This is a genomic window from Velazquezella soli (assembly GCF_977018685.1).
The window spans coordinates 387,501-444,402 of record NZ_CDRNXF010000004.1 but is presented as its reverse complement, the minus strand read 5'-3'; the positions used below and the strand labels follow the sequence as shown (position 1 = coordinate 444,402).

Sequence of the window (56,902 nt, the reverse complement as noted above, 5' to 3'; positions counted from 1 at the left end):
CAAGCCGTCAGGGATCAGGGCGTCGGAGAAATCCACGTCGTCAACCGGACGGTGGCGCGTGCGCAGGAACTTGCCGACCGGTTCGGACAAAACGTGCACGCGCATGCGATGGAAGCACTGGGCGAGGTCATGTCCGGCGCAGGTCTCTTTGTGAATACAACATCGCTCGGCATGGACGGCGCGCCGATACCGCAGTTCGACTTCTCGACCATGCTCACGAACGCAGTCGTTACCGATATCGTTTATATCCCGCTGCAAACGGACATTCTGAAACAGGCGGAGGAGCAGGGCTTCGTGACCGTGGATGGTCTCGGCATGCTTCTGCATCAGGCCGTGCCGGGTTTCGAGAAATGGTTCGGCCTCCGCCCTGTCGTCGATCAGACGCTGCGGGATCTCGTCATCGCAGATATGGATATGCACGGATGATCGTTATCGGCCTCACCGGCTCCATCGGCATGGGGAAATCCACCACCGCAGAAATGTTTGCGCAAGAGGGTATCCCGGTCAACGATGCCGACCAGGTGGTCCACGATCTCTATCACGGTGAAGCGGTCGATCCGATCGCGGAGGCGTTCCCGAATGCGGTCAGAGACGGTGTCGTCGACCGACAGGAACTGTCGCGCCAGCTTTCTGCAGCACCTGAAAAATTCAAGCTTCTGGAATCCATCGTCCACCCGCTGGTGCGCAAACACGAAACGGAATTTCTCGATAAACACAAAAGCGCCGGCGCAGCGCTCGTTGTGCTCGACATTCCCTTGCTGTTTGAGACCGGCGGCGAGAAAAGGGTCGATTTTGTCGTCGTCGTCAGCTGCGATCCACAGGTGCAGCGCCAGAGGGTACTTGCGCGTCCCGGCATGACGGAGGAGAAGTTGTCGATGATCTTGGCGCGGCAGGTTCCGGATGCCGAAAAGCGGGCGCGTGCCGATTTCGTCATCGACACCGGCGCCGGACGGGAGACAGCCAGATCAAGCGTGCGCGAGATCATCGCCACGCTCAAAGCCGGCAGCAGGAACGGAAATACCCATGCGTGAAATCATCTTCGATACCGAAACCACGGGCCTTGAATCCAAGGCCGACCGGATTATCGAAATCGGCGGCATAGAGCTCATCAACAACTTCCCGACGGGAAGAACGTTGCACCTCTATATCAACCCGGGCGATCGCAAGGTTCATCCGGATGCGCTGGCTGTCCATGGCATTACCGATGAGTCGCTCAAGGACAAGCCGCCGTTCGCCCAGGTGGCGCAGCAGATCATCGACTTCTTCGATGGCGCCCGGTGGATCGCCCACAATGCCAATTTCGATATCGGCTTTATCAATGCCGAATTTGAACGCATAGGCCTGCCGCCGGTCCCACCGGAAAACGTGGTCGATACGCTTTCGATGGCCCGCCGAAAGCATCCGATGGGTCCTAACTCCCTCGACGCACTGTGCCGTCGCTACGGCATCGACAATGGCCATCGCACCAAGCACGGCGCGCTGCTCGACTCCGAACTCCTGGCGGAAGTCTATATCGAAATGACCGGCGGCCGGCAGGCGGCTCTCGGTCTGGTCGGTGCCGATCAGCCGAGAAACGTCATCGAGATCGATGATGTGGTGGTAACCGCGATCGCAGCACGGCCGCGCCCTTTGCCGCCGCGCATCAGCGAAGACGACATTGCCGCCCATGCCGCAATGGTAAGTGGACTGAAGGATAAGGCCGTCTGGCTGAAATATGCAGCCGACTGATTTCTGCTGAAGTCCAGACATGAAAAAAGCCCGGCTGTGACCGGGCTTTTTATATTCTATCCGTTGCTCGCTCAGCTGTTGAGCGGCTGAACCTGCGACTTGGTCTGTTCTTCGGCCATACGCTGCGAGAACATCTGACCGAAATCGATCGGATCGATCATCAGCGGCGGGAAGCCACCGTTGCGGGTCACGTCGGAAATGATCTGGCGTGCGAACGGGAAGAGGAGACGCGGGCATTCGATAAACAGAAGCGGCAGCATGTGCTCCTGCGGGAAACCGGTGATGCGGAAAACGCCGCCGTAGACCAGCTCGGCCGCAAACACGATCTTGTCGTCTTCACGGGCTTCGGCACTCAGCGACAGAACGACGTCGAAGTCGTTTTCGGAAAGCGGATTGGCGTTGACGTTGACGCTGATATTGATCGCTGGAGCCTTGTCGCGCGACTGCAGCGAGCGTGGCGCGCCGGGATTTTCGAACGAAAGATCCTTGGTGTACTGCGCCAGGATATTGAGCGAGGGGGCGGAAGCCTGTTCGTTATCGTCTGCCATAAAAATTCCTCAAGGCTGGAAAGGGTGGCTGAAAAGCGTTGGGGGCACTTAACATTTCGCTCCAGGGCTTACAACCCTGCGAGATCTTAGCCTTAAGGTTCGATCCGCTTATCCTTGTCCGCCCAAGGCGAGGACGGGTTCGGTTCGCGGCGATAATCGTCGTCATCGAGATCGACCACCGGGCCGGATCCAACCGGATGAACAGGCGCCGGACCGGGGCCAGGGCCGGGACCGGTGCGAAAACCGCCCGGGCTTCTTCGATCGCCCGAATTCACGACGACCACGCGGCTGCCGATGGCCGACCAGATCAGCTTGCGGATAAAGGGCACAAGCAGCGCGAGACCAATGATGTCGGTCAGAAACCCCGGCAGCATCAGCAGGATGCCAGCCACCACGACCATCGCTCCGCTTACCAGTTCGGCTGCAGGCATCCGACCTTCGCGCCCTTCTGTCGAAAGCCGCCGCAGCATAGTCATCCCCTGGCCGCGGATCATCAATGCGCCCAGGAGGCCCGTTCCGAGGACGAGGCCAAGCGTTCCCCAAAGTCCGATCGCTCTTCCGACCAGAACAAAACCAGCGATTTCGGCCAGCGGCCATGCCAGGAGAACAACCGGAAGGAATGGTAAGCGCATAATCATTGCCTGTATCTAATTGGCGGATATGGGTTCATCTCACGCCGTTGCTATTTGAAGATGGGCGGTAGGAGACTATATGAAAAGCTGCATAGAACTTTTAAACGACAATTGCGGGATAAAATGGGCTCGAACGACTTGATAACACTGTTTTTCCTCGTCGCAGCAGTGCTGATATTCCTGCAATTGCGCAGCGTCCTCGGCCGGCGCACGGGACATGAGAAGCCGCCGACTGAGACAGTCAGCCCTCGCGATGTTGCCCGCGGTCCCGTCGAGGACGATAGCAAGGTAGTGACGCTTCCTCGCCGCGACAATGTCGATGAGGAACAACGCAATGCCGATATCGACGCCGTCGCGAAGCCTGATACGCCGCTCAACGCATCGCTTCGTGCCCTCGTGAAGGAAGATCCGTCGTTCCGCCCGAAGGAATTCCTCAACGGCGTGCGGATGGCGTACGAAATGATCGTCATGGCTTTTGCCGACGGTGATCGGAAGACCTTGAAGGGGCTTCTCTCCAATGAGGTCTATGACGGCTTCGAAGCGGCGATCGCCGAGCGCGAGGCCAAGGGCGAGGTGATCAAGTCCACATTTGTCGGCATCGACAAATGCGACATGACACAGGTTTCGATCAAGGACGGCGAATCCCAGGTTACCGTCCGCATTGTCAGCCAGTTGATCTCCGCAACCTTCGACAAGGCCGGCACGCTGATCGACGGCGATCAGGAAACCGTAGCCGACGTCATCGACATCTGGACCTTTGCCCGCGACATCGGCTCCCGCGACCCGAACTGGAAGCTGGTCGCCACCGAATCCGAACAATGATTTCCGCGTCTCCGACCCTCTCTGACTTCCGCCTCGAGAGGGTCGACTTCGCGGATCTCCCCGGTTGGGCTGCCGACGATCCGAGCCCGCTGTATGAGGCGATGCGCGCTTGCGCGGCCCATATCCGCAACGTTAAGCCCTATCGCAAGGGTTCTCTCGGCCTTGAGGCCATGGAACTGGCGGACCTCTTCGAGCAGGCCGCACCATTTGCCGATGCCTCTGCGGCTCGCACCTTCTTCGAACAACGCTGCACACCCTTCCGGATCCTGAAGCACAATGACGAACAAGGATTCGTCACCGCCTTCTACGAACCGGAAGTCGACGTCTCCGATGTGAGTGAAGGTCTTTTCAAATATCCCTTCTATTTCCGGCCTGACGATCTCGTCGATCTCGAGGAAAGCAATCGCCCTGCGGATCTCGACTCCGGCTACATGTTCGGCCGTCAGACGCCGGATGGTATCGTCGCTTATCCGGATCGCGGTGAAATCGATCGCGGCTGTCTCGACGGGCGGGGGCTGGAGATAGCCTTCGCACGGTCGCGGATCGACGTTTTCTTTGCCCATGTTCAGGGCGCGGCTCGGCTGGTCTATCCCGATGGCCGCGTCCGTCGCATCACCTACGCGGCAAAGGCAGGCCATCCGTTTTCGCCGATCGGCAAGCTTCTGATCGATCGTGGCGAAATCGCTCGCGAAGACATTTCCATGCAGAGCATTCGGACGTGGCTTGCCGAAGCTCTGGTGTCGAATCCGGCTAAGGTTGATGAAGTCTTATGGCACAACAAGTCCTACATCTTCTTCCGTGAGGCCGATGTCAGCGACCCTGACCTCGGTCCTATCGCTGCCGCCAAGGTGCCGCTGATCGCGGGACGCTCGCTCGCCGTGGATCGCTCCATTCACACATTCGGCTACCCCTTCTTCATCCATGCGGAACGGCTGACACATCTCGACGACGGCAAGCCGTTCGCGCGGCTGATGCTGGCGCTCGATACGGGTTCAGCCATTATTGGGCCTGCAAGGGGCGATATCTTCACCGGTTCCGGCTATCACGCAGGCGAGCTTGCCGGCACGGTGCGAAACGATGCGGATTTCTATATCCTCGTCCCAAATGCGGCCGCCGGCCGTTATGCCGGGTAGGATATGGCGCATGAAGGATCGAAAACTCAGTTCAGATGAACGCATCCTGTGGGGCAAGGTGGCGAAATCCGCCCGTGCTCTGCCTGGGCGCATGAAAGAGATCGCTGCCTTCGAAGAGGAAATGGCGGCACGACTGGCGGCAGAGGATGAAGTCTCCAAGCCCCCGGTACCGCCAACCCAGCGTGTCAGCGATGCCTTCGCGGCAGTCGCGCCGAAGGTAAAAAAGCCTGCCGGCATTCATCATCCGCTGGAAAAACCCACCCGGAAGAAGCTCGCCAAGGGTCGCTTGGCGATCGATGCTCGGCTCGATCTCCATGGTCTCTACCAGGACGCCGCCCACGATCTGCTGCTCGATTTTCTTTACAGTGCCCATGATCGCGGTCTGCGCCATGTTCTTGTCATCACCGGCAAGGGCCGCTCGGTTGGCGGCGAGGGGGTTCTGCGCCGTGCGGTGCCGCTGTGGTTCTCGAAGGCCGAATTTCGTTTCCTGATCTCGTCCTACGAATGGGCAGCCCAAAACCATGGTGGCGAGGGCGCCATGTACGTGCGGCTTTCAAAGAGCCGTGCGGATTATCGGGGATCGGTCCTGTGACGCCCTTTGGTGAAGCGCTTCGACAGCTGCGCGCCAAAAAGGGAGTTACCCAGAGGCAACTGGCAGAGGCGATCGGGGTTACGCCTGCCTATCTGTCGGCCTTGGAACACGGCAAACGGGGCCGGCCCACATTCGAGCTGCTCCAGCGTATCACCGGCTATTTCAACATCATCTGGGATGAAGCGGAAGAATTGTTTCGGGTCGCAGAAGCCTCGCGCCCGAAAGTGGTCCTCGACACGACAGGCCTGGCGCCTGCATACACCGCATTTGCCAACGCCTTGGCGGCACGGATTCGCTCTTTGCCGCCGGACGTGCTAGAGGAAATGCGAAGACTTCTGCAAAAGGCTTGAAATGCCCTGGAAATCTCTGCGCATCCACGCCTTTCCAGGCATTTTGCGAGGCACCAACCTTTAGAAACCGCCCTGAATTCCCTATATTCAAGGCGGAGACTCCGGTGATTCGCTCGCCGGTATTTTAACCAACTGGAAGAGACTGAATGACCGACACACCCGTCAGCGATCACGGCGCGAGTGCCGAATACGGTGCCGATTCCATCAAGGTTCTAAAGGGCCTGGATGCGGTGCGAAAGCGCCCAGGCATGTATATCGGCGACACAGACGACGGCTCGGGTCTGCATCACATGGTCTACGAGGTCGTCGACAACGCGATCGACGAAGCCTTGGCCGGCCATGCAGATATCGTCACGGTCACGCTCAATGCGGATGGCTCGGTCAGCGTCACCGACAACGGTCGCGGCATTCCGACGGATATCCATACCGGCGAAGGCGTCTCGGCAGCCGAGGTCATTATGACCCAGCTCCACGCCGGCGGTAAGTTCGACCAGAATTCCTACAAGGTCTCGGGCGGCCTGCACGGCGTTGGCGTCTCGGTCGTCAATGCGCTTTCGGTCTGGCTCAAGCTGAAGATCCGTCGCTCAGGCAAGGTTCACGAGATCTCGTTCACGCACGGCGTCGCCGATGCGCCGCTGAAGGTCATCGGGGATTATGAAGGTCGCTCCGGCACGGAAGTTACCTTCCTCGCCAGCACCGAGACCTTCACTATGACCGAGTTCGATTACGGCACACTCGAGCACCGCCTTCGCGAACTCGCCTTCCTCAACTCCGGCGTTCGAATCCGGCTCACGGATCGGCGCAAGCCCGACGTGAAGGAAGAGGAAATGCTGTATGACGGCGGCCTCGAGGCTTTCGTCAAATATCTTGATCGTTCCAAGAAGCCGCTCGTCGAAAAGCCTGTCGCCATCAAGGGCGAGAAGGATGGCATGACGGTTGAAGTCGCGATGTGGTGGAATGACAGCTACCACGAGAACGTTCTCTGCTTCACCAACAACATTCCGCAGCGCGATGGCGGAACGCATATGGCAGGCTTCCGTGGTGCGCTGACTCGCCAGATCACATCCTATGCGGATTCGTCCGGCATCATGAAAAAGGAAAAGGTTTCGCTCACCGGTGACGACTGCCGAGAAGGCCTGACCGCAGTTCTTTCGGTAAAGGTGCCGGATCCGAAGTTCTCGTCGCAGACCAAGGACAAACTCGTGTCCTCGGAAGTGCGCCCGGTTGTCGAAAGCCTCGTCAACGAAGCGCTGAGCTCCTGGCTCGAAGAGCATCCGGCAGAAGCGAAGATCCTTGTCGGCAAGGTGGTGGAAGCTGCTGTTGCCCGCGAAGCGGCCCGCAAGGCTCGTGAACTCACCCGCCGCAAGGGCGTGCTCGATATCGCCTCGCTTCCCGGCAAGCTCGCCGATTGCTCCGAACGTGATCCGGCCAAGTCCGAAGTCTTCCTCGTCGAGGGTGACTCCGCCGGCGGTTCCGCCAAGCAGGGCCGTTCGCGTGATACCCAAGCGATCCTACCGCTCCGCGGCAAGATCCTGAACGTCGAGCGCGCCCGTTTCGACAAGATGCTGTCCAGCCAGGAAATCGGCACGCTGATTACCGCTCTGGGCACATCGATCGGCAAGGATGAGTTCAACGCTGACAAGCTGCGCTATCACAAGATCATCATCATGACGGACGCCGACGTCGACGGCGCCCATATCAGAACCCTGTTGCTGACCTTCTTCTTCCGTCAGATGCCGGAACTGATCGAGCGTGGCCACATCTACATTGCCCAGCCGCCGCTTTATAAGGTGACGCGCGGCAAGTCGATCCAGTACCTGAAGAACGAGCAGGCTCTGGAAGAGTATCTGATCGGCATGGGGCTGGAAGATACGACCCTGACCCTCGGCTCCGGTGAAGTCCGTGCCGGCCAGGATATGCGCGAAGTCATCCAGGATGCATTGCGCATCCGCTCGATCATCGAGGGACTGCATTCTCGCTACAACCGCTCGATCATCGAGCAGGCAGCCATTGCCGGCGCGCTTCATCCAGATCTGACGGACAATCCCGAACGGGCCCAGCAGACGGCTAACGAAGTCGCCAAGCGTCTCGATATGATCGCTGAGGAAACGGAGCGTGGCTGGTCGGGTCACGTCACCGACGAAGGCGGTATGCGCTTCGAGCGGATGGTTCGTGGCGTCAAGGAAGTCGCCGTGATCGATGTGGCCCTGATCGGCTCTGCCGATGCCCGCCATATCGACCAGATGTCGTCGCGTCTGCAGGAGATCTACAGCACGTCGCCAGTCCTCGCTCGCAAGGATAGCGAGCAGGATATTTCAGGTCCACGCGCCCTTCTCGACACGATCTTTGCGGCGGGACGCAAGGGACTGTCCATGCAGCGCTATAAGGGACTTGGTGAAATGAATGCCGAGCAGCTGTGGGAAACAACGCTTGATCCCAACGTTCGCTCGCTGCTTCAGGTCAAGGTTCCCGATGCGACGGATGCAGACGGTTTGTTCTCGCGTTTGATGGGCGACGAGGTTGAGCCCCGGCGCGAGTTCATTCAAGAGAACGCGCTGAACGTCGCCAACCTCGATATCTAGCAATCTTTCGTCGTGCAAAAACGGCGGCCTCTCGGCCGCCGTTTTTGTTTGTCCATTAGAAATCTGTTTCACGTGAATCTTACCTGTGGATGGAGGATTCACGTGAAACATTATTCTTCGCCGGCAAACCTTCCCTCGAAAGCGACTTCCGAAACGGGCTTGCGCTGGCTGGGAACTTCACGCTCGCGCAAATCTTCCGGCAGTGCATCTTTAGCGGCCATCCGCCCGATCGCCGCGGCAGCCTCGACCCTGAAACCTTCCGGAAGTCCAAGTTCGCCAACAGCCTTTTCCTTGTCGAACCCTTCCATGCCATGTGCATGATACCCAAGCTTCATCGCCTGGCAGATGATTGAGAACCACGCGGCGCCCGTGTCGAAAGAATGCGTATAGCCCTCGCGACGTTCGCCATCCTTGGAAACGCGATAGGTTTTCGACACGAAGAAGACCAGCGCACCCGCGTTTTCTGCCCAGCGCCGATTGCCCGGAACGAGTAGATCCGCAAGTCTGGTGAAATCCTCGGTGCCTTGTAGCGCGTAGATAAAGCGCCAAGGCTGGCTGTTGCCGGAAGAGGGTGCCCAATGCGCGGCATCCAGAATGGTCAGCATCGTTTCCCGATCTATGGCTTCCTTCTCGAAGGCCCGCGGCGACCAGCGATCCAGAAAGAAAGCGTCGATTGGAAATTCCGAGGTCCGGCTGTTGCTGGTCGTCATAGTGTCCTCTCAAGTTTGGGTCTTACCCAATCTAGGCAGTTAGGGCTGCTTTGCAATGAACCGCAGATGGCAGAAAGAGGGGTGACAATCGCGCCTCTTTTTTGCATAAACACTTGTCTGACAACTGGAGGAATAAGACCTTGAAATTGATGCGTGTAGGACCTGTGGGCCAAGAGAAGCCGGCATTGCTCGATCAGGATGGCAAGATCCGTGATCTGTCTGGCCATGTCGCGGATATCGGCGGGGAGGCGATTTCGCCCGAGGGTTTGACGAAGATTGCCGCGATCGACGCGTCGACATTGCCGGAACTGTCTGCCGATCGGATCGGCGCCTGCGTGACGGGCACCGGCAAGTTCATCTGCATCGGCCTCAACTATTCCGACCATGCGGCCGAAACCGGCGCCACCGTGCCGCCGGAACCGATCATCTTCATGAAGGCCACCTCCGCCATCGTCGGACCCAACGACGACGTCGTCATTCCGCGCACATCGGAAAAGACCGACTGGGAAGTCGAACTCGGTGTCGTCATCGGCAAGACCGCGAAATACGTGTCGGAAGCCGAGGCGCTGGATTACGTTGCCGGTTACTGCCTCACCAACGACGTCTCCGAGCGCGCATTCCAGACAGAACGCGCGGGCCAGTGGACCAAGGGCAAGTCCTGCGACACGTTCGGACCGATTGGCCCATGGCTTGTCACCAAGGACGAGGTCGCGGATCCGCAGAACCTTGGAATGTGGCTGACGGTCAACGGCGAAAAGATGCAGAACGGCTCATCCAAGACGATGGTCTACGGCGTCGCCTTCCTCGTCTCCTATCTCAGCCAGTTCATGTCGCTGCATCCGGGAGACGTCATCTCCACGGGTACGCCTCCGGGCGTCGGCCTTGGCCTCAAGCCCCCGCGCTTCCTGAAAGCCGGCGACGTTGTCGAACTCGGCATCGATGGTCTCGGCACCCAGAAACAGACATTCGTCGCCGATATCTGATCGATCGCTGGCATCGGCAAGGCGTGCTGCAGCGAGGGAAGGGCGGTGGTAAACCGCCGCCCTTTCATAACTACCTCCACAAGTGCTAGCCTTGCTGCATTCCGATGGCGGAACGTTTTGCCCGCCACCGCTTTGACGGATATCGGACCAGGGATGAGGAGAGCCCGATTTCATGTTCTACCAGCTCTATGAGTTGAACCATGCCGCCATGGCGCCGTTCCGGGCCGCCGCGGATGCCATGCGCTTCATTTCCGACAATCCTATGAACCCGTTCGCCCAGACAGCACTTGGCCGCTCCATGTCGGCCAGTCTCGAAGTGTTCGAGCGGATGACGCGTCGCTATGGGAAGCCAAGCTTCAATCTTCCGGAAACGGTGGTCGACGGTAAGCCGGTCATGGTCACCGAGGAGATCGTCTGGGCAAAGCCCTTTTGCAATCTCCTGCATTTTCGCCGAGATCTGCCCGCCGCGCGCCCGGCCGACCAGAAGATCCTGCTCGTCGCGCCGATGTCCGGTCACTATGCCACCTTGCTGCGTGGCACGGTCGAAGCACTTCTACCCCATGCGGATCTCTACATCACCGACTGGATCGATGCCCGCATGGTTCCGGTCACCGAGGGCAGCTTCGATCTCGACGATTACATCGACTACCTGATCGAGATGCTGCATCAGATCGGTCCCGGCACCCACGTGGTCGGCGTCTGCCAGCCGTCGGTGCCTGTGCTTGCCGCCGTTGCGGTGATGGAAACCCGCGGTGATCGGATGGCGCCCGCCTCGATGACGCTGATGGGCGGACCGATCGATACCCGCAGCAATCCGACAGCCGTCAACAAACTTGCCGGAGATCACCCACTCGAATGGTTTCGCGACAATGTCATCATGAGCGTGCCGTTTCCGCAGCCGGGCTTCATGCGGCGTGTCTATCCGGGCTTCCTGCAGCTTTCCGGCTTCATGTCGATGAATCTTGACCGCCACGTCACCGCTCACAAGGAGTTCTACGAGCACCTCGTCAAGAACGATGGCGAGCCCGCCGAAAAACACCGCGAATTCTACGACGAATATCTCGCGGTGATGGATCTGACGGAAGAATTCTATCTGCAGACCGTCGATGCCGTCTTTATCCGTCATTCCTTGCCGAAGGGCGAGATGATGCATCGCGCGATGCCTGTTGATACGAAGGCGATCCGCTCCGTCGCTCTTTTGACGGTAGAAGGCGAAAACGACGATATTTCCGGCGTAGGCCAGACAAAGGCGGCGCACACGATTTGTCCGAATATCCCGGATGACAAGCGCCAGCATTACATGCAGCCCGATGTCGGGCATTACGGCGTCTTCAACGGCTCGCGTTTCCGCAGTGAAATCGCCCCCCGCATCATCGAATTCACCCGCAAGCATGCCATTGCCGATACCAAGACTGCCAAGCCCGCATCCCGGAAGCGTAATACCAAGGGTGATTCGCCGACCTGAGAGTGGATCCGGTTCGATGCCAGTATCTGGATTTCTCCAAGGTATTTCAGCATGTTCTTGGATTTAGCGACCTGTCTTCTTGAAGGCGGGTCTGAGGCTCACCAAATCGGATATCATCGGGCTGGCATCAGGCCACTCCGCATTGAACTGAAGGGTGTAACCCATGAACCAGTCTGCATTGATTCGTCCGGAATGGACGCCGGCCACCATTGGTTTAATGGTGCTCGGTTTCGTGGTCTTCTGGCCTCTTGGCTTGGCTATGCTTGCCTATATCATCTTCGGGGATCGGCTTCGCGGCTTCAAGCGCGATGCCAATAATCGCGCCGACGAATGGGCCGGCAAGACCAGCCGATGGTTTTCCAGAAGCCGCGCCGCTGGCTACAACACGCATTTCTCGACAGGCAACGTTGCCTTCGACGATTGGCGCAAGGCCGAACTCAACCGCATGGATGAAGAACGCCGCAAGCTTGACGAGATGCGCGATGAGTTCGACAACTATTCCCGCGAGCTTCGCCGTGCCAAGGATCAGGAAGAGTTCGATCGTTTCATGCGCGAGCGCCGTAACAGCAACGCTTCCGGCCAGAACCCGGTCGTCGACGTCTGATCGGTCAAACGGATCTTCTGAAAGCGTAACGAGCCGGCGTCCTTGCGACGCCGGCTTTTTCATGAGAACGGTTCTCTCGAATCGGCTAGAAAGGCTACATGTTCGCGCTCCTCAAAAAGCCCCTTCGCGCCCGCTCGAAACCGCTCGAAACCGTAAAGCGCACGCTTGAAGTCGGAAACCGCGCTTTGCCGCTGACGATCAAGGAAAACAGTCGCGCCACTCGTATCACGCTGCGCATCGAGCCCGGCGGCCGCGCGCTTAATCTCACTGTGCCGGCAGGCCTTCGGAAAAGCGAGATCGAGGAATTTCTCGAGCGCCATCAGGGTTGGCTGCTCACGAAGCTCTCGAAATTCTCCACCGACAATCCCATCCGCTCAGGCGGCTTCGTGCCGATTCGCGGCGTTCAGCACCGCATCGACCATACCGGAACGCTTCGCGGCCTGACGGAAATCGCCATGGTCGATGGCGTGCCGGTGGTAAGGGTAAGCGGGCTGGAGGATCATCTCGGCCGTCGGGTCGCGACATTTCTGAAAAAAGAAGCACGTCGAGATATGGAGTTGCTGGCTTTTCGCCATGCCGCATCGATCCGCAAGCCGGTCGCATCAGTCACGCTGAAAGACACGAGAAGCCGGTGGGGATCCTGTTCCTGGGATGGAAACCTGAGCTTTTCCTGGCGCATCGTCATGGCGCCGCCGCTGGTGATCGATTACCTCGCAGCCCACGAAGTGGCGCATCTGAAGGAAATGAACCACGGGCCAAAGTTCTGGGCTCTCTGCCACCAGCTTTGCCCGAGGATGGAAGAGGCGCGCAAATGGCTGAAGCAGAATGGCTCGCAGCTTCACGCGCTGGATTTCAGCTGAAGCCCGGCTAAAACAAACGGAAACTGGCCGAAGAGATCAAGGTGTAGCTGTGCGAGCCGGGAACTGACGCGGAGTCGGCGCGACCATTACCATGTCGCCGGCTGTGTCGGTCTTGGCACCCGCCGGGCGCCGTTTCGGCAGAGGCCCGCTATTGGGCAAGGCTTCAGTCGAAAGAATGGCGGCACTTGCCGCATCCATGCCAGCGCCGGCCTGGTAGGCCTGCATCATGCTGGGCGAATGGGAAACAGGCTGCACTGTTGCGACACTGGCGGAAGATGTGTCGGCAACCGTTGTGACAGAGGCAACGCCCGGCAAGGGCTGCTGCGTTGCTGCGGACGCAACCGCAACGGGGCTTGGTGTCTGTTCACGAACAGGCTCGGCCCGTGCGATCATGCTCATCGCTCCCGGCGTTGGTACGATCGTCCCTTCAGCCATCATGACATAGGCCCCGGCAGGCTTCGGCTCTGGCGTCTGCAGGTTGCCGTCCTCGTCGCGCTTTTCGTAAAACACGTTGCCGCCGGCATCAGCCACGTAATGCATGTTCTTGTAGGGGAAGCGCAGGCCCTTCGTGTGGAAGAACATCGCTTCCTTCACATCGGGGTGGCGCTTGCCCTTCAGCACGGCTTCCGCTGCTTCATTCAGCTGCGGCGCAGTGTTTTCGTCCATCTTGCGGGTCATCACCCCCGGCGCGAACTGCTTTTCCTGCCCCACGACACCACAGATTGTCTCAGGGTAAAGACCTGAGGTCAGGCGGTTCATGATGACGCTGCCGACAGCCATGAAACCATCGGGGCTGCTGCGCCTTGATTCGAAATACATCGCGCGCTTGAGGCATTCGCGGTCGCTGGACGAATAGGTGTAGACCTGCTTTGCCGAACCCACATTGACCTGGGCAGTTCGTGTCTTCGAAGACTTGGAATCGAGCGACGCAGTCGTCTGAGTGCAGGCTGAAAGAGCGCTCACCGCGGCAAGGCACATTGCAGCGCGCACAAAGTTCGCACCTCTTGCCGCCATGACTACCCCCTGCGAAAACATTTCAAGAAACAATTTGCTGTGGAATAAGTTACTGGCAAAACCCTAATAAATCAAATCTGAATCGAGAACGTCTATTTTCCCGGAAAAACCTGCTCTTTTGACCGAGGTTCTGGTTGTGATGATGTCGGCGAGCATGTCCTTTCGCGTGCAGGATCGTGGTGGAGAACCGAATCACGCCCCGGATGATTGCCTGAGGTCTTGAGAAGAGGAGTCCGTGCCGAACTGTCACGCCACCAAACCGCTGAAGGGCTCGACTCCGGGCGCGTTTCGTGCCAATCCGCGCACATGAAACCGGATATCAAGATCTGCGGCCTCAAGACTGAAGAAGCGGTCGATCGCGCGGTGACGCGTGGCGCAACCCATATCGGCTTTATCTTCTTCCCCAAGAGCCCGCGTAACATCGCGCCCGAGATCGCCGGAGACCTGGCGGACCGGGTGCGTGGTAGAGCTAAGATCGTTGCGGTCACGGTGGATGCCGATGACGAGGAACTGGACGATATCGTCTCGCTGCTTCGCCCGGACATGCTTCAGCTCCACGGTCACGAGAGCCCGGAACGGATTTTGCACGTCAAGGCGCTCTACGGTCTGCCTGTCATGAAAGCGTTTTCTGTCAAGTCCGCGGATGATCTTGCAGGGGTCGATGCCTATATAGGTGTGGCTGACCGTTTTCTGTTCGACGCGAAGGCACCGGCTGGCTCCGATCTTCCGGGCGGCAACGGCGTTTCCTTCGACTGGAAGGCCATGGCGTCGCTTGACCAGAGCGTGGATTACATGCTTTCCGGGGGCCTGAACAAGGATAATGTCGCGACTGCGCTCTCATCGACGCGGGCAAGCGGCATAGATGTATCGTCCGGTGTCGAAAGCGCGCCAGGCGCCAAGGATCTGGGCATGATCGATGCGTTCTTCGATGCGGCAGACGCCGCTACGAAACGCTGAAGGAGTTGAAAGTGAACGAGACCCCAAAACTGAATTCGTTCCGTTCCGGTCCCGACGAGGACGGCCTCTTCGGTATTTTCGGCGGCCGCTTTGTCGCGGAAACCCTGATGCCCCTGATCCTCGATCTGCAGGGCGAATGGGAAAAGGCGAAGACCGATCCCGGATTTCAAAAGCAGCTTACCGATCTCGGCAAACACTATGTCGGCCGGCCCAGCCCGCTCTATTTCGCCGAGCGCATGACGGCAGAACTCGGCGGCGCCAAGATCTATTTCAAGCGCGACGAGCTCAATCATACCGGCTCCCACAAGATCAACAACTGCATTGGCCAGATCCTGCTTGCCAAGCGCATGGGCAAGACCCGCATCATCGCTGAAACCGGTGCTGGCCAGCATGGCGTCGCTTCGGCCACGGTCGCTGCCCGCTTCGGCCTGCCGTGCGTCGTCTACATGGGCGCGACAGATGTCGAGCGCCAGGCACCCAATGTCTTCCGCATGAAGCTTTTGGGCGCCGAGGTGATCCCGGTCACGTCAGGCCACGGCACGCTCAAGGATGCCATGAACGAGGCATTGCGCGACTGGGTCACCAATGTCGATGACACCTATTACATGATCGGCACCGCTGCCGGTCCGCATCCCTATCCGGAAATGGTCCGCGACTTCCAGTCGGTCATCGGTCGCGAAACCAAGGAACAGATGCTGGAAGCCGAAGGCCGTCTGCCCGACATGCTGGTAGCAGCCGTTGGCGGTGGATCGAATGCGATCGGCCTATTCCATCCGTTCCTCGATGATGACAGCGTAAGGATCGTCGGCGTCGAAGCCGGCGGCAAGGGCCTCAACGGCGAGGAGCACTGCGCCTCGCTGACGGCAGGCTCGCCTGGCGTTCTGCATGGCAACCGCACCTATCTGCTGCAGGATGGCGACGGCCAGATCAAGGAAGGCCATTCGATCTCGGCCGGTCTCGACTATCCCGGCATCGGCCCGGAGCATTCCTGGCTGAAAGACATGGGACGTGTCGAATACGTCCCGATCATGGATACCGAAGCGCTCGAAGCCTTCCAGTTCCTGACGCGCACCGAGGGCATCATCCCCGCGCTCGAACCCTCGCACGCACTGGCCGAAGTCATGAAGCGCGCACCAAAGATGTCCAAGGACGAAATCATCGTCATGAACCTGTGCGGTCGTGGCGACAAGGACATCTTCACTGTCGGCAAAATCCTTGGAATGGGGCTCTGAACATGACCGCACGGATGGACAAGCGTTTTGCCGATCTGAAGGCCGAAGGCCGCCCGGCACTGATCACCTATTTCATGGGCGGCGATCCTGATTTCGCCACGTCGCTGGCCATCATGAAGGCTCTGCCGGATGCCGGCGCCGACGTGATCGAACTCGGAATGCCCTTTTCCGACCCGATGGCCGATGGTCCGGCAATCCAGATGGCGGGGCAGCGCGCGCTGAAAGGCGGCCAGACGCTCGCCAAGACGCTTGATCTCGCCCGCGAATTCCGCAAGACCGATGCCGCGACGCCGATCGTCATGATGGGCTACTACAATCCGATCTATATCTACGGCGTCGACAGGTTTGTTGATGACGCGCTGGAAGCCGGAATCGACGGCCTGATCATCGTCGACCTGCCGCCGGAAATGGATGACGAACTCTGCATTCCGGCAATCGCCAAGGGGCTCAACTTCATCCGCCTGACCACGCCGACCACGGACGAAAAGCGCCTGCCGACGGTTCTGCACAACACGTCGGGCTTCGTCTATTACGTCTCGATGAACGGCATCACCGGGTCCGCTCTTCCGGATCTGTCGCTGATCTCGGGTGCGGTCTCCCGCATCAAGGATCATACCGATCTGCCCGTCTGCGTCGGCTTCGGCGTCAAGACCGCCGACCATGCGCAAGCGATCGGCGCTGCGGCTGACGGTGTCGTCGTCGGCAGTGCTATCGTCGCGCAGGTTGCCGGCAGTCTCACCAAGGATGGCGCTGCGACGCTAGATACGGTATCTGCCGTTTCCACCTTCGTCCGCGGCCTGGCCACCGGTGTGCGTTCCGCCCGCCTTGTTGCCGCCGAATAACTGGCCCAGATAGGCCTGACAAGTCCAAACTCGGAGTACGCCCAGTGAACTGGATCACCAATTACGTCCGGCCGCGCATCAACTCCATGCTCGGCCGTCCCGATCGGGACGTTCCGGAAAATCTCTGGATCAAATGCCCGGAAACCGGGGAAATGGTCTTCCACAAGGATCTCGAAGAGAACAAGTGGGTCATCCCCGCCTCCGGCTTCCACATGAAGATGCCGGCCAAGGCGCGTCTGAGAGACATGTTCGACGACGGCGAGTTCGAATCGCTGGTGCAGCCGAAGGTCGCCCAGGATCCGCTCAAGTTTCGCGACTCCAAGAAATATGCTGACCGCTTGAAGGACAGCCGTATCAAGACCGATCAGGAGGACACTATCCTCGCCGGTCTCGGTTCCGTCCATGGCGTTAAACTCGTCGCCGTCGTGCACGAATTCAACTTCATCGGCGGTTCGCTCGGCATGGCGGCCGGCGAAGCGATCGTCAAGGCGGCCGAGCGTGCGCTGAAGGAAAAGTGCCCGCTGGTGATCTTCCCGGCTTCTGGCGGCGCCCGCATGCAGGAAGGCATCCTGTCGCTGATGCAGCTGCCCCGCACCACGGTTGCCGTCGACATGCTGAAGGAAGCAGGCCTTCCCTATATCTGTGTGCTGACCAACCCGACCACCGGCGGCGTGACCGCTTCCTATGCCATGCTCGGTGATGTCCATATCGCCGAACCGGGCGCCGAGATCGGCTTTGCCGGCAAGCGCGTGATCGAACAGACCCTGCGCGAAAAGCTGCCAGAAGGCTTCCAGACAGCAGAATACCTGCTTGAGCACGGCATGGTGGATATGGTCGTCAAGCGCCACGATATCCCGGCAACGCTGGCGCGGATCCTGAAGATGCTGATGAGACAGCCTGATCAGGAATTCCTTCCTGCCCCTGTCGCCGTCAGCGCCTGAACACCGGTTCTGACCTAACGTGATCGGAGCCGGAGCTTCGGGATGACGACGATGAACCAGCCCGTGGCAAGTGCGGCCGAGCAGGAAATCGAGCGGCTGATGACCCTTCACCCGAAGGGTTTCGATCTGTCGCTCGAGCGCATTACCCGCCTCCTTGAGGTGCTCGGCAATCCACATCTGAAACTGCCGCCGGTAATTCATGTGGCCGGCACCAACGGCAAGGGGTCCTGCACCGCCTTTTGCCGCGCGCTTCTCGAAGCGGGTGGCTATGCCGTGCACGTCCACACGTCGCCGCATCTGGTGCGCTGGCACGAACGCTTTCGCATCGGCGTGAAGGGCGGCCGGGGCCAGCTTGTCGACGATGCCCTGCTGGCGGATGCGCTGCGCCGCGTCGGCGATGCCAATGCCGGCCAGATGATCACCGTGTTCGAGATCCTGACAGCGGCAACCTTCCTGATCTTTTCCGAGCAGCCCGCCGATGCCGTAGTGCTGGAAGTGGGCTTGGGCGGTCGCTTCGATGCGACCAACGTCATCACCGATCCCGCCGTCTCGGTGATCATGCCGATCGCGCTCGATCACCAAGCTTATCTGGGCGACAAGGTCGAACTGATCGCAGCGGAAAAAGCCGGCATCATGAAACGCCGCTGCCCGGTCGTGGTCGGCGCCCAGGAATTCGACGCGGCCCGCGAGGTTCTGGTTGCGACTGCCGAACGGCTGGGCTGTCCGCTCTCCATCTATGGCCAGGATTTCTCCGCCCATGAGGAATTCGGGCGGCTGATCTACCAGGACGAAGACGGTCTGCAAGACCTGCCGCTGCCGCGCCTTCCGGGCCGCCACCAGTTCGCCAACGCCGCTGCTGCCATCCGCGCCGTCAAGGCCGCCGGTTTCACGGTAACGGATGCGACGATGGAAAAGGCGATGGGCATGGTCGAATGGCCGGCCCGCCTGCAAAAGCTGGTCGAAGGCAAACTGCTCGAATTCGCGCCCCCGGGTTCGGAAATCTGGCTTGACGGCGGGCACAACCCGGCCGGAGGCGAAGTGATTGCCGAAGCCATGGCCGCCTTCGAGGAACGCCAGCCCCGGCCGCTCTACCTCGTCACCGGCATGATCAATACAAAGGATCCCGTCGGCTATTTCCGGGCCTTTGCGGATCTCGGCGAACACGTCTTTACCGTCCGCATCCGCGATAGCGAGGCAGGCCTTGATCCGGTTGTGCTGGCCAATGCTGCGTTCGACGCTGGCTTGGTCGCCGAACCCGCTGGTTCCACCATCGAAGCCTTGCAGGAAATCACCCGGCGCCAGCTGCCCGGCAGTCCGCCGCCCCGTATCTTGATCGGCGGCTCACTCTATTTCGCCGGCAATGTGCTGGCCGACAATGGCACGCCACCGGTCTGATAACGGACAGGATCCATCAACAGATAACAAAAAAACCCGGCTGATCGCTCAGCCGGGTTTTTGGATTCACGTGAAACAGACGCTTAAGCGGCGCTGGAGATCCAGGCTGCGAGAGCCGTCTTTGGCGCAGCGCCAACCTTGATGTCGGCCACCTCGCCGCCCTTGAACATGGCAAGGGTCGGGATCGAGCGCACACCGAACTGGGCAGCCAGTTCCGGGTTCTCATCGATGTTCAGCTTGACGACCTTCACCTTGCCGGCGAGTTCCGTCGAAATCTCTTCGAGGCTCGGAGCGATCATCTTGCACGGGCCGCACCATTCGGCCCAGAAATCGACGACGACCGGCTCTACGGCGTCCAGAACTTCAGCCTGAAAATTGTTTGTATCGACTTTCACGGTAGCCATTGGGCTCTCCTTCGATTCTTGTTGACCCAGATGTGAGATCGGCACTCACTATTTTCAATGTCCGTCATGTCACTTTGTCTTAAGTTCTGCAAGCGAACGGGACATCAGCTCCACACCCAGCGGGATTACCTTTGCTGTCTCGGTGTAGACGAGCACGCAGTCGATCGCTTTGCCCGGATAAAGAGGCGTGAGGATTTCGCGGTAGATGGAGAGCTGTGCCCTGTGGGTCAATGGCACGTCTTCCGCAGTGCCCGGCGGAAAGCGGTTCGTCTTGTAATCGAGGATGATGACGCGGTCCTCCATCTCGACCAGCCGGTCAATCCGGCCCGAAATGGCATAGTCCTGTCCCTCCAGCGTCAGCGTCCCCATGATCGACACTTCCGACTGGCTGCGCGCAGAAAATACCGGTGCGAGCTCGGGAAGGGACAGAACGGACATGACACTCGCGACCAGTTGCTGGCGTTCGGCCTGCGGCCAGAAGCGGGCGGCGCGGTCGGCATAACGCCGGGCTGCACCCTCGCGTTCACCGTCCGGGAAGTCGGTCAGCATCTGCAGCATCCGATGCACCAGCTTGCCTTTTTGCAGTGCCAGGCTGCCGGTCGCCTTGTCTCCAAACAGGGGCGATGTGACGATCAGATCATCATCGTCGTCATCGATCATCGTGCCGGCACCAGACGGGCTAAGTGGCCTCGGCAGGATTTTTCGTGGGGGAAGCGGCCGGGAGAGGGCAGTGGGCAGGGTAGGGGCGAATGCCTCCCGTTCCGAGCCGCCTGCACCTGCGTGGTCCGCTTTGGCAGCAGCCTTGCCGGGCGCCTGGGGCAAACGCCAGGACAGGCCGTTCCACTCGCCCTCGGGTCCGGAGAATGTAGTCGGGCTGCAATGCTGACCGCTCGCCGACAAGGCCCGCGCGATCATCGCCTGCCAGCTGTCAGGGTTGTCGCGGCTGCCACGATAGCCGCAAATCACCAGATGATCGGCAGCGCGGGTCATGCCCACATAGAGAAGCCGCCGGTACTCTTCTTCGGCAGATGTCTTCAACCGCTCGTCGTCCGCCGCCGTCAGCGGGTTGGACAAAGTCTTGCCCGCAAGCCAGGCCGGAACATCGCCATGGACGGTCTTCAGCAAACGAAATTTCGGGACATGCGACGGAATGAAGGATTTCGAGTTGCTGTCGACGAGGAACACGACCAGCGCTTCCAGACCCTTGGAGGCATGCACGGTCATGATCCGCACCTCGTTGCGGCCGCCATCCTGTTCGCGCTTCACCTCCGGGCTTTCGAGCTCCAGCGTCGACACGAAGGCCTGCAGGCCGGGCAGGCCGGATGTCTCGTGATCGAGCGCGAAGGTGAGCAATTCATCGAGAATATCGCCCGCCTCGGTGCCGAGCCGTCCGAGAAACTTCCGCCGTCCGCCATATTGTCCGAGAATACGGGCGTAGAGATCATGCGGGCTGAGCAGCCGCGACAGCGTCAGCAGATGCTGCAATCGCTCCGCTGCATCACGAAACCGCAGCGGCTGTTTTTCGGCAAGACGCTTGAGCTGCGTCCAGGCGCTGTCATCTTCGGGTCTGAGCGCCGCAACCTCGAACACATCCTCCTCGGACAGATCGAACAACGGGCTTTTGAGCAGCGCCGCCAGCGACAGGTCGTCCTGCGGCAGAAGCAGAAAGCGGCCAAGCGCCAGCAGATCCTGCACCGCGATATGGCTTGTCAGCTTCAGCCGGTCGGCACCGGCGACGGGAATGTTGTCGCGACGTTTCAGCGCCCGCGTCAGCGCGTTAACGAAGGCGTCGCGCTTTCTCACGAGAACGAGAATGTCGCCAGGCTCGATCGGCCGTTCCACGCCCTTTTCGATGATCGTCTCGCGGCCGATCATCTCGCCGATCCGGGCGGCGATGCGAGAGGCGAGAATGGCAGCCGGTGCCTTGTCCGGGGTCGAATCGAACGGCGCCGTCCAGTCGTCTTCCTGTTCGGACACTTCGGGCGCCACCACGTCCCACAGATCGACCGCGCCGGGATGACCCATGCGGTTGGAACGGTGCTGCACCGGATCGCCGATCGCCGACAGGCCCTTGGCATTTTCCTCGATCGAGAACACCTGATCGACGGCAGAAAGAATGTCGGCTGTCGACCGGAAGGACAGCGGCAGGCGGATCGCATGGAACGGCTGGCCGCTGGCCGCCACCTGCTTTTGCGTCGCGCTGCGTTCCTCGGCGAACCGCTCAGGGCGCGCGCCCTGGAACGAATAGATCGACTGTTTCTCGTCGCCGACGGCAAACATCGTGCGGCGCGTATCGCGCGCGCTGTTGCCTGAATAGAAATCTTCCGCCAGCGACTTGATCACGGTCCACTGGATCGGGCTGGTATCCTGCGCCTCGTCGACCAGAATGTGATCGATGCCCTGGTCGAGCTTGTAATGCACCCAGGCGCCGACACCGTCGCGAGTGAGAAGATCGGCGGTACGAGCGATCAGATCCTCGAAATCGAGAAGGCTGCGGCCCCGTTTCAGGTCATCGTAGTCGTCGGTCAGGCGTGCGGCGAGTGTCAGCGCCGCCTTGGTGGCCGCAAACAGGCGAAACAGCCGCAACCGGTTCCGGCAGCTCAGAACATGCTCTCGCGCCGCATCGATCGCGCCGGCAAGCTCCGGTGCGATCTTGGTCATGGCGCTGGCGATCAGGCTGCGATCCGACTTCACCGTTCCCTTAGCCGTCAGGAAGATGGAGTCGAGATAAGCGGCACGCTTGAAGACATCCGTCTCCTTGGCGACCAGACGCAAACCATAGGCCACCTCATGGACGGTCGAGCCGCCCTTCTGATCGGCAAGCGACAGATAGAGATCGAGCGTGATGCCGGAAAGCTGGGGCAGCGGCCAATAGGTGGCGGCAATGCTATCTTCGCTATCGGCAGGATCGAGCCCCAGGACCCGCTTCAGTTCCGGGCCGATGCCGCCGTTCTTCTCCGCCTGCGCCGTAAATTTGCGGATCGCCGTGCGTCTTGCAACGATGTCGGACAGCAGCGCTTCCAGCCCGAACTCGTCGCCGAGATCGAGAACATGCGCAAAGGCTTCCGCCAGATCCGGATCATCTTCGGCGGATGTGGCCGTCAGCAGCGAACGACGCGCTTCGGAGAGAAGGGCGGTGGCAGCGCGGTCGTCGAGCACGGAAAAATGGCCTGCCACATTGGCCTCCAGCGGAAACTGGTGCAGCAGAGCTTCGCAGAAGGCGTGGATCGTCTGGATTTTGAGACCACCCGGCGTTTCCAGCGCCTTCGCAAACAGGCGCCGCGCCTCGGAAATCGTCGAGGAATCCGGCTCACGACCTTCGATAGCCGCAATCCTTGCCCGCAACTCCGCGTCGGACAGAACCGTCCACTCGGACAACCGCTGAAACACACGGTTCGACATTTCCGATGCCGCGGCCTTTGTATAAGTGAGGCATAGGATGGCTGAGGGACGGCAGCCGGCAAGCAGAAGCCGGATTACCCGCTGGGTTAGCACATGCGTCTTGCCGGAGCCGGCATTGGCCGACACCCAGGCGGAACTGGCCGGGTCCGAGGCACGCGATTGCTGAACCGTGGTCCAATCGATCCAGTGGATCGGGTCGTCACCATCCGGCAGGTCCGAAGCCGGGTTATCCGGAAGGTCGGTGAAAAGATCACTCATCGGCGTCTGCCTCTCCGTCGTCATCCGCGGTCGACCACTCGGCAACGCGGGCGAGGTGATCGTATTCACCTCCGAAATCACCCTGAGCAAACGGGACCAGCCGCGAGGCGAACCCCGCATCGCCCTGACGCAGCTTGACGACGAACTTGGTCAGCTGGTCGATCGATTCCTGCGCCAGATCGATCGCCGATTTCGGCTGGCGTTTGGCATTCGCGGTTGCGCCCTCATTGTTGATCCGGTCTTCCTTGAACCGGTCGCCGGGTCGAAGCCGGACATAAAGAAGATCGCCGGGCCGCTGGATGCCCATCGTCTTGAAGGCGCCTGCCTGCAGCGCCGCTGCCTCCAAGGCAAGTTGCGGATCGAGTAACGACCTGGCCTGCAGTATGGAAGGATTGAGGCCGGTCTTGTAGTCGATGATATCGGCCTCGCCGGACCGCTTGATGTCGATCCGGTCGGCAATGCCCGTGACCCGGATGCCGGCGCCCTCGACGTCGAAACCGGCACCGGCTTCCGTAACGCTGCTGCGGACTTCCGGTGCGCGACGCTCTTCCCAGTCGAGAAACGCCCGCGCGACCTCGACGAAGCGCGGCCGCCAGACCCGGTCGATATGCCGCGGGAGCTGTTCGGCGTCGAACAGCTCCCGCGTGATGCGCTGCATTGCTTCACGTGAAACCGGCGTGCCGGGCTTGTGGCTTTCGCGCGTATAGCGGTCGATAATGGCGTGGTAGAGCGTGCCGCGCTGTGCCGCACCCGGATCTTCGTTGAACGGCGCCAGCGGATCGAGTTTGAGGATACGCCGTGCATAGATCGAATAGGGGTCGCGACGCAGCCGTCCGACTTCGCTGAACGAATATTTGACCGGCTGCAGCTCCGCCGGCGGTTTGGGGGCAGGGCGCCTAGCCTGCTGCTGGTTGTCGCCACGATCGATCAGCGACGCCCAATGCAGAACATCCTTGCCGCGCGCCTTCAATTCGTCGGCAAAGGTTTTGCCGCCCAGCGCCAACAATCTCTGCAGCCAGCGGGAAGCAACCGTGGGCGTCGATCCCTGTCGCGTGGAGCGGGAAAAGATCAGGTTGCGGGTGCCGCAGGCCATTTCGAAATCATGCGCCAGCTGGCCGATCCGCCGCTCGGGCGGTTCCAGCCCCATGTCGGTCTTCATCGAGCGCGACAGGAACGGGTTGTTGACTGTCTGCCCCGGCCAGGAGCCTTCGTTGAGCCCGCCAAGGATCATCGTATCGACGCTCTGCAGCCGCGCTTCCAGTGTGCCGAAGATAAACACCCGCGGATGCGCCAGCGAACGCGGCTTCACCGCTTCGCCTGTCGTCAGCGCCATGACGATGTCGATCCATTGCGGCCCATCGGCCTCGATCTGTCCCTCTGTCTCGATCACTTCGCCGAGCAGACCTGAGAGACGTTCGCCCGGCTCGCCCGACCAGAGGGCGGAGAGGTCGCCGCGCTCGTCGATGCACAGCGCCTCGAGCGCACGCCCCGTGCGGGTCGCCCAATCGGAAAGTGTCAGTCTCGCTGTCAGCCCGCGCCCATCGGGCCGGCGGCGGATAAAGGCGCTGACGAGGGGCTCTACCGCCGCCGATATCCGCTTTGTGATATCCTTTGCCTGACCCACAGCGCCTTCGGGCAACGAGCTGCGCCAATGCGGCATATGCCGGTCTTCGAGGATCGCGGTCAGCTGCGCATCGAGAAGCGGCTCGAGTGCTGAAATATCCATGTCACCGACGCCACCGCGCAGCGCCAGCACTTCAAGCGCATCGATCGCCGCGCGTAGCTCGGCCGGCGGAAGGCCGAGCCGTATCAGCGGATGTTTCAACAGACCGACGATCGCCACAGGATCGCCCGGGCGAAGCGTGGCTTCCAGCAGAAGCTGCGTCAGCGTGCCCTGCGGCGTGCCCGAAAGGGCGGAACCCGCGGAATCATCGGCGAGGATACCGAAACGGGCAAGTTCTGCGGTGACGCGGCGGCCAAGCGCGCGGTCGGGGGTGATCAGCGCCGCCTGCGCCTCGCCACCGTTGCGTCCGGGTTTTTCCAGCGCCAGCCGCAAGGCGATGGCGATCGCCACCGCTTCCTCGCGCTCGTTGGAAGCTTCGATCAGCGCAACATCGGCAAAGGCGGCGCGCAGTTTTCCCGGATCGGCGTCCTGGCGCCACGTATTCCAGCGATCGGTCGCCTTTGCGGGCACCAGCGCCTGCGAGATCGCCTCTGCGCGAAAGGCAAGATCGGCCTGCGTCTCGCCGATGACAGTGACATCCTCGCGCGTGGCGCCGATCTTCTTCAACAGCCGCGAAAGACCGAATTGCGGATGACTGCGGCTCGAAGGGTCGGGCTTGCCGTCGAAGGTTTCCTCGCCGACCATGTCCCACTGGTCCTGCGGCATCGTCATGTCGAGGCCCGGCAAGACAACAGTACCTTCGGCAAGCCTGGAGATCGCTGCGATCAGCTCGGCCGCTGCCGGCACCGACCCGGTGGAACCAGCAACGATAACGGGGCCTTTGTGCTCCCGCACGGTAATCCGTCGCGCCTCTCCGCGCAGGATCGAAGCCCGATGCTTTGCCGGCGAAGAGCGTTTCAGTTCTTCCAGCCGGGTCGGCCAGAAGCCGCTGGCGATCTTCAGGAATTCGGCCGTCAGCTGCCACCACAGCGCATGTTCGCCGGTCTGGAGATTGTCGAGATCCTTCCAGTCGCGTTCCTCGGTCTCGATCGCATCGATCAGTTCCGCCAGCGCCCGGGCAAGCCAGATCGCATCCGCCGGGCTTGCGGGCGCCACTAGCGGCGATTCCGAATGCACGTCCAACACGATCTTCGGCAACTGGTTGCGCCAGGCAAGGATTAGCCGGCCAAGCTCGAGCAAACGGGCCGTGCCGCCGATCGGCAGGGCGAGATCCATTTCCTCCGGTGCAACGAGATCGAAGAAGCCCTGATCGTCGTCGGTTTCGCCAAGCGGCCGGATGACCGGCAGGATCGCGGCGCGGCCGCCGAGAAGATCGACGAATTCCGAGCGCAGCACGCGGGCCGAACGGCGCGTCGGCACAAAAATGGTGACATCGGCCAGCGAGAGCGGATTGTCGGGGTTATAGCGGAACGTCTCGTTCAGCCGCCCGTCGCAGAGTGCTGCGGCTAGCGTCTTCAGGAAAGGCGCACCTGACGGGATGGAGAAGAGGCGGTTCGGCGATGCATCCGACATTGGATCAGGCCCCTGCTTTGTGGCGGGCAATCACGGCTTCGGCTTCAGGCAGCGCTTCCGGCGTGCCGACGGTGATCCATTCGCCATCCATCACGAGGCCGAACAGCCGGTCGTTCTTGATGGCGCGGTCGAAATAGATGTTGAGGTTGAAGGCATCATCAGGCGCGTCGTCGAGAAGCGACGTGTGCATGACGATCGCACCCGCATAGACGACCGGGTTGTCTTGCCCTTCGGTGTAGCGCGACAGTCTTCCGTCGGAGGAAAGCTGGAAATCCTTCTTGCCGTTGTGTCCGGTGGTGCACTCCAGCGGCACGCAAAGCAGCGCCATATCCATGCGCTCAGCATCGAAAAATTCGGCCAAACGCTCAAGGTTTGTGGGCTCGCCTGGCTTTTCACCGATCCAGAACAGGTCGGCGTTCATGACGAAGACAAAGCCTCGTTGAAGCTGGGACAGACCCTGCTTCAAGCCACCACCCGAGTTCATCAGCTGCGCCCGCTCGTCGGACACGATGATTTCAAGGCGCGGATAGGCGGCGAGATGCGCTTCCATCCGGTCGGCGAAGTGATGGACGTTGACGACCGCATGCGTTACCCCGACGTCGGCCAGGGCATCGAGCCCGTAATCGATCATCGGCTTTCCGGCAACGGGCACCAGTGGCTTCGGCATCGTATCGGTGATCGGGCGAAGCCGGGTACCGAGCCCTGCCGCCAGCACCATAGCCTGCGTGATCGGGGCGTTGGTCATGTCCATGCAACCGTATTTATGATTCGGGAAGCTCTATACCAGCCCTGTGGCACCAATCGCGCAAGGGCGCGAGTGCTTCATGCGCGAGTGCCGTGGAAAGATGGCGCAATGTTCGCGGCATATGCTTCATATATTGCGGCTTGCCGTCGCGTTCGCGCAGCCGAACCCAGAGCCCGGCAAGCTTGCAATTGCGCTGTGCGGCCATGATCGCCCAGGATTTCAGGAAGCCCGCTTCGTCAAATCCACCCAGTGCGCGGCGCAGCGTCAGGTAGTCAATCATCATCTGATCGGCGAGAACCTTGGGAATATCGACGCGGGCGTCCTGGACCAGCGACGCGAGGTCGTAAGCCGTCGGGCCGATCATCGCATCCTGGAAATCGATCAATCCCACCTGATGCACGCCGGAGGCTTGGCTACGCCAGATGATGTTCGGGGAATGAAAATCGCGCAGCAGCAGGTTTTTCTCCGCGCTTCCGAGCTCTGCGATCAGCCCGTCCCAGATCGAGAGATACTCCTCTCGCTCGTCCGCTCCAGGATGCCCGCCGCGCTTCCACGGCAGATACCAGTCAAGAAGAAGCCGTGCTTCCATCTTCATCGCGACCGGATCGAAATCCGGGATGTGATGCGTGTGGGAGCCGTCGACGGGAAGGTCCTGCCGGATCTCATGGCCGTGCAAATAGGCCAGCGCCACGACGCTTTCGCGGTAGCGTTCGCCGATCGGCTGCCCGTCTTCGTCGAGCACACCATCTTGGCCGAGGTTCTCGATGAGAAGAATGCCTTGGTCGTAATCCACGGCAAGCACCTCAGGGGCGCAAAGGCCGATGCCGCGCAGGTAATCGGAGATCGCCACGAACGGATAGGCATCCTCGGCGATATGCGCCACTTTCGGATAGGGCTTGCCGTCGAGAACCGGCGGACCCTCGGGCCGCTTCGGCCAGTCCATCAGGATCACCGTTTCGCCTGATTCGCTCAGAACCGTTTCATAGGCCCGCATCGAGGCATCGCCGGTCAGGAACCGGCGTCGGCCATTGGCGTGGCCGTTTGCGCGAAGAAACTCGCGGATGGCGATCACCCGGCGAATGCGGGCCAAGGCTGCTTCCGGTGCCGTGATCGTCGCCCGCCGGCCAATGGTCTCATGCTCGAGCGTGAGCGTGATGCGATCTGCGGGCAGGAGATCGCCGCCCATTTCCGGCCATTCGACAAGGCAGATGCCGGAGGAAAGCGCTTCGTCGAAACCAAGCTCGTCGAGCTCGGATGGATCGGCCAGCCGGTAGAGATCGAAATGCACCACGGGAACGCGCAGGTCGTATATCTGGGCCAGCGTGAAGGTGGGGCTCGGTACTTCCAGATCGTCCTGGTCTGCCATAGCCCGAAGGAAGGCCCGGGCCAGAGTCGATTTTCCGGCGCCGAGATCGCCGGAAAGGGCCAGGCAGTCGCCGGCCTTCAGCGCCAGCACCAGATCCTCGCCGAAGAGAATTGTCTCTGCCTCGTCGGCCAGTGTCACGACAATGCTGTCGCCAGGCGCAGCGATCATTCGGCAGCGACCGAACGGGCCCGCGATCCAACCGGAATGCGGCAGGTGACAACCGTTCCCTGTCCGGCCCGGCTGTCGATCGAGACGTCGCCGTTGTGGAGGGTGACGAAGCTTTCGACGATCGAAAGACCAAGGCCAGCACCGCTGCGCTTGCCGCCCTTGGCGTTTGCCTTGAACCGGTCGAACACCGTTTTCAGCATGTCAGGAGGAATGCCGGGGCCTCTGTCAGTTACCGAGAAGAACACGTTGCCCTCGTCGCGCCAGCAATTCAGCGAGATCGCGGACCCCTCGGGCGCAAAATTGGTGGCGTTCATCAGAAGCTTGATCAGGATCTGCTTCAGCCGCTGCTCGTCGGCAAACACGGTTCCGAGTGCCGTCGGCGCAATGATTTCCAGCGTCACCGTATTTTCGTGGAGCCGGTCGGCGATCTGCATCGCCACGTCGTCCAGAAGCTCGTCCACGGCCAGCTGCGAATAGTTCAGCTGCATGATGCCGGCATCGACGGTCGCGAGATCAAGGATATCGTTGACGATGGTGAGAAGCACCGACGAGGACGTGGAGATGTGGTCGATATATTCCGCCTGTCGATCGTTCAGTTCGCCCATGCCGGGCGTCTTCAGGAGATCCGTGAAGCCAATGATGTTGGTCAGCGGCGAGCGCAGCTCGTAGGAAACATGCTGGACGAAATCGTTCTTCAGCTCGTCTGCCTTCTGCAGCGCCTCGTTCTTTTCCTTGAGTGCCCGCTCGGCGCGCGCGCTGGCCGTCATGTCGACGAAGGTGAACATCGTCTGGGCATTCGGCAAAGGCGTCGCGGCATAATCAAGGATCAGGCCGGAATAGAGCTCGAACGTTCCCTGAATCGAGGCCCGTTCGTCATCGAAATTGGTCAGCATCTGCCCGAAATGACGCCAGCCGTCCGGCTCGTCATAGGATGGCGCGCAGGCTTTCTCGATCGCCTTGATATGGGTGCCCGGCTTGGTCTCGTCGGCGGTCACGCCCCAGAGCGCACGGAAAGCGGGGTTGGACAGTGTGATTCGGCCGTCCGGGCCGAACACGGCCACGCCTTCTGCAAGGTGGTCGATCGTTTCGCCCTGAACCTTGACCAGCGTGTTGTAACGGGTTTCGAGATCGACCTGTTCGGTGAGGTTTTCGAACACCCAGGTGGCGCCGCCGCGAGGGTGCGCGGTGGCGATGACGCGCAGCGTCTGGCCGTTCGGCAGATGCCAGGTATCGGTCTTGGTATCGAGCGCCTGGTAGATCGACAGCGCCGATTCCTTCCAGTTGCGCCAGCTCAGCTCTTCCGGCAGCTTGCCGTTGGCCCGCAGCTTGTCGAGCAGTTCGGAATTATCCGGCCGCGATTCGAGGAAGGGCAGGGAAAGGCCCCACAGCTGGACGAAGGCCTGGTTGTAGAATTGCAGCCGCCGTTCGCCGTCGAAGATCGCGACGGGTGTCGCGAGATGGTCCAGCGTTTCGGCGTGGCTGTTGAGCGTCCGCTTCAGCTCTTCGCGCACCGATTCGGCTTCCGACACATCGATCGCAATGCCGACGGAACCGTTCGTTGCTACGACATCGACAACGTCGAACACGGTACGATTGCCCCGCACGACAGTGGAGATGCGGTCGTGGAAAGGCGAGTTGGCTGTTGCGACGGCGCGGATTTTCTCACGCGCGATCGTGCCCAGGAATTCGCGGCTTTCGTCAACGGCCTGCGTCGGAACCTTGGCTTCGACGGCATCGCTATAGGCGTGGTTGACCCAGGCAAGCCTGCCCTGTGCGTCGCGCTGCCAGACCGGCTGTTCGATCGTGTCGAGCAGCGAGTGGAAAAGCGAGATGGAGTGGGTCAGCCGTTCGCGTTCGATCTTCAGTTCGGCAAGCTCGGCGCGCAGGTTGTTGAGCGCGATAAAGCGGACAAACGCCTTTCCGCCCGAAACGCGGCCCTGCACCTCAAGGATTTCGTCGCGGTTGGTTTCAAGAACCAGATCGAAGCTGCGGGCTTCGCCGCGCAGAGCGTCGATCGCCTTTTCAAGCTCGATTGCCGAGGAAGAGCGCAGCCAGCGGCCGAAGGCGAGAAAATCGCGATCCTGCTGCGGCGCGCCGGTTTCAGCCGGCAGCTGGCCCAGGAACTCAGGTTTGGAGTAGCCGCTTTCCCACACCACGATGCGGCGGTTCTTGTCGGCGATCAGCGCTTCGTACTTGGAAATCCGCTGCTGCGCATCCGACAGCGCGCTGCGCATATCCTGGGTTTCGGCTTCCATGTTGCCGCGCTGACGAACCAGCCAGACGGCCGACAGCAGGGCAGCCCCCAGCGCGCCAAGCACCAGCGACGACCAGATCACCTGGGTCGACGAGAACATGTGCGGGCCGACCGTGCCGGCCTCCTGTGCATGCGCCATCCCAGCCACGCCTGAGAGCACCGTCCCCGCCAGGAACGCTGCAGCCGGACGTGCCAAGCTCACCGGCGCAAGCCGGGCAAGGTCTTTCTTCCACCGCCCATTTGCCGCCTCTTTACAAGCGTCCAGGCCGCAGCTCATCGCCACGCCACAAATGAGATCGGCCTGCTTTCGCAGGCTCGTTTTTCTTACCGACATGACCGGTCTGTCTCCGTCCAATTGCCGCTTATCGACAAGACATACCACATCGCACCTTGCCCGAAGCCGGAGGCTCGAACGAGTACGAATCAAGAGCCGTAACAATACCTGCCGCGGCAGAGAGCGGGAAGGCGCGGGGCCAAAAAAGAAGCCGCAGCCTTTGTCAAGGCTGCGGCCACAAGATGTTGTGGATTGTTCGGCTACGGATCAGTAGCGGTAGTGTTCAGCCTTGAACGGACCCTGCGACGAGACGCCGATATAAGCAGCCTGTTCGTCAGAAAGTTTGGTCAGCGTCACGCCGAGCCTTCCAAGGTGCAGACGGGCAACTTTTTCGTCGAGGTGCTTGGGCAGGATATAGACCTCGTTCTTGTACTCGCCCTGCTTCGTGAACAACTCGATCTGGGCCAGCGTCTGGTTGGTGAACGAGGCGGACATGACGAAGGACGGATGGCCGGTAGCATTTCCGAGGTTGAGCAGGCGACCTTCCGACAGAAGGATCATCCGGTTGCCCTTCGGGAACTCGATCATGTCGACCTGCGGCTTCACGTTGGTCCACTTCAGGTTCTTCAGCGCCGCAACCTGGATCTCGTTATCGAAATGGCCGATATTGCCGACAATCGCCATATCCTTCATCTCGCGCATATGCTCGATGCGGATGACGTCCTTGTTGCCGGTCGTGGTGATGAAGATATCGGCCGAGGCGACGACGTCTTCGAGCACGACGACTTCAAACCCGTCCATGGCAGCCTGCAGGGCACAGATCGGATCGACTTCCGTGACCTTGACGCGAGCACCGGCGCCCTGAAGCGAAGCAGCCGAACCCTTGCCGACATCGCCGTAACCGCAGACGACGGCGACCTTGCCGGCCATCATCACGTCGGTGCCGCGGCGAATGCCGTCGACCAGCGATTCCTTGCAGCCGTATTTGTTGTCGAACTTCGACTTGGTGACGGAGTCGTTGACGTTGATGGCCGGGAAGGGCAGCAGGCCCTTCTTGGAAAGATCATAGAGGCGGTGAACGCCTGTGGTGGTCTCTTCGGTCACACCCTTGATCGCATCGCGCTGCTTGGTGAACCAGCCTGGCGAAGCGGCAAGACGCTTCTTGATCTGCGCGAACAGGATCTCTTCTTCTTCCGATGTGGGCACGGACAGAACGTCCTCACCGGCTTCGGCACGGGCGCCGAGCAGGATGTACATGGTGGCATCGCCACCATCATCGAGGATCATGTTGGAGAAGCCGCCATCGGTCCACTGAAAGATCTTGTCGGTGTATTCCCAGTACTCGGTGAGCGATTCACCCTTCACGGCAAATACCGGGATGCCGGACGCTGCAATGGCAGCAGCGGCATGATCCTGGGTCGAGAAGATGTTGCAGGAGGCCCAGCGAATGTCGGCGCCGAGTTCCTTCAGCGTCTCGATCAGAACCGCCGTCTGGATCGTCATGTGCAGCGAACCGGAGATGCGGGCGCCCTTGAGCGGCTGCGATGCACCGAATTCCTCGCGGCACGACATCAGGCCCGGCATTTCGGTTTCGGCGATGTCGAGCTCCTTGCGGCCGTAGGCAGCAAGTTCGATATCCGCGACGATGTAATCCTTGTCAGTGCTCATAAAGCTCTCCGCGTGGTGTGTCGAAGGCAGGGGAACGGATTTCCGTTCATCCGGGCGTCGACGAAAAATCTCGCCAGCGGTGTAACAGGCTTGGGGCTGACTTGCAACCAACACATAAAGACGTCTTTATATGTTTATGTCCGTTCGGTTGCTATGGTTATCAAGCTTCTTCGCCGAACTTGTTGGCAACCAGCGCCTCCAGAGCGTCGAGCGCTTCAACAGCCTGCGGGCCGCTTGCGGAAACCTCGATCGAACAGCCGGTGCTGGCGGCTAGCATCATCAGGCCCATGATGGAATTGCCGCCGACTGTCGATCCATCCCTTGAAACCTTCACATCGGCTTCGAAACTTTCCACCATCTGCACGAACTTGGCCGATGCTCGCGCGTGGAGACCACGCTTGTTGACGATTGTGAAATGCCGTGGGGCAAGGGGAGACATGCGTTTGCAGTGCTTTCTTATTTTCCGCTGAGCACGCGGCTTGCGACGTTGATATATTTGCGGCCGGCCTCGGAGGACTCCACCAGCGAGCGCTCCATGTTGTTGTCGCTTCGGACGCCGGCAAGCTTGATCAGCATCGGCAGGTTCATGCCGGCGATGACCTCCGTCTTGCCGCTTTCCATCACCGAGATCGAAAGGTTCGACGGCGTACCGCCGAACATGTCGGTGAGGATGATGACGCCGTATCCGTCATCGGCCTTCGCGACCGCATCGACGATATCCTGCCTCCGCTGGTCCATATCGTCTTCGGGGCCGATGCAAATGGTTTCGATGAATTTCTGAGGTCCGACGACGTGCTCGACGGCCTGTCGAAATTCCTCAGCCAGCTTGCCATGAGTGACAAGCACAATTCCGATCATGAAAACTGCCCCCTGCTATGGAAACTTGCGGCCAATATCGCAACGCAATACAGGCGTCCAGCGGTGGGGAGCCATCTTCGCCATGTCCGCATCAAGTTCAAGTTAAAAAATCGCGAGCCGGATTGGGTCAGAAGGGTCGCTCCCCTCGAAATGCCGGGAAAAGGCCGGAAAGCGCGGAAAGAGGCTCCGGAAAGAGCGACCATAATCTCACCAGTGGAATGTCTCCGAGACCCGAAAGCGCGAAGCGTTCGTTGTCCGGCGGATACCGTTCGTCGTTCGGAGACGACAGGACGCGCACGGCAAGATCGAGAGCAGCTGACGGGGCGGAGTCTACTTCGATAATGCCACTGCCGCGCAATTCGATGAGGCCGGCGATCGTCTGCGGCCGGTGTGCGACGAGGCGATCATTCTCGCGCGAGACAAACACCTGGTCGTCGGCCACCAGCGCCGAAAAGACGCCCTGGCGTCTGGCGGCACTCAGACAGGCAAACGCCAGCATGGATTTGCCGCTGCCGGAAGGACCGGTGAAGAGGATGCCGCGGGTCCCGACGACGATCGCCGTGGCATGGATATTGACCCGTTGCGTATCGCTCATGGCTCTTCGCCCGAAGGAAGCGACAGCGTGAAGCGCGCGCCCTTGAGCGTCTCCGTCTGCGGATCGACAAGGTTTTCCGCCTGCAGGGAGCCGCCATGCGCCACGGCGATCTGACGGCTGATCGACAGTCCCAGGCCCGAATTCTGGCCGAAGCTCTCGCCATCGGGGCGATCGGTGTAGAACCGCTCGAAGATGCGATCGATGTTCTCGGCCTGAATGCCCGGACCGTTGTCATCCACGGTGACGACCACCTTGTCCTTGACCCGGGCGAGGCGGATGGCAATGCGACCGCCTTTTTCCGGCACGAAGGAGCGGGCATTTTCGATAAGGTTGGTGATGATCTGGCCAAGCCGCAGATCGTGGCCGTTGACGAGGTAGTTTGGTTTCTGCCCGCCCTTCGCGTCGATGACCAGATCGATCTCGACCGGTTTGCGGCCGGTGCGGATCTGTCTGGAAATATCGACGAGGTTGCCTAGCAACGTATCCATGCCGACAGGTGCCGAATCGGTCCGGGCAAGCTCCGCGTCGAGCCGGGATGCATCGGAGATATCGCTGATCAGCCGGTCGAGGCGGCGGACGTCGTGGAAAATGATATCGGTGAGTTTCTGTTTCGAGGCCTCGGACTTGGCGAGCGGCAGCGTTTCGACGGCGCTGCGCAACGACGTCAGCGGGTTCTTCAGCTCATGGCTCACGTCGGCTGCAAAACTTTCGATCGCGTCGATGCGGTCGTAGAGCGCGTTGGTCATGTCGCGCACCGCGATCGAAAGGTTGCCGATCTCGTCTTGGCGGTAGGAGAAGTCCGGGATCTCTTCACGCTGCTTGGCGCCGCGACGCACCCGAACGGCAGCGGCCGCAAGCCGGCGCAGCGGATTGGCGATGGTGGAGGATAGAAGCAGCGACAGGAGAATGTTCACGAGCGTCGCCACACCGAAGACGCGCATGATCGCCAGCCGCTCCGCATGCACGATCTTGTCGATATCGCCGGCCTGGGTGGAAAGAAGCAGGACGCCGAGCACGGCACGGAACCGCTGGACCGGGACTGCGACGGAAACGATCAGTTCGCCGCGATCGGTAATGCGCACCACCGCGCCGCGAACGCCGGTGAGCGCGTTCATCACCTCCGGATAGATCGAGCCATCGCCGCCGGGCGCTTCCTTGTAGGTCGGCAGGTTGCCGGGCTGCAGCATGCGGTTGAACAGGCCGGCAACCCATTCGCTCCATGTCTGCGACTGATCTTCAACCGGCGGCAGATCGAAGCGCAGCACCTGGCCGCGCGAATAGAGGTGGCGCGAGTCCAGCAGCAGGTTTGCGTCTGCATCGAACAGTCGGGCGCGGGTGCGGGTCGGCGAGATCAGCCGCCGCAGCACGGGCGCGACCCGCTCGGGGTCGATCGGGAAATCGAGGTCCTCGTCGTTCGGCACCGGCGTGATGCTCTGGCCCGCCTGCAGTTCGAGAAGCTTCTGCGGATCGATGGTGATCGAATTGGTATCGACGGAGGCGGATGCGGAGATCGCGCCGGCAATGATTTCGCCCTGGGTCAGCAGGCTCTCGACGCGGGCATCGATCAACCCCTCGCGAAACTGGTTGAGATAGAGGATGCCGGCGACGAGAACGACGGTCGCCGCGATGTTGAAGAACAGAATGCGGCGGGTGAGGCTGGAAAACACCGCGTGGCCGAACACCCGGCGAATGAGCGTGAACGGTCGCGACCAGAAGCGCCGTGAGGCGCGGCGTATTCCGGCACTCGCGGGTCTGGTCGTTCCGGTTTCATGCAATCGGTCTGCCACGTGCAGTCCTTCCAGAGAGCTTACAGTCTAAGCCCTGTGCCGCGGTGGCTTCAAGTTACGCATCCGCACGATCGAATTTTTAGAGGCTCCCGGGTCTCGGAGCTTGCAACCGTTACGCAGCCTCGCGGAATCGGTAGCCAACGCCGTACAGCGTCTCGATCATGTCGAAATCCGTGTCAACCATCTTGAACTTCTTGCGCAGGCGCTTGATGTGGCTGTCGATTGTGCGGTCGTCGACATAGACCTGTTCGTCATAGGCGGCATCCATCAGCGCGTCACGGCTTTTCACGACGCCCGGACGCTGCGCCAGCGAATGCAGGATCAGGAATTCCGTCACCGTCAGGGTGACCGCTTCGCCCTTCCAGGTGCACGTATGGCGTTCCTGGTCCATCGCCAGCTGGCCGCGTTCCAGTGTGCGGGCCGCCAACTGGTCCGGGGTCGGCTTGACGCCGCCACTTGCCTGCTGGGCTTCTCGTGCGCTGGAGCGGCGCAGGATCGCCTTTACGCGCTCGACCAGCAATCGCTGCGAGAACGGCTTGGTGATGAAATCGTCTGCGCCCATCTTGAGGCCGAACAGCTCGTCGATCTCTTCATCCTTGGAGGTGAGGAAGATCACAGGCAGATCGGATTTCTGTCGCAGGCGTCGCAACAGCTCCATTCCGTCCATGCGCGGCATTTTGATATCGAAGATGGCCAGGTGCGGGGGGCGGGCGATCAGCCCGTCGAGCGCGGAGGCGCCATCGGTATAGGTTTCGACCTTATACCCTTCGGCTTCCAGTGCAATCGACACCGAAGTCAGGATATTGCGGTCGTCATCTACGAGCGCGATTGTCTGCATTCTCTCCGTCTCCATCGTCATATAGGCGCATCTCCTGGATGTCCCCAGCCAGAATTGGCGAAAGCCATGCGCTTCTTCAGTATAAAGGTGGAACAAATTGTGGCAACGCCAAGAGGCGCACGGTCGGTAGGGACCTTTATCCCAATGAGCCAAACACAGTCTGCAGGTCGTGAAAGTCCCCCGGAAACCGCGAACAGAAAACCCTCGTAAACCGATTTAATCGAGAATAAAATTTTTTAAATCGATTAAATAACTGATATTATTACGCTATTTCAGAATTATCTTGCCCTTTTTAAAAACCCGCTCTAGGTTCCGCGCAGGTTCAATCCACAAAAAGGAGCGCGCGTATGGAGCAGTTTGGACTTCACAACCCATCGAACGGGCTCGCAGACATCGGTCTCGGCAATGCATCGCGTGTGAATTACAATCTCAGCGAAGTCGAGCTTTACGAAGAAGCGATTCGCCGGGGCGAAGCCGATCTGACGATCGACGGCGCGCTTCGGGCTCGCACCGGACAGCATACCGGCCGGTCGCCCAAAGACAAATTCGTCGTCCGCGACGCCGGTACCGAAGACAAGATCTGGTGGGACAACAACAAGCCGATGTCGCCCGAGCACTTTGCCGTGCTGAAGGCTGACATGCTGGCCCATGCCAGCGGCAAGACCCTGTTCGTCCAGGATCTGATCGGCGGCGCCGATGAAGCAAACGCGCTTCCGACCCGCGTCGTCACAGAGCTTGCCTGGCATGCGCTGTTCATCCGCAACCTCCTCATCCGCCCCAAGCGCGATACGTTGGAAGGTTTCGAACAGAAGCTGACGATCATCAACCTGCCGAGCTTCAAGGCCGATCCGGCCCGTCACGGCTGCCGCTCCGAAACCGTGATCGCCTGCGATCTGGAAAATGGTCTCGTGCTGATCGGCGGCACGTCCTATGCCGGCGAAAACAAGAAATCGGTCTTTACCGTTCTCAACTATCTCCTGCCGGCCAAGGGCGTGATGCCGATGCATTGCTCCGCCAATGTCGGCAGCGAAGGCGATACCGCCGTGTTCTTCGGCCTCTCGGGCACCGGCAAGACCACGCTTTCGGCCGACCCGAGCCGCACGCTGATCGGTGACGACGAGCATGGCTGGGGCGAAAACGGCGTCTTCAACTTCGAAGGCGGCTGCTACGCCAAGGCGATCAAGCTTTCCGCCGAAGCCGAGCCTGAAATCTATGCGGCAACCCGCCGTTTCGGCACCGTCTTGGAAAACGTCGTTCTCGACGACAACCGCGTTCCCGATTTCGACGACAATTCGCTGACGGAAAACACCCGCAGTGCCTATCCGCTGCATTTCATTCCGAACGCGTCGGAAACCGGCCTCGCGCCGCATCCGAAGACGATCATCATGCTGACGGCAGATGCGTTCGGCGTGATGCCGCCGATTGCGAGGCTTACCCCGGAACAGGCCATGTACCACTTCCTGTCCGGCTACACCGCCAAGGTTGCCGGCACGGAAAAGGGTGTCACGGAGCCGGAAGCGACGTTCTCGACCTGCTTCGGCGCACCGTTCATGCCGCGTCATCCGGCTGAATACGGCAACCTGCTGAAGGACCTGATCGCCAAGCACGGCGTCGATTGCTGGCTGGTCAACACCGGCTGGACAGGCGGCGCTTACGGCACCGGTCGTCGCATGCCGATCAAGGCTACACGCGCGCTTCTGGCCGCAGCCCTGAACGGTAGCCTTAAGGATGCCGAGTTCCGCACAGATGCCAATTTCGGCTTTGCCGTTCCGGTCGCCGTCGACGGCGTCGAAACATCGATTCTCGATCCGCGTTCGACCTGGTCCGATGGCCAGGCCTACGACAACCAGGCAGCCAAGCTGGTCTCGATGTTCATCAAGAGCTTCGAGAAGTTCGAAGACCACGTCGACAGCAAGGTCCGCGACGCAGCGCCTGGCCTGAAGATCGCCGCCGAGTAATCCTGAAGGGCACTTTGGCCTTTAAGGATTCACGTGGAACATTTTTAGCCGTCGGCTCCCTGTGAGCCGGCGGTTTTCTTTTGCTCCCGTTTGTGGGAAATACGGCCATGGCCAGCAATCCTCTCGAGATCAACACCCGCATCACCATCGCCGGATGGGAGCTCACCGAGCAGTTCGTGCTGGCGGGCGGTCCGGGCGGCCAGAACGTCAACAAGGTGTCGACGGCAGTCCAGCTGTTCTTCGATCTCGTCAATTCCCCGTCGCTGCCCGAACGGATCAAGGAAGCCGCGATCAAGCTCGCCGGCCGGAAGGTATCAAAGGACGGCGTGCTGATGATCGAGGCCAACCGGTTTCGCAGCCAAGAGCGCAACCGCGAGGATGCGCGCGAGCGGCTGAAGGAACTCATCCTCAAGGCCGCCGAGCCGCCACCACCACCGCGCCGGAAAACCAAGCCCACCAAAGGCTCGGTCGAGCGGCGACTGAAAGCAAAATCCGGCCGCTCCGATGTGAAGAAGATGCGTGGTAAGCCCAGCGGCGACTGACCGCGCAGGTCCACGGAGGGAATCATATGGCGACTTTGGCAAACGGCATCCGGCATCTGCCCGACTATCTGGACCGGAGCGCACAGGAGCGGCTCGTCGAGGTCATCCGCGGCATTGTTGCCGATGCACCGCTCTATATCCCGGCTATGCCCGGCACGGGCAAACAGATGTCAGTCAGGATGACGAATTGCGGCGCGCTCGGCTGGGTAACGGACAAGGAGCGTGGCTACCGCTACCAGGATGTCCATCCGCAGACCGGCCGACCATGGCCAGCCATTCCGTCAGAACTGATGGATCTCTGGGAAAACCTTGCCGGCTACGACAAGCCGCCGGAGGCATGCCTTGTCAATTTCTATTCAGACGACGCGAAAATGGGCCTGCATCAGGACAAGGACGAATCAGACCTGAAGGCGCCGGTCCTTTCCATCTCGCTCGGCAATACCTGCCTGTTCCGGGTCGGCGGGATCGACCGGAAGGATCCGACGGGCTCCTTCAAGCTCTCAAGCGGCGATATCGTGGTCCTGGGTGGGGAAGGGCGGCTGGCGTTTCACGGGGTCGACCGGATCTATCCCGGCACGTCGACGCTTCTCAAGAACGGCGGCCGCATCAATCTGACACTGCGAAGGGTGAATAGCTGACGATCGAAGATCCATCGTGTGATGGGTATCGATCGACAGCCTACAGTTTTCTCAAAGCGACCGTCTCGATGAAGTGGTCGCGACCCTTGCGCAGAATGATATCGGCGCGCGGCCGTGTCGGGATGATGTTCTGGCGCAGGTTCTTGAGATTGATGTTTTCCCAGAGCCCTTCGGCGACAGCCATCGCCTCGGCCTCGCTGATTGCCGCATACTTGTTGAAGAACGACGTCGGCTCACGAAAGGCCGTCTGCCGCAGTTTCATGAACCGCTGGACGTACCACTGGTGGATCTGCTCCTCGTCGGCATCGATATAGATCGAGAAGTCGAAGAAGTCAGACACGATCGGCACGATCTTGCCATCAACAGGCAATGCGCGCGACTGCAGCACATTGATGCCTTCGAAGATCAGGATGTCGGGACGGTCGACCAAGGTATATTCGCCCGGCAGCACGTCATAGGTCAGATGCGAGTAGCGCGGCGCCTTGACGTTTTTCTCGCCGGCCTTGATCGCCGAAAGAAACCGCAGGATCTGGCCGATATCGTAGCTCTCCGGAAAACCCTTGCGCTGCATCAGGTTTTCACGTTGGAGAACCGCGTTGGGATAAAGAAATCCGTCGGTCGTGATGAGATCGATCTTCGGACTTGCCGGCCAGCGCGCAAGCAGTTCCTTCAGCACGCGTGCGGTGGTCGACTTGCCGACCGCGACCGAGCCGGCAACGCCGATGATGAACGGGGTCTTTGACACATCCGGAAGGGTCAAAAAGCGGTTGCGCTGCCGGTAAAGCCGTTGCGAGGCCTCGACATGGGTCGAAAGAAGGCGCGACAGCGACAGATAGATGCGCCGGACCTCGTCGATGTTGATCGGATCGTCCAGCGAGCGCAGCCGGGCGATTTCCTCGGCCTTCAGCGTCAGTGGCGTGTCGGCCCGAAACTTCGCCCATTCCTCGGCGGTGAAGTGGTGGTAGGGCGAGTAGTATTCCGCGTTCACACCGCTCTCCGGGATATCCACATCATGCTTTTCAGGCGTCGAAACGATGTTCATCAAGGAGCTCGGCTCGCCTTTTCCTGCAGGCCTGTCTGGCCTGTCCTGCGCTGAAGTTCGGCGAGCACATCCTGCAACGGGATGTCGGCAATGTTCAATACGACCATAAGATGATAGAGAAGGTCCGCACTTTCAGACACGAGATCGTGCCGGTCCTGCGCCACCGCGGCGATCACGGTTTCCACCGCCTCTTCGCCTAGCTTCTTGGCAGCCTTGGTCTGCCCGGCCGCCACGAGCTTGGCGGTCCAGGATTCCTCAGGCGGGGCTTTCGCGCGCTGCGCAACGATCCTCTCGAGATCGCCGAGGGTGAATTCACTCAAAACCGTCTCCTCCCGTCCCGAATATCAGTCGAGCCGCATGGCAATGCCATGGTCGGCCATATAGCGCTTTGCCTCGCCAATCGAATAGGTCCCGAAGTGGAAAATCGAGGCGGCGAGAACGGCGGTCGCATGGCCCTCTTTCACGCCCGCAACGAGATCGTCCAGCGTGCCGACGCCGCCCGAGGCGATGACGGGAACGCGAACCGAATCGGCAATCGTGCGGGTCAGCGCCAGATCGTAGCCGATCTTCGTGCCGTCGCGGTCCATCGAGGTCACGAGCAATTCGCCTGCGCCGCGCTCGACCATTTTTCGCGCAAACTCGACGGCATCGATGCCGGTCGCGGTGCGGCCGCCATGGGTGAAGATCTCCCAGCGATCGCTCTCGCCTGATGCGGACACCCGCTTGGCATCGATCGACACGACGATGCACTGGTTGCCGAACTTGTTCGCAGCTTCGTAGACGAAATCCGGATTGTTCACGGCAGCGGAGTTGATCGACACCTTGTCGGCCCCGGCCAGCAGCAGCCTGCGGATATCGGCAATGGCGCGAACGCCGCCGCCGACGGTAAGCGGCATGAAGCAATGTTCGGCGGTGCGCGCGACGACATCGAAGATCGTGTCGCGATTGTCGGAGGAAGCGGTGATGTCGAGGAAGCAGAGTTCGTCGGCACCGGCAGCATCATAGGCTTTTGCGGCCTCGACCGGATCGCCGGCATCGATCAGGTCGACGAAATTAACGCCCTTGACGACACGGCCGTCCTTCACGTCGAGGCAGGGAATGACACGGGCTTTGAGCGTCATGCGGCTTCTCCTCTCGCGGCGCGAATCAGCGACAGCGCCTCAGCAGGGTCGATACGGCCGTCATAGAGCGCCCGACCGGAAATTGCGCCCTCGAGGCGGGTTGCGTCCGCCTGCAGCATGCGGTGGATATCGTCCATCGAGGCAAGCCCGCCCGAAGCGATGACGGGAATGGAAACTGCATCCGCCAGTTCCAGCGTCGAGGCCCAGTTAATGCCGGCCAGGATCCCGTCGCGGTCGATGTCGGTATAGATGATCGCCGAAACACCGGCGCCTTCGAATTTCCTCGCAAGCTCGATGACGCCGAGCTCGGAGGCTTCAGCCCAGCCTTCCACCGCCACTTTGCCACCCTTGGCATCGATGCCGACGGCGACCTGGCCCGGAAACTTCTCGCATGCCTCGATGACGAGGGCAGGATCGCGCACCGCAACAGTGCCGAGAATGACACGCGCCAGTCCGCGGCTAAGCCACGCTTCGATATGCTCGAGCGTACGGATGCCGCCGCCGAGCTGCACCGGGTTCTTGGTTGCCTTGAGGATCGCATCGACGGCCGCGCCATTGACGCTTTCGCCGGCAAAGGCACCGTTGAGGTCCACCACATGCAGCCACTCGAAACCCTGGTCCTCAAAGGCCTTAGCCTGGTCGGCAGGGTCCGGATTGTAGACGGTCGCCTGCTCCATGTCGCCAAGCTTGAGGCGCACGCACTGGCCGTCCTTGAGATCGATAGCCGGGAAAAGAATCATGTTCAGGGCTTCCAGCGCAGGAAGTTGGAAATCAGGGCGAGGCCGAGCGTCTGGCTCTTTTCCGGATGGAATTGCGCCCCCACCATGTTGTCGCGTCCAACGAAGGCCGTCATCGCGCCACCGTATTCCGTCGTGGCGATGACGTCGGAAGGGTTTGCGGCGGCGAGATGGTAGGAGTGCACGAAATAGGCGTGCAGTCCGTCCGGCCCTGTCGGAATTCCCTCGAACAGAGGATGCGGGTTGGCAAGTTCCAGCGTGTTCCAGCCGATCTGGGGGATCTTCAGGCTGGGATCGGACGGCGTCATTTCGACAACATCGCCCTTGATCCAGCCGAAGCCCTCGCTGGTGGTCTTTTCGAGCCCGCGCGAGGACATCAGCTGCATGCCGACGCAGACCCCGAGGAAGGGCCGCGCCTTTGTCTCGACGGCCTCGATCAGCGCCTCGTGCATGCCGGAGACGGCATCGAGCCCGGCCCGGCAATCGGCATATGCGCCAACGCCTGGAAGAACGACGCGGTCAGCCGAGGCGACGGCGTCAGGCTTGTCGGTAAGATCGATTTCAGCGTCGATGCCGGCCTCGCGGGCGGCGCGTTCGAAAGCCTTGGTGGCGGATCGGAGATTGCCCGATCCGTAGTCGATGATTGCGACGCGCATCAGCGTGCTCCGTGATCGAAAAGTCCGGCGCCGGAACTCTGCCATCCGGCAGCGGCGGGGGAAGGGGTGTTCGTCTGTGGCGCCCATTCGGAAAGAGTAGGCATTGCGCTCGGTTCAGGCTGCGGCAGATTGGAGAAATACATTTCCTCGGCCGTGCTTCTGTCCTGCGCAAACACGACAGTTTCGAGCGTGTAGCCCCGGCGCTGCAGCGACTGCGAATAGAGATGCCGGCCTTCCAGCGCAACGATGAGGTTCATCGCAAAGCCGAGCAGCCAGCCGCCGATCGCAAAACCCGGCATGGTCGAAAGAACGCCGCTGCCGATCTGGATGGCGAGTGCGACCGCGCCGGCGATCCACATCCGGTGCCAGAACAGCCAGATCCAGGAAAGCAGGAATGCCGGCCAGGAAAAGCCGTCCGTCATGATGATGGTGGAACGGTGCTCCCTGTCGGGGCCATTTTTCGGCGTCAGAACGAGATAGCTTCTCAAGGATGAAACTCCTGGAAGCGTCAGGCAAGCGTACCCTTGGTCGAAGGAACGCGATTGGCCTGCCGCGGATCGATTTCTGTCGCGATGCGCAACACGCGCGCCACGGATTTGAAGCAGGTCTCGGCGATATGATGGTTGTTGGCGCCGTAGTGGTTGAGGATATGCAGCGTGATGCCGGCATTCTGGGCCAGCGCGTTGAAGAATTCCCGCACCAGTTCCGTATCGAACGTGCCGATCTTCGGTGCCGAAAACGAAACGTTCCAGACCAGGAAAGGCCGGCCCGACACGTCGACCGCAGCTTTCGTCATCGTTTCGTCCATGGCGAGATCGAGCGAGGCATAGCGGGCAATGCCGCGCCTGTCGCCGAGCGCCTTGGAAATGGCCTGGCCAATCGCGATGCCGGTATCTTCCACCGTATGGTGATCGTCGACATGCAGGTCGCCCTTCACGTCGATCTCCATGTCGATCAACGAATGGCGCGAAAGCTGGTCCAGCATATGGTCGAAAAACCCGACGCCCGTCGAAATCTTTGACGTGCCGGTGCCGTCAAGATTGACGGAAACCGAAACGGAAGTCTCGTTGGTCTTGCGGGAAACGCTTCCCGTGCGTGCGGCTGTCGTATCGACCATCATGTCACCCATGCTTATTCTGCGCGCTCCATATCAGGCGGCAGATCAAATATCCAGCAAAAGCACGGCCGACGCGCAGCCGGTACGCTGTGCTGTTTCGGCAAGATTGTATTCGGCGGATGCCCACTTACATAGGGCTCAACGGAGCCGCCATGAACGTCGCTGGGGCTCGCAATCGAAGGCGCCCTCCAGGGGCTTTTAGAGGTAGATGGAATGACAACGATTATTACGGTCCGAAAGGGCGGCAAGGTGGTGATGGCCGGTGACGGTCAGGTGAGCCTCGGCCAGACGGTGATGAAGGGCAATGCCCGCAAGGTGCGCCGCATTGGCAAGACCGGCGATGTGATTGCCGGTTTTGCCGGCGCCACGGCCGACGCTTTCACGCTTCTCGACCGCCTCGAAAAGAAGCTCGAGCAGTATCCCGGCCAGCTGATGCGCGCCGCCGTCGAACTTGCCAAGGATTGGCGCACCGACAAGTATCTGCGCAATCTCGAAGCGATGATGCTGGTGGCCGACAAGTCGATCACGCTCGCCGTCACCGGCAACGGCGATGTGCTGGAGCCCGAACACGGCACGATCGCCATCGGCTCAGGCGGAAATTATGCCTATGCAGCTGCCCGCGCGCTGATGGACACGGACATGTCGGCCGAAGAGGTTGCCCGCAAGGGGCTCGATATCGCGGCCGATATCTGCGTCTACACCAATCACAATCTCGTCGTCGAAACGCTCGACGCCGAATAACCCAATTCCAGCCAAAGGATCTCTCATGGGCCGGGCCTTAAAGGACGGTCGAAGCGGGACGCCAAGAGGAACACATGACTAATTTTTCTCCCCGGGAAATCGTTTCCGAGCTCGATCGCCACATCATCGGCCAGCACGACGCCAAGCGCGCCGTGGCCATCGCGCTTCGAAACCGCTGGCGCCGTCACCAGCTCGATGAGAGCCTGCGCGACGAAGTCATGCCAAAGAACATCCTGATGATCGGGCCGACCGGCGTCGGCAAGACGGAAATTTCCCGTCGCCTCGCAAAGCTCGCGGGCGCTCCCTTCATCAAGGTTGAAGCCACCAAGTTCACCGAGGTCGGCTATGTCGGGCGTGACGTCGAACAGATCATCCGCGATCTCGTCGAGATCGGCATCGGCCTGATCCGCGAAAAGAAGCGCACCGAAGTGCAGGCGAAGGCGCAGGCGAGCGCTGAGGAGCGTGTCCTCGATGCGCTCGTCGGATCGACGGCCTCTCCTGCCACCCGCGACAGTTTCCGCAAGCGCCTGCGCAGCGGCGAGCTTGACGAGAAGGAAATCGAGATCGAGGTGGCCGACACCAGCTCGGGCATGCCCGGCTTCGACATTCCCGGCATGCCGGGCGGCAATATCGGCGTTCTCAACCTCTCCGACATGTTCGGTAAGGCGATGGGTGGGCGCACCAAGAAGGTCAAAACCACCGTTGCCAAGTCCTACGGCGAACTGGTGCGCGACGAATCCGACAAGCTGATCGACAACGAGGTGATCCAGCGCGAAGCCGTGCGTTCGGTTGAGAATGACGGCATCGTGTTCCTGGACGAGATCGACAAGATCGCTGCCCGTGACGGCGGCATGGGCGCCGGTGTTTCACGTGAAGGCGTGCAGCGCGACCTGTTGCCGCTTGTCGAGGGCACCACGGTCTCGACCAAATACGGACCGGTGAAGACCGATCATATCCTGTTCATCGCTTCCGGCGCCTTCCACGTGTCGAAGCCGTCTGACCTTCTGCCGGAGCTTCAGGGTCGCCTGCCGATCCGCGTTGAACTGAAGCCGCTGACGAAGGAAGATTTCCGCCGCATCCTGACGGAAACCGAGGCAAGCCTGATCCGGCAGTACAAGGCGCTGATGGGCACGGAAGATCTGGCGCTCGACTTTACCGATGACGCGCTCGACGCGCTGGCCGATGTCGCGGTGCATCTCAACTCCACCGTCGAGAATATCGGTGCTCGCCGGTTGCAGACGGTGATGGAGCGCGTGCTGGACGAGATTTCCTTCACCGCGCCCGATCAGGGCGGCACGGCGATCACGATCGATGCCGAATATGTCCGCAAGCATGTCGGCGATCTCGCCAACGATACCGACCTGTCGCGTTACATCCTCTGACCTTGAATTCGTGGCAGCCGGGCAACGACCGGCTGCTGCTCGCCTTGGCAGTGACGCTATTTTGAATGCCACTCTCTCGACATTACAGCATCTCTTCACGTAAGGGTGACGCGCTTTCGTGATGCGCCGCTCTCCCCCGCCTGACTGTTTCGGCGTCTGGAGCGTTATCAGTGCAGACCGTAATTGGGACACGACAATTTTGAAACGCCTCCTGCTTGCATTTCTGATGACCGTCGCATGGACGGCCGCTTCCACGACCTACGCGGCCGCGGTGACCATCGTGCCGGAAGGCAACCGCAATACGGTGCAGCCGAAAGTGCCGGGTGCCTCCGTGCGCCGAACCCGCGCCGGCCGCACCACGTTCGACGACAAGTATGAAAAGATCCGCGATCTGCTCGCAACCGACAAGAAACTGATCGGCAAGATCAGATCTGCGGCAGCGGCCTACGGCTTCGATCCGATCCATATCGTCGGCGCGATCGTTGGCGAGCACACCTATAATGTCGATGCCTATGACCGGTTGCAGACCTATTACATCAAGGCTGCCGCCTATGCCGGCAACAGTTTCCGCTTCGGCTACGACGACGAATCGATCAAGGATTTTCTCGACCGCCCGCAATTTGCAAAATGCAGCACGGGGCTCGACTCCTACCGTCTCTGGACCTGCCGGGAAAATGTCTGGGAAGACGCTTTCCGGGGACGCAAGGTCGATGGCAAGGCGTTTCCGGACAATCGTTTCAGCGCGGTCTTCTTCCAGCCCTTCTATGCCGGCCAGACCTTCGGCCTCGGCCAGCTCAATCCGCTGACGGCGATGATGTTTTCAGACACCGTCGCCCGCGTTTCCGGTTACCCGAAGCTGGACGAAAACAAGGCATCGGAAGTCTATGACGCTATCATGGACCCGGACAAGTCGCTGGCCTACATGGCGGCCAACATCCGCCGCTCCATCGACGACTACAAGACGATTGCGAATGTCGATATCTCCCGCAATCCCGGCATCACAGCCACTCTCTATAACACCGGCGGCTCGGCACAACGGGCGGCAGCCTTGAGGGCGCGCGGCGGGTTGCCGGAAGAGAATTATTACGGCTGGCTGGTCAACGACAAGATCGCCGAGTTGAAATCGCTCTTCTGAGTTCTGATATGGTCTTCATCTCTAAAGATGAGGACCCTTCATATGGACATGCGCCCCGAACCTTTCGTGCCACCGGCACCGGAGCCGCGCACCGTCCCGCCGTCGCGGCTGGAAGTCATCCGCACCGTGATGCGCAATCCCCTCGAACTGTGGGGAAAGCCGTCCTACACGCTTCCGTGGATAGAGACGAAGTTCCTCAAGGAACGCACCCTCATCGTCAACGATCCGGGCCTTATCCGGCACATTCTTGTCGATAATTCCGCCAATTACGAGATGTCGGAGATCCGCCAGCTCATCCTGCGGCCAATCCTGCGTGACGGGTTGCTGACGGCGGAAGGGCCCGTGTGGAAGCGCTCGCGCAAGGCGATGGCACCGGTGTTCACACCACGTCACTCCCGCGGATTTGCCGGCCAGATGCTGGCGAAGTCGGAGGAGTATGTCGAGAAGTATGCGGCCGACCATCCTTCGGGCGCGGTCCACGACATCTCGGTCGACATGACGGAACTTGCGTTCGCCATCCTTTCCGAGACGCTGTTTTCCGGCGAGATCGTCACCGAAAGCGAGAAATTTTCCGATGACGTCGACAGCCTGCTGCATCGCATGGGCCGTGTCGATCCGATGGATCTTCTGCGCGCCCCTCCTTGGGTACCGCGCGTGACGCGGATCGGTGGCCAGCGCGTGCTGGACAAGTTCCGCAAGGTTGTTTCCGATACCATGCTCCAGCGGCAAAAGCGGATCCGCGAGACGCCGGATGCCGTACCGCAGGATTTCCTGACGCTGCTGCTGCAGCTCGAAGGACCCGAAGGCCTGACGATGGCCGAAATCGAAGACAATATCCTGACCTTCATCGGCGCCGGCCACGAAACGACGGCAAGAGCGCTCGCCTGGACACTGTACTGCGTTGGCCAGTCGCCGCATGTCCGCGAAGCGATGGAAAAAGAGATCGACCTGGTCTTGAGCGAAGGGGCCGAACCGGTAGACTGGCTGGAGAGAATGCCCTGGGTGAGGGCGGCTTTCGAGGAAGCGCTGCGGCTTTATCCGCCGGCGCCTTCCATCAACCGCGCGGCAATCCGTGGCGATCGCTGGACCAGCCCGACGGGCGAGACCGTGACCATCGATGCTGGCGTCACGGTTCTCGTCATGCCATGGACGCTGCACCGGCATGAACTCTACTGGGAAAAGCCGCGTGCCTTCATGCCCGAACGCTTCCTTCCGGAAAACCGCGGCAACATCAATCGCTTCCAGTACCTGCCGTTCGGGGCGGGCCCACGCACCTGCATCGGTGCCGTCTTTGCCATGCAGGAGGCGGTGATCGCGCTGGCCGTACTGATGAAGCGCTACCGGTTCGATGTGGTTCCGGGCACCAAGGTCTGGCCTGTCCAGAAACTGACCACCCAGCCGCAGGACGGAATACCCATGAAGGTGGTCCGTCGGCGCTCCACGTGAAACACCGCTTGAGGCTGGTCCATATCGGTCAATGATTTCCTGGTCGATGGCATCGTCTGCGATTGACAGACAAGGTCCTGCGGGCAATCTGCATGTCACTAAAAAATCATACGGGAGGCGCGGCATGACTCGCATCGAAAAAAATGGACTGCAGATCGATCAGAAGCTGCACGACTTTCTGGTCACGGAAGCGCTTCCCGAGACCGGTGTCGATGCCGAGCATTTCTTCGCCGAGTTTTCCGCGATCGTCCATGACCTCGCGCCGAAGAACCGGGCGCTTCTCTCCAAGCGCGATGCGTTTCAGCTTGAGATCGACGAGTGGTACCGCAAGAACGGCGCGCCGAACGACCTTGCCGCCTACGAAACCTTCCTGCGCGAGATCGGCTATCTTTTGCCCGAAGGTCCGGATTTCCAGGTCTCGACGGAAAACGTCGATCCGGAAATTGCCGGCATCGCCGGCCCGCAGCTCGTCGTCCCCGTGATGAATGCACGCTATGCACTAAACGCCGCCAATGCCCGCTGGGGTTCGCTCTATGATGCGCTTTATGGCACGGACGCCATCCCGGAAGCCAATGGTGCCGATAAGGGCAAGGGCTACAATCCGGTCCGCGGCAAACAGGTGATTGCCTGGGTGCGCGACTTCCTCGATCAGTCGGCTCCGCTTTCCGGCGCCAGCTGGAAGGATGCAGCCTCCTTCAAGGTGGAAGATGCCGCCCTGTTCGTGACGCTGTCGAACGGCGAGGTGCCAGGCCTGACCGATCCGACGCAGTTTGCCGGCTATCTGGGCGAACCGAACCGGATCCTGCTTGTGCGCAACAACCTGCATGTCGAAATCGTCATCGATCCGGCAACCGCGATCGGCAAGGAAGATCCGGCCCATATTTCCGATGTGCGAATCGAATCCGCGATCACTACGATCATGGACTGCGAGGATTCCGTCGCCGCTGTCGACGCTGAGGATAAGGTCGCCGTCTATCGCAACTGGCTCGGCCTGATGAAGGGCGATCTCGCGGAAGAGGTTGCCAAGGGCGGCACGAGCTTCCTGCGCACGCTCAATCCGGATTTCGACTATACGGCGCCGAACGGTGCAACCGTCGAGGTTAAAGCCCGCTCGCTGATGCTGATCCGCAATGTCGGCCACCTCATGACCAACCCGGCCATTCTCGATCGCGACGGCCATGAAGTGCCCGAAGGCATCATGGATGCTGTCGTCACGGCGCTGATCGCCATCCACGACATCGGTCGCAAGGATGGCGGCATCACCGGCCGCCGCAAGAATTCGAAGCTCGGTTCCATGTATGTGGTCAAGCCGAAGATGCATGGGCCGGAAGAAGTGGCCTTCGCAGCCGAGATCTTCACGCGCGTCGAACAGGCGCTCGGCCTTGCCGACAATGCCATGAAGATGGGCATCATGGACGAAGAGCGCCGCACCACGATCAACCTCAAGGAAGCGATCCGCGCCGCGAAGGAGCGCGTCGTGTTTATCAACACCGGCTTCCTCGACCGCACCGGCGACGAGATCCACACCTCGATGGAAGCCGGCCCGATGATCCGCAAGGGCGACATGAAGCAGGCGGCCTGGATTGCGGCCTATGAGAACTGGAATGTCGATATCGGTCTCGCCTGCGGGCTGTCCGGCCATGCACAGATCGGCAAGGGCATGTGGGCGATGCCGGATCTGATGGCGGCGATGCTGGAGCAGAAGATCGGTCACCCGAAAGCGGGCGCCAACACCGCCTGGGTCCCGTCACCGACGGCCGCCACTTTGCATGCCACCCACTATCACACAGTCGATGTCGCCGAAGTCCAGAAGGGGCTGAAGACTCGCACCCGTGCTAAACTCTCCGATATCCTGTCGGTGCCCGTCGCCTCGCGGCCGAATTGGACGCCGGAAGAAATCCAGCGCGAACTCGACAACAACGCGCAGGGCATTCTGGGCTACGTCGTGCGCTGGATCGACCAGGGCGTCGGTTGCTCCAAGGTCCCCGATATCAACGACATCGCGCTGATGGAAGACCGGGCGACATTGCGCATCTCGTCGCAGCATATGGCCAACTGGCTGCACCACAAGCTCGTCACCGAAGAGCAGATCGTCGAGACGCTGAAGCGGATGGCGGCTGTGGTCGATGGCCAGAACGAAGGCGATCCGCTCTATACGCCGATGGCAGCTAACTTCGAAGCCTCGGTCGCCTTTCAGGCAGCGCTCGAACTGGTGCTCAAGGGTCGCGAACAGCCGAACGGCTATACCGAACCGGTCCTGCATCGCCGCCGGCTGGAACTCAAGGCAAAGGCCGGTTAATCCGGCCCGTCGCTCAGACAACAAAAAAGCCGCCGGGAAATCCTCGGCGGCTTTTGCATTTTCAGGCGTTGAACCCTTACTGGATCACGACGACCTTGGTGTTGCGGCCCGGACGGACGCGGCTGTAGAGGTCGATCACGTCCTGGTTCATCAGACGGATGCAGCCCGACGAAGCGGCGGTGCCAATCGAGGCCCATTCCGGCGTTCCATGCAGGCGGAACAGTGTGTCCTGGCCCTTCTCGTTGAACAGATACATGGCGCGTGCACCAAGCGGGTTCGACAGACCGGGACCCATGCCGTTTTCGACATAACGGGCGATGTCCGGCTTGCGCACTGCCATTTCCTTCGGCGGATGCCAGTTCGGCCATTCCTGCTTCCAGGCAACATAGGCGGTACCCGACCATGCGAAGCCCTGCTTGCCGACGCCGATACCATAGCGCATCGCACGACCACCCGGCAGGATGAAATAGAGATGACGCTCGCGGGTGTTGACGATGACCGTTCCCGGCCGCTCATTCGTCTCGTAATTGACGACCTGGCGAACGAACTGCGGCTTCACCCGGTTGATCGGGATCGCCGGCAGGGTGTAACCTGCATCGGTGATCGACCCATACGAATCGGTAAAGATCTGCGCCGTCTCGATACGGACCGGAGCTTCGGCCTGGGCGACCGTCCGGGGTGTGTCGGACGTAGTGGAGCAGCCGGCCAGGGCAGAGGTTGCCAACAGGCCGAGTGCGAGCATGCTGTTGCGAAAGCGCATGGATGTCTCTTGATGTACGAATCGATTGAAATGGGCGCTCAGGCGCCTTCGGACCCGTTATTTTCCATAGCGCAGCGCTTGGCAAGCGATAGCAGTGAGCCAGGGGATCGCGCTTCCACGAATGCAAAAGGCAATGTCCTTTTTGCAACATCCGTAACCCCCCGGAGGGGCTGTGACAGGTCAAGTTCATGACGATATTGAATATTGCCAATAATAACCCGCTGGTCGACGGCCGTCAGTCGTCGCGGGCCATGATGGTCCGCCGGGGCATGCAGATCCTGCTCCATGACATGCGGCATGCCATTCTTCCGGAAATGGCGCTTTCAAATGGTCGCCGCGCCGATCTGATTACAGTGTCGGAGAAGGGCGAGATCTGGATCATCGAGATCAAGACGTCCATCGAGGACTTCCGGGTCGATCGCAAATGGCCAGATTACCGCGCCTCCTGCGACCGGCTGTTCTTCGCCACCCACAAGGACGTTCCGCTCGATATCTTCCCGGAGGATTGCGGCCTGTTCCTGTCCGATGGCTACGGCGCCCACCAGATGCGCGAGGCACCGGAACACAAGCTGGCGCCCGCATCGCGCAAATCGATCATGCTGAATTTCTCCCGTCTCGCCGCGCGAAGGCTGATGCTGGCCGAATGGGCGACCGGCAAAAGCTTCGACGACATCTGACCGGCGAGACTTACTTCGGTGCGCGCTTGGCAAGTATCCGCTGCAGCGTGCGCCGGTGCATGTTCAGCCGCCTTGCGGTTTCCGAAACATTGCGCTCGCATGCCTCGTAGACGCGCTGGATATGTTCCCAGCGCACCCGATCGGCAGACATCGGGTTCTCGGGCACATCCGCCTTTTCGCCCGGGCGCTGCATCAAGGCGTTGAACACATCGTCCGCATCCGCAGGCTTGGACAGATAGTCGAGCGCTCCAAGCTTAACAGCCGTCACCGCGGTCGCGATATTGCCGTAGCCGGTCAGCACCACGATCTTGGTGTCCGAACCGGACTTCTGGATGGCTTCGATCACGTCGAGACCGTTGCCGTCACCCAGCCGCAAATCGACCACGGCATATTTCGGCGGCCGGGCTTCGGCCTTGGCGATCCCTTCGGCGACCGATTCCGCTGCATCCACGATAAAGCCGCGGCTTTCCATGGCGCGCGCCAGACGCCGCAGGAACGGGCCATCGTCATCGACGAGCAGCAGGAAAGGATCGTCTCCGAGCTGGGCATCGTCGAGGGCGGGCATGTTTTCAGAATTCGTATCCATCGTCTGTCTCCACGGACAACGGTCCGTTGCTGCACTTCAATATGGGTCGCGTTGGCAAAGCGGCCACTCATTTTATCGCCGGCCGGTCCATCAGGCTGCGCGGCCATTCGATCCGGATCCGGGCGCCTGCCTTGCCGGCATCGCGGTTGCCGAACTTGAGCGATGCCCCCGATCGCTCCAGCAGCGTCTTGGCGATGAAGAGCCCGAGCCCGAGCCCACCCGCGCTTTCGTCTTCGCGAGACCGCGTGGTCATATAGGGCTCGCCGATATGGGCGAGTATATCCGGCGCATAACCGGGACCATCATCCTCGATCGTGATGGTAACCCGCGACGCCGTGTGTTCGGTGGTCACCGTGACCTTCTCTCTGGCATAATCGACGGCATTCTCGACGAGGTTGCCGAGACCATAGAGGATGGCCGGGTTGCGGTTGCCGACCGGCTCGCCGGCAATGTCGCTCTTTTCGATGATCTCGACATCGATGCCGAATTGCCGATGCGGCGCAATCACTTCCTCGATCAGCGACGACAGCGGCAGACGCCGCATATGCTCCTCGCTCTCGGTCGAAAGCGATGTCAGCCGGCGCAGGATATCGCGGCAGCGTTCGCTCTGGCTGCGCAGCAAAAGCACGTCCTCGCGAAACCGGTCGTCTTCGCGCAGGTCGCGCAGCATTTCCTTGGCAACGACGCTGATCGTGGCAAGCGGCGTTCCAAGCTCGTGCGCGGCCGCGGCCGCCAGCCCGTCGAGCTGCGACAGGTGCTTTTCCCGCTCCAGCACCAGTTCGGTTGCGGCCAGCGCATCCGCCAGAAGCGCCGCCTCGCTCGAGACGCGGTAGGCATAAAAGGCGGCAAACATCATCATCGAGGCGATCGCGCACCAGACGCCGATCTGCATCACCGGCTGCGTCTCCAGCGTCTGGCCCGCATACCAGGGCACGTCGAAGGGCGAAAAGGCGATGGTGGTGGTGCAGATCAGGGCAAACACGATCAGCATGATCGAATGGCGCAAGGGTTGCGAGGCAAACGAAATGATCACCGGCACGCAGATCAGCGGCGCGAAGGGATTGGCAAGGCCACCGGTGATAAACAGCAGCGAGGCCATCTGCAGAAGATCGAAGCCCAGAAGCGCAATGACGGACCGCGGTCCCAGCCGATGCGTCGCTGGAAACCAGGCCGAGAGGGTAAGGTTCGCCACGGCAAGCGCCGCGATCAGGATTGCCGCCTCCATCAGGGGCAGCGGGAACTGCAGCACTAACGCGACGATCACCACCGTTGCCGTCTGTCCGGCAACCGCAAGCCAGCGCAGCCGCACCAGCGTCTGAAGGCGCATCCGTCGGCTGGATCGGCTGCGCACCGCATCGGAAAGAGCGATCACGTCGTTCTCGCTGGTCGCCAACTCGTCGCTGGCCATGTCCCTGGTCGCCATATCTTCTATGTCCCGCTTTCCGCTTCGACTGTCACGACGCTTTTCATAGCGCGCCGCACCTCCTGGTCGCAGGCGGCATTCTGTCACGTCTGCCTATCATGTCCCGCGCGGTTTCGCCCGCGCCGTGGGCAGAGCCTCTGCCGGATCTTCCGGCCAGGGATGTTTCGGATAGCGTCCGCGCATGTCGGCGCGCACATCTTTCCACGATCCGGCCCAGAAACCGGGCAGGTCTCTTGTCGTCTGGATCGGCCGGTGCGCCGGCGATGTCAGTTCGAGCAGCAGCGGCAGGCGCCCGCCGGCCACCGCCGGATGGGTCTTCAGCCCGAACAGTTCCTGAACCCGGATCGACAGGGTCGGCTCCTCTCCGTCGTAGCGGATCGGATGACGTTGTCCGGTCGGCGCTTCGAAATGCGTCGGCGCCAGCCGTCCCAGGTCCTGCAGGATGTCGTAGGGAACAAGCGAGCGCAGCCCTTCCGAAAGGCTGCCGGGCTGGATCGCGTCGATGCCGGAGGCCTGGCCCTGAAACGGAACGAACCATTCGGAAAGCCGATCGAGCAGTGCCGCATCATCCATATCAGGCCAGGGCGCACCGATTGTGCGATGAAGAAAGCCCAGCCGTTCGCGCAGCTGCGCGCCGTCCTTGGAAAACGGCAGAACCTGAAGGCCCAGCTCCCGCACACCCTCGGCAAGTGCCAGGGCAGCGGCTTCGCCCGTCTTGCGGGGCAGCGGCTTTTCCTCAAACACGATGGCGCCAAGCCGCGTCACCTTGCGAGCCCGCAGCTTCAGGCTCTGGCGGTCGAACACCGTCTCATCCTGGCGCACGATCAGATCGTCGAGCTCGGCTTCGATCTCGGCACGACTGGTTTCGGCCGCCGCAAGGATCCGCGCCTTGACGGCCCGGCCCGAGAGATCGGCGATGACGAGCATCGTTGCACCCGCAAGCCGATCGGTCTCAGGCAGTTCCGCCCCGCGGCCGTTTGCCATCACGAACCGGCCACGCCAGCCGCGCTGGATCGCCACCCGGTCCGGATAGGCATGCAGCAGAAGCTGGCCGGCTGTCGCTGGCAAACCCGGTTGCGTCTTGCGGGGCAGGCCGGAAGCGATCCGGTCCGCAAGCCGCCTTGCGGCGTCGGCACGCTCACCTTTCTCATTGCGGAACCGTCTCAGTCTTTCATCGAGGTCCACATCCGATCCGCCGAGCCCCTGTTCGGTCAGGAGCACTGCCAGCAGGCAAGCCTGACGGCCATGGCCGTCGTCTGCCGCCGAAATCGTCATCGCCGCAAGCCGCGGCGGCAGCGCCATGTCGCGCATCGTCTTGCCGCGCGCTGTCAGCCGACCCTGCTCATCGAAGGCCCCGAGCTGGGTGAGAAGGCTTTTCGCTTCCTTGAAGGCGGCCGCAGGCGGCGGATCTAGAAACGCCAGCGATGCCGGATCCTCCA

At 60.8% G+C, this 56,902-nt stretch carries 53 protein-coding genes (2 of these 53 only partly in view); 26 read left to right on the top strand and 27 right to left on the bottom strand.

The window, feature by feature from the left end; all coding sequences use genetic code 11:
• The 3 genes in view from AC0JZ8_RS05795 to dnaQ are tightly spaced (each overlapping or abutting the next) and all read left to right on the top strand, a layout consistent with a single transcriptional unit that may run on beyond the window.
• A protein-coding gene (locus AC0JZ8_RS05795; protein WP_471892021.1) for a shikimate dehydrogenase crosses the window boundary here: on the top strand, positions 1-426 show its end. Its footprint begins 435 nt before the window's first position; only the last 426 of its 861 coding nucleotides appear in the window; its start codon lies off the left edge, out of view; its stop codon occupies positions 424-426.
• Positions 423-1,031 (top strand): dephospho-CoA kinase, encoded by a 609-nt coding sequence (gene coaE, locus AC0JZ8_RS05790; RefSeq protein ID WP_471892020.1) that lies wholly within the window; start codon positions 423-425, stop codon positions 1,029-1,031. The genes AC0JZ8_RS05795 and coaE overlap by 4 nt, the downstream gene beginning before the upstream one ends.
• Positions 1,024-1,728, top strand: coding sequence for a DNA polymerase III subunit epsilon (dnaQ, locus tag AC0JZ8_RS05785; RefSeq protein WP_174197317.1), 705 nt, complete (start codon positions 1,024-1,026; stop codon positions 1,726-1,728). The genes coaE and dnaQ overlap by 8 nt, the downstream gene beginning before the upstream one ends.
• Positions 1,729-1,799: 71 nt before the next feature.
• Here the strand turns inward: dnaQ and secB are convergent, their stop codons facing one another.
• Together secB and AC0JZ8_RS05775 are read right to left on the bottom strand one after the other, a co-directional pair.
• Complete coding sequence (gene secB, locus AC0JZ8_RS05780) at positions 1,800-2,276, bottom strand: protein-export chaperone SecB (RefSeq protein WP_062462904.1); 477 nt, start codon at positions 2,274-2,276, stop codon at positions 1,800-1,802.
• Positions 2,277-2,368: 92 nt separating this feature from the next.
• Positions 2,369-2,908, bottom strand: coding sequence for an FxsA family protein (locus AC0JZ8_RS05775; protein WP_113110008.1), 540 nt, complete (start codon positions 2,906-2,908; stop codon positions 2,369-2,371).
• A gap of 123 nt (positions 2,909-3,031) precedes the next feature.
• Between AC0JZ8_RS05775 and AC0JZ8_RS05770 the strand changes: the two genes are divergently transcribed.
• The 5 genes from AC0JZ8_RS05770 (at position 3,032) to gyrB (ending at position 8,387) form a co-directional block, all read left to right on the top strand.
• Entirely contained in the window at positions 3,032-3,730 is a 699-nt protein-coding gene (locus tag AC0JZ8_RS05770) for a Tim44/TimA family putative adaptor protein (RefSeq protein WP_062462907.1), read from the top strand.
• Complete coding sequence (mltA, locus tag AC0JZ8_RS05765; RefSeq protein WP_471892019.1) at positions 3,727-4,863, top strand: murein transglycosylase A; 1,137 nt, start codon at positions 3,727-3,729, stop codon at positions 4,861-4,863. The genes AC0JZ8_RS05770 and mltA overlap by 4 nt, the downstream gene beginning before the upstream one ends.
• Positions 4,864-4,873: 10 nt before the next feature.
• Entirely contained in the window at positions 4,874-5,455 is a 582-nt protein-coding gene (locus AC0JZ8_RS05760) for a Smr/MutS family protein (protein ID WP_082471708.1), read from the top strand.
• The gene (locus AC0JZ8_RS05755) at positions 5,452-5,805 is read left to right on the top strand and encodes a helix-turn-helix domain-containing protein (RefSeq protein ID WP_092665195.1); all 354 of its coding nucleotides are present in this window, start codon (positions 5,452-5,454) and stop codon (positions 5,803-5,805) included. The genes AC0JZ8_RS05760 and AC0JZ8_RS05755 overlap by 4 nt, the downstream gene beginning before the upstream one ends.
• 146 nt (positions 5,806-5,951) lie before the next feature.
• Positions 5,952-8,387, top strand: a complete 2,436-nt coding sequence (gene gyrB / locus AC0JZ8_RS05750) for a DNA topoisomerase (ATP-hydrolyzing) subunit B (RefSeq protein ID WP_062577110.1) — start codon at positions 5,952-5,954, stop codon at positions 8,385-8,387.
• 110 nt (positions 8,388-8,497) lie between these two features.
• Here gyrB and AC0JZ8_RS05745 read toward each other — a convergent pair whose 3' ends face one another.
• Positions 8,498-9,097, bottom strand: a complete 600-nt coding sequence (locus AC0JZ8_RS05745; protein ID WP_062462923.1) for a nitroreductase family protein — start codon at positions 9,095-9,097, stop codon at positions 8,498-8,500.
• A 140-nt stretch (positions 9,098-9,237) separates the two neighbouring features.
• Here AC0JZ8_RS05745 and AC0JZ8_RS05740 point away from each other — a divergent pair, with 140 nt between their 5' ends.
• The 4 genes from AC0JZ8_RS05740 to AC0JZ8_RS05725 all read left to right on the top strand — a co-directional run bounded on the left by AC0JZ8_RS05740 (position 9,238) and on the right by AC0JZ8_RS05725 (position 13,009).
• Positions 9,238-10,080, top strand: a complete 843-nt coding sequence (locus AC0JZ8_RS05740) for a fumarylacetoacetate hydrolase family protein (RefSeq protein WP_113167245.1) — start codon at positions 9,238-9,240, stop codon at positions 10,078-10,080.
• A gap of 172 nt (positions 10,081-10,252) precedes the next feature.
• Complete coding sequence (locus AC0JZ8_RS05735; protein WP_471892018.1) at positions 10,253-11,545, top strand: polyhydroxyalkanoate depolymerase; 1,293 nt, start codon at positions 10,253-10,255, stop codon at positions 11,543-11,545.
• 163 nt (positions 11,546-11,708) lie between these two features.
• Entirely contained in the window at positions 11,709-12,149 is a 441-nt protein-coding gene (locus tag AC0JZ8_RS05730) for a DUF2852 domain-containing protein (protein ID WP_092665207.1), read from the top strand.
• 98 nt (positions 12,150-12,247) lie between these two features.
• Positions 12,248-13,009: a M48 family metallopeptidase gene (locus AC0JZ8_RS05725; RefSeq protein ID WP_062577118.1), complete on the top strand. Its 762-nt coding sequence runs from the start codon at positions 12,248-12,250 to the stop codon at positions 13,007-13,009.
• A gap of 36 nt (positions 13,010-13,045) precedes the next feature.
• On the opposite strand, the gene AC0JZ8_RS05720 is transcribed toward AC0JZ8_RS05725, so the two are convergent.
• The gene (locus AC0JZ8_RS05720; RefSeq protein ID WP_471892017.1) at positions 13,046-14,023 is read right to left on the bottom strand and encodes a cell wall hydrolase; all 978 of its coding nucleotides are present in this window, start codon (positions 14,021-14,023) and stop codon (positions 13,046-13,048) included.
• Between the two features lie 306 nt (positions 14,024-14,329).
• On the opposite strand from AC0JZ8_RS05720, the gene AC0JZ8_RS05715 reads away from it, so the two are divergent.
• Genes AC0JZ8_RS05715 through AC0JZ8_RS05695 form a run of 5 tightly spaced genes read left to right on the top strand, consistent with a single transcriptional unit; the run spans position 14,330 to position 19,390 of the window.
• Positions 14,330-14,980: a phosphoribosylanthranilate isomerase gene (locus tag AC0JZ8_RS05715; protein ID WP_113109956.1), complete on the top strand. Its 651-nt coding sequence runs from the start codon at positions 14,330-14,332 to the stop codon at positions 14,978-14,980.
• Between the two features lie 11 nt (positions 14,981-14,991).
• Positions 14,992-16,212, top strand: a complete 1,221-nt coding sequence (trpB, locus tag AC0JZ8_RS05710) for a tryptophan synthase subunit beta (RefSeq protein WP_113110006.1) — start codon at positions 14,992-14,994, stop codon at positions 16,210-16,212.
• A 2-nt stretch (positions 16,213-16,214) separates the two neighbouring features.
• On the top strand, positions 16,215-17,054 hold the full coding sequence (trpA, locus tag AC0JZ8_RS05705; protein ID WP_471892016.1) for a tryptophan synthase subunit alpha: 840 nt from the start codon (positions 16,215-16,217) through the stop codon (positions 17,052-17,054).
• A 44-nt stretch (positions 17,055-17,098) separates the two neighbouring features.
• The gene (accD, locus tag AC0JZ8_RS05700) at positions 17,099-17,995 is read left to right on the top strand and encodes an acetyl-CoA carboxylase, carboxyltransferase subunit beta (RefSeq protein ID WP_062462950.1); all 897 of its coding nucleotides are present in this window, start codon (positions 17,099-17,101) and stop codon (positions 17,993-17,995) included.
• Between the two features lie 42 nt (positions 17,996-18,037).
• Positions 18,038-19,390 (top strand): bifunctional folylpolyglutamate synthase/dihydrofolate synthase, encoded by a 1,353-nt coding sequence (locus tag AC0JZ8_RS05695; RefSeq protein ID WP_249407708.1) that lies wholly within the window; start codon positions 18,038-18,040, stop codon positions 19,388-19,390.
• Between the two features lie 83 nt (positions 19,391-19,473).
• Here the strand turns inward: AC0JZ8_RS05695 and trxA are convergent, their stop codons facing one another.
• The 12 genes from trxA to AC0JZ8_RS05635 form a co-directional block, all read right to left on the bottom strand.
• Positions 19,474-19,794 carry a thioredoxin gene (trxA, locus tag AC0JZ8_RS05690; RefSeq protein ID WP_062462956.1) on the bottom strand — a complete coding sequence of 107 codons (321 nt, stop codon included), beginning with the start codon at positions 19,792-19,794 and terminating at the stop codon, positions 19,474-19,476.
• A 69-nt stretch (positions 19,795-19,863) separates the two neighbouring features.
• Positions 19,864-23,454 (bottom strand): double-strand break repair helicase AddA, encoded by a 3,591-nt coding sequence (addA, locus tag AC0JZ8_RS05685; RefSeq protein WP_471892015.1) that lies wholly within the window; start codon positions 23,452-23,454, stop codon positions 19,864-19,866.
• Complete coding sequence (addB, locus tag AC0JZ8_RS05680; RefSeq protein ID WP_471892014.1) at positions 23,447-26,650, bottom strand: double-strand break repair protein AddB; 3,204 nt, start codon at positions 26,648-26,650, stop codon at positions 23,447-23,449. Before addB ends, addA begins: the two co-directional genes overlap by 8 nt.
• A 4-nt stretch (positions 26,651-26,654) precedes the next feature.
• Entirely contained in the window at positions 26,655-27,395 is a 741-nt protein-coding gene (locus AC0JZ8_RS05675) for a nucleotidyltransferase family protein (protein ID WP_471892013.1), read from the bottom strand.
• 16 nt (positions 27,396-27,411) lie between these two features.
• Entirely contained in the window at positions 27,412-28,929 is a 1,518-nt protein-coding gene (tsaE, locus tag AC0JZ8_RS05670) for a tRNA (adenosine(37)-N6)-threonylcarbamoyltransferase complex ATPase subunit type 1 TsaE (RefSeq protein WP_471892012.1), read from the bottom strand.
• Positions 28,926-31,517 carry a PAS domain-containing sensor histidine kinase gene (locus AC0JZ8_RS05665; RefSeq protein ID WP_471892011.1) on the bottom strand — a complete coding sequence of 864 codons (2,592 nt, stop codon included), beginning with the start codon at positions 31,515-31,517 and terminating at the stop codon, positions 28,926-28,928. Before AC0JZ8_RS05665 ends, tsaE begins: the two co-directional genes overlap by 4 nt.
• Positions 31,518-31,724: 207 nt before the next feature.
• Positions 31,725-33,125 carry an adenosylhomocysteinase gene (ahcY, locus tag AC0JZ8_RS05660; protein WP_062462971.1) on the bottom strand — a complete coding sequence of 467 codons (1,401 nt, stop codon included), beginning with the start codon at positions 33,123-33,125 and terminating at the stop codon, positions 31,725-31,727.
• Positions 33,126-33,285: 160 nt separating this feature from the next.
• The gene (locus AC0JZ8_RS05655; RefSeq protein ID WP_062462974.1) at positions 33,286-33,564 is read right to left on the bottom strand and encodes an HPr family phosphocarrier protein; all 279 of its coding nucleotides are present in this window, start codon (positions 33,562-33,564) and stop codon (positions 33,286-33,288) included.
• A 17-nt stretch (positions 33,565-33,581) separates the two neighbouring features.
• Positions 33,582-33,983, bottom strand: a complete 402-nt coding sequence (locus AC0JZ8_RS05650; RefSeq protein WP_062462977.1) for a PTS sugar transporter subunit IIA — start codon at positions 33,981-33,983, stop codon at positions 33,582-33,584.
• A gap of 127 nt (positions 33,984-34,110) precedes the next feature.
• Positions 34,111-34,578, bottom strand: a complete 468-nt coding sequence (locus tag AC0JZ8_RS05645; RefSeq protein ID WP_062577137.1) for an HPr kinase/phosphorylase — start codon at positions 34,576-34,578, stop codon at positions 34,111-34,113.
• Positions 34,575-36,365: a stimulus-sensing domain-containing protein gene (locus AC0JZ8_RS05640; RefSeq protein ID WP_425503250.1), complete on the bottom strand. Its 1,791-nt coding sequence runs from the start codon at positions 36,363-36,365 to the stop codon at positions 34,575-34,577. The genes AC0JZ8_RS05645 and AC0JZ8_RS05640 overlap by 4 nt, the downstream gene beginning before the upstream one ends.
• Positions 36,366-36,477: 112 nt before the next feature.
• Positions 36,478-37,203 carry a response regulator transcription factor gene (locus AC0JZ8_RS05635; RefSeq protein WP_092665285.1) on the bottom strand — a complete coding sequence of 242 codons (726 nt, stop codon included), beginning with the start codon at positions 37,201-37,203 and terminating at the stop codon, positions 36,478-36,480.
• Between the two features lie 347 nt (positions 37,204-37,550).
• On the opposite strand from AC0JZ8_RS05635, the gene AC0JZ8_RS05630 reads away from it, so the two are divergent.
• The 3 genes from AC0JZ8_RS05630 to AC0JZ8_RS05620 all read left to right on the top strand — a co-directional run bounded on the left by AC0JZ8_RS05630 (position 37,551) and on the right by AC0JZ8_RS05620 (position 40,341).
• Positions 37,551-39,161 (top strand): phosphoenolpyruvate carboxykinase, encoded by a 1,611-nt coding sequence (locus AC0JZ8_RS05630; RefSeq protein ID WP_430250727.1) that lies wholly within the window; start codon positions 37,551-37,553, stop codon positions 39,159-39,161.
• Between the two features lie 107 nt (positions 39,162-39,268).
• Positions 39,269-39,703 (top strand): alternative ribosome rescue aminoacyl-tRNA hydrolase ArfB, encoded by a 435-nt coding sequence (gene arfB / locus AC0JZ8_RS05625; protein WP_192078925.1) that lies wholly within the window; start codon positions 39,269-39,271, stop codon positions 39,701-39,703.
• A 26-nt stretch (positions 39,704-39,729) separates the two neighbouring features.
• Positions 39,730-40,341, top strand: coding sequence for an alpha-ketoglutarate-dependent dioxygenase AlkB (locus tag AC0JZ8_RS05620; protein ID WP_471892010.1), 612 nt, complete (start codon positions 39,730-39,732; stop codon positions 40,339-40,341).
• 40 nt (positions 40,342-40,381) lie between these two features.
• Here the strand turns inward: AC0JZ8_RS05620 and coaA are convergent, their stop codons facing one another.
• From coaA to hisB, 7 genes are read right to left on the bottom strand one after another with little or no spacing between them, the layout of a single operon-like run.
• Positions 40,382-41,383 carry a type I pantothenate kinase gene (gene coaA / locus AC0JZ8_RS05615; protein ID WP_471892009.1) on the bottom strand — a complete coding sequence of 334 codons (1,002 nt, stop codon included), beginning with the start codon at positions 41,381-41,383 and terminating at the stop codon, positions 40,382-40,384.
• Positions 41,383-41,703 (bottom strand): phosphoribosyl-ATP diphosphatase, encoded by a 321-nt coding sequence (locus AC0JZ8_RS05610; RefSeq protein ID WP_471892008.1) that lies wholly within the window; start codon positions 41,701-41,703, stop codon positions 41,383-41,385. Before AC0JZ8_RS05610 ends, coaA begins: the two co-directional genes overlap by 1 nt.
• 24 nt (positions 41,704-41,727) lie before the next feature.
• Complete coding sequence (hisF, locus tag AC0JZ8_RS05605; protein ID WP_471892007.1) at positions 41,728-42,504, bottom strand: imidazole glycerol phosphate synthase subunit HisF; 777 nt, start codon at positions 42,502-42,504, stop codon at positions 41,728-41,730.
• Positions 42,501-43,244: a 1-(5-phosphoribosyl)-5-[(5-phosphoribosylamino)methylideneamino]imidazole-4-carboxamide isomerase gene (gene hisA / locus AC0JZ8_RS05600; protein ID WP_471892006.1), complete on the bottom strand. Its 744-nt coding sequence runs from the start codon at positions 43,242-43,244 to the stop codon at positions 42,501-42,503. Before hisA ends, hisF begins: the two co-directional genes overlap by 4 nt.
• Positions 43,245-43,246: 2 nt before the next feature.
• A complete protein-coding gene (hisH, locus tag AC0JZ8_RS05595; RefSeq protein ID WP_471892005.1) occupies positions 43,247-43,897 on the bottom strand; it encodes an imidazole glycerol phosphate synthase subunit HisH in 651 nt (216 codons plus the stop codon).
• Positions 43,897-44,385, bottom strand: a complete 489-nt coding sequence (locus AC0JZ8_RS05590) for a DUF2628 domain-containing protein (protein WP_471892004.1) — start codon at positions 44,383-44,385, stop codon at positions 43,897-43,899. Before AC0JZ8_RS05590 ends, hisH begins: the two co-directional genes overlap by 1 nt.
• Positions 44,386-44,405: 20 nt before the next feature.
• Positions 44,406-45,014, bottom strand: coding sequence for an imidazoleglycerol-phosphate dehydratase HisB (gene hisB, locus AC0JZ8_RS05585; protein WP_062577203.1), 609 nt, complete (start codon positions 45,012-45,014; stop codon positions 44,406-44,408).
• 213 nt (positions 45,015-45,227) lie between these two features.
• Between hisB and hslV the strand changes: the two genes are divergently transcribed.
• The 5 genes from hslV to AC0JZ8_RS05560 all read left to right on the top strand — a co-directional run bounded on the left by hslV (position 45,228) and on the right by AC0JZ8_RS05560 (position 52,017).
• Positions 45,228-45,755: an ATP-dependent protease subunit HslV gene (gene hslV / locus AC0JZ8_RS05580; RefSeq protein WP_062463013.1), complete on the top strand. Its 528-nt coding sequence runs from the start codon at positions 45,228-45,230 to the stop codon at positions 45,753-45,755.
• A 74-nt stretch (positions 45,756-45,829) separates the two neighbouring features.
• Positions 45,830-47,137, top strand: coding sequence for an ATP-dependent protease ATPase subunit HslU (gene hslU / locus AC0JZ8_RS05575; protein ID WP_062577159.1), 1,308 nt, complete (start codon positions 45,830-45,832; stop codon positions 47,135-47,137).
• Between the two features lie 199 nt (positions 47,138-47,336).
• Entirely contained in the window at positions 47,337-48,272 is a 936-nt protein-coding gene (locus AC0JZ8_RS05570) for a DUF1402 family protein (RefSeq protein WP_062463019.1), read from the top strand.
• A 42-nt stretch (positions 48,273-48,314) separates the two neighbouring features.
• Positions 48,315-49,718 (top strand): cytochrome P450, encoded by a 1,404-nt coding sequence (locus tag AC0JZ8_RS05565; RefSeq protein ID WP_471892003.1) that lies wholly within the window; start codon positions 48,315-48,317, stop codon positions 49,716-49,718.
• A 124-nt stretch (positions 49,719-49,842) separates the two neighbouring features.
• Entirely contained in the window at positions 49,843-52,017 is a 2,175-nt protein-coding gene (locus AC0JZ8_RS05560) for a malate synthase G (RefSeq protein ID WP_471892002.1), read from the top strand.
• A 76-nt stretch (positions 52,018-52,093) separates the two neighbouring features.
• On the opposite strand, the gene AC0JZ8_RS05555 is transcribed toward AC0JZ8_RS05560, so the two are convergent.
• Positions 52,094-52,777: a L,D-transpeptidase gene (locus tag AC0JZ8_RS05555; protein ID WP_113167228.1), complete on the bottom strand. Its 684-nt coding sequence runs from the start codon at positions 52,775-52,777 to the stop codon at positions 52,094-52,096.
• 188 nt (positions 52,778-52,965) lie between these two features.
• On the opposite strand from AC0JZ8_RS05555, the gene AC0JZ8_RS05550 reads away from it, so the two are divergent.
• Entirely contained in the window at positions 52,966-53,454 is a 489-nt protein-coding gene (locus tag AC0JZ8_RS05550) for an MmcB family DNA repair protein (RefSeq protein WP_113109942.1), read from the top strand.
• Positions 53,455-53,464: 10 nt separating this feature from the next.
• On the opposite strand, the gene AC0JZ8_RS05545 is transcribed toward AC0JZ8_RS05550, so the two are convergent.
• The 3 genes from AC0JZ8_RS05545 to hrpB form a co-directional block, all read right to left on the bottom strand.
• Entirely contained in the window at positions 53,465-54,040 is a 576-nt protein-coding gene (locus AC0JZ8_RS05545; protein WP_062463032.1) for an ActR/PrrA/RegA family redox response regulator transcription factor, read from the bottom strand.
• A 67-nt stretch (positions 54,041-54,107) separates the two neighbouring features.
• Positions 54,108-55,463 (bottom strand): ActS/PrrB/RegB family redox-sensitive histidine kinase, encoded by a 1,356-nt coding sequence (locus AC0JZ8_RS05540; RefSeq protein WP_471892001.1) that lies wholly within the window; start codon positions 55,461-55,463, stop codon positions 54,108-54,110.
• A gap of 96 nt (positions 55,464-55,559) precedes the next feature.
• A protein-coding gene (hrpB, locus tag AC0JZ8_RS05535) for an ATP-dependent helicase HrpB (protein WP_471892000.1) crosses the window boundary here: on the bottom strand, positions 55,560-56,902 show its 3' portion. 1,156 nt of this gene lie beyond the right edge of the window; the window shows 1,343 of its 2,499 coding nt (coding positions 1,157-2,499); its start codon lies off the right edge, out of view; its stop codon occupies positions 55,560-55,562.

Bases quoted from the DNA above. Each gene is read 5' to 3' on its own strand.
- addA (WP_471892015.1), bottom strand. From the start codon at position 23,454: ATGAGTGATCTTTTCACCGACCTTCCGGATAACCCGGCTTCGGACCTG.
- AC0JZ8_RS05555 (WP_113167228.1), bottom strand. From the start codon at position 52,777: ATGCGCTTTCGCAACAGCATGCTCGCACTCGGCCTGTTGGCAACCTCT.
- dnaQ (WP_174197317.1), top strand. From the start codon at position 1,024: ATGCGTGAAATCATCTTCGATACCGAAACCACGGGCCTTGAATCCAAG.
- AC0JZ8_RS05635 (WP_092665285.1), bottom strand. From the start codon at position 37,203: ATGCAGACAATCGCGCTCGTAGATGACGACCGCAATATCCTGACTTCG.
- AC0JZ8_RS05620 (WP_471892010.1), top strand. From the start codon at position 39,730: ATGGCGACTTTGGCAAACGGCATCCGGCATCTGCCCGACTATCTGGAC.
- AC0JZ8_RS05725 (WP_062577118.1), top strand. From the start codon at position 12,248: ATGTTCGCGCTCCTCAAAAAGCCCCTTCGCGCCCGCTCGAAACCGCTC.
- AC0JZ8_RS05675 (WP_471892013.1), bottom strand. From the start codon at position 27,395: ATGACCAACGCCCCGATCACGCAGGCTATGGTGCTGGCGGCAGGGCTC.
- AC0JZ8_RS05770 (WP_062462907.1), top strand. From the start codon at position 3,032: ATGGGCTCGAACGACTTGATAACACTGTTTTTCCTCGTCGCAGCAGTG.
- AC0JZ8_RS05655 (WP_062462974.1), bottom strand. From the start codon at position 33,564: ATGTCTCCCCTTGCCCCACGGCATTTCACAATCGTCAACAAGCGTGGT.
- hslV (WP_062463013.1), top strand. From the start codon at position 45,228: ATGACAACGATTATTACGGTCCGAAAGGGCGGCAAGGTGGTGATGGCC.
- addB (WP_471892014.1), bottom strand. From the start codon at position 26,650: ATGTCGGATGCATCGCCGAACCGCCTCTTCTCCATCCCGTCAGGTGCG.
- AC0JZ8_RS05550 (WP_113109942.1), top strand. From the start codon at position 52,966: ATGACGATATTGAATATTGCCAATAATAACCCGCTGGTCGACGGCCGT.
- secB (WP_062462904.1), bottom strand. From the start codon at position 2,276: ATGGCAGACGATAACGAACAGGCTTCCGCCCCCTCGCTCAATATCCTG.
- trxA (WP_062462956.1), bottom strand. From the start codon at position 19,794: ATGGCTACCGTGAAAGTCGATACAAACAATTTTCAGGCTGAAGTTCTG.
- AC0JZ8_RS05650 (WP_062462977.1), bottom strand. From the start codon at position 33,983: ATGATCGGAATTGTGCTTGTCACTCATGGCAAGCTGGCTGAGGAATTT.
- AC0JZ8_RS05560 (WP_471892002.1), top strand. From the start codon at position 49,843: ATGACTCGCATCGAAAAAAATGGACTGCAGATCGATCAGAAGCTGCAC.
- AC0JZ8_RS05775 (WP_113110008.1), bottom strand. From the start codon at position 2,908: ATGCGCTTACCATTCCTTCCGGTTGTTCTCCTGGCATGGCCGCTGGCC.
- tsaE (WP_471892012.1), bottom strand. From the start codon at position 28,929: ATGATCGCTGCGCCTGGCGACAGCATTGTCGTGACACTGGCCGACGAG.
- hisF (WP_471892007.1), bottom strand. From the start codon at position 42,504: ATGACGCTCAAAGCCCGTGTCATTCCCTGCCTCGACGTGAAGGACGGC.
- AC0JZ8_RS05630 (WP_430250727.1), top strand. From the start codon at position 37,551: ATGGAGCAGTTTGGACTTCACAACCCATCGAACGGGCTCGCAGACATC.
- mltA (WP_471892019.1), top strand. From the start codon at position 3,727: ATGATTTCCGCGTCTCCGACCCTCTCTGACTTCCGCCTCGAGAGGGTC.
- coaA (WP_471892009.1), bottom strand. From the start codon at position 41,383: ATGAACATCGTTTCGACGCCTGAAAAGCATGATGTGGATATCCCGGAG.
- AC0JZ8_RS05695 (WP_249407708.1), top strand. From the start codon at position 18,038: ATGACGACGATGAACCAGCCCGTGGCAAGTGCGGCCGAGCAGGAAATC.
- AC0JZ8_RS05665 (WP_471892011.1), bottom strand. From the start codon at position 31,517: ATGTCGGTAAGAAAAACGAGCCTGCGAAAGCAGGCCGATCTCATTTGT.
- AC0JZ8_RS05545 (WP_062463032.1), bottom strand. From the start codon at position 54,040: ATGGATACGAATTCTGAAAACATGCCCGCCCTCGACGATGCCCAGCTC.
- AC0JZ8_RS05645 (WP_062577137.1), bottom strand. From the start codon at position 34,578: ATGAGCGATACGCAACGGGTCAATATCCATGCCACGGCGATCGTCGTC.
- AC0JZ8_RS05720 (WP_471892017.1), bottom strand. From the start codon at position 14,023: ATGGCGGCAAGAGGTGCGAACTTTGTGCGCGCTGCAATGTGCCTTGCC.
- AC0JZ8_RS05735 (WP_471892018.1), top strand. From the start codon at position 10,253: ATGTTCTACCAGCTCTATGAGTTGAACCATGCCGCCATGGCGCCGTTC.
- hisH (WP_471892005.1), bottom strand. From the start codon at position 43,897: ATGCGCGTCGCAATCATCGACTACGGATCGGGCAATCTCCGATCCGCC.
- hisB (WP_062577203.1), bottom strand. From the start codon at position 45,014: ATGGTCGATACGACAGCCGCACGCACGGGAAGCGTTTCCCGCAAGACC.
- gyrB (WP_062577110.1), top strand. From the start codon at position 5,952: ATGACCGACACACCCGTCAGCGATCACGGCGCGAGTGCCGAATACGGT.
- coaE (WP_471892020.1), top strand. From the start codon at position 423: ATGATCGTTATCGGCCTCACCGGCTCCATCGGCATGGGGAAATCCACC.
- AC0JZ8_RS05760 (WP_082471708.1), top strand. From the start codon at position 4,874: ATGAAGGATCGAAAACTCAGTTCAGATGAACGCATCCTGTGGGGCAAG.
- hisA (WP_471892006.1), bottom strand. From the start codon at position 43,244: ATGATTCTTTTCCCGGCTATCGATCTCAAGGACGGCCAGTGCGTGCGC.
- AC0JZ8_RS05715 (WP_113109956.1), top strand. From the start codon at position 14,330: ATGAAACCGGATATCAAGATCTGCGGCCTCAAGACTGAAGAAGCGGTC.
- arfB (WP_192078925.1), top strand. From the start codon at position 39,269: ATGGCCAGCAATCCTCTCGAGATCAACACCCGCATCACCATCGCCGGA.
- AC0JZ8_RS05540 (WP_471892001.1), bottom strand. From the start codon at position 55,463: ATGGCGACCAGGGACATGGCCAGCGACGAGTTGGCGACCAGCGAGAAC.
- trpA (WP_471892016.1), top strand. From the start codon at position 16,215: ATGACCGCACGGATGGACAAGCGTTTTGCCGATCTGAAGGCCGAAGGC.
- AC0JZ8_RS05565 (WP_471892003.1), top strand. From the start codon at position 48,315: ATGGACATGCGCCCCGAACCTTTCGTGCCACCGGCACCGGAGCCGCGC.
- AC0JZ8_RS05745 (WP_062462923.1), bottom strand. From the start codon at position 9,097: ATGACGACCAGCAACAGCCGGACCTCGGAATTTCCAATCGACGCTTTC.
- AC0JZ8_RS05730 (WP_092665207.1), top strand. From the start codon at position 11,709: ATGAACCAGTCTGCATTGATTCGTCCGGAATGGACGCCGGCCACCATT.
- ahcY (WP_062462971.1), bottom strand. From the start codon at position 33,125: ATGAGCACTGACAAGGATTACATCGTCGCGGATATCGAACTTGCTGCC.
- hslU (WP_062577159.1), top strand. From the start codon at position 45,830: ATGACTAATTTTTCTCCCCGGGAAATCGTTTCCGAGCTCGATCGCCAC.